Genomic DNA, 57,671 nt, shown 5'->3' with positions numbered 1-57,671 from the left:
TTTTTGTTGAGATCAAAAAACAGGTTCCTGACTTCAAGGTGAAATTTTTTATTTTGGGGATCTTCCACCTCCGGATTGTTCACATTAATAAATCTCACGACTCCGCCGTCATATTTTCTATAAATATCAACTACATTAAATTTCCCCGAATTATAGGTATACAAAACACCATTCTCCATATCGGCATCTGCTATTGTGCCGTAGTCTTTGATGATCTCTTCCAATGTTACGTTTTCATAATAGAATCCCAGCAGATTATTATAAATACTCATATTCGTATACATAAATAAAAATTGTCCGCTGGAAGTTTTTTTAATATTTCTTTTCAATATGTCATCTACGTCTTTGGTCTTAAAGAAAATGTATTTTTTGTTGACCGTATTGATCTGATAATCGGCGAAAGTCACAAACTGTATATTTTCTTTGGCAAACTTTAGAGTATGAATATTATTACCCTCTTCATCATTGACTGCGGGTGTATGCTGTAAGTAATAGTAATTTTTACAACTCTGCATTGTAAGGCTTAAAAAGAGCAGTGTACACAGTATTGTTAGTTTTTTATGCATATTATTTCAGTTAAATTCGGCTTTGCATGGATTATAATTACAGCTTACGGCATAGCCATTATCCGTTTTGAAAGGTACATAAACCGCTGTACAGCAGAATCTGAACTCACAAATATTACACGGGGCTATATCATCTTTTTTTATATTCCAAAGCTTTGATAATTCCGGTACTACATTGTCTTTTATTCTTTCAAATGAATCTGTGATCTTACCATAGCTTATTTCATCCGATATATTAAATTTAATTTTTCCGTGCTCATCTACAAATACAGTTTTATAGATGGATAGGTTGTAGTTTTTTGCAATGTTATAGGCTGTCGTATTAATATCTAAAGTATTGACATTAAATTTGGGCAAGAACATCTTCGTATCGTTAATTTTTATATAGATACTCAACACTTCGTTATTCGTTTCTATTTTTTCTTTAGGAGAGTTGAAAAGATATAAAAATTTCAGCCTGTTGTTGTTATATAATTTCCTGTCAATTTTTTGATAGGGAACTGAAAATGATATATTCGTCACTCTTGAATATTCCAATAAGAGCAGAATATCATTTATTGTACTCATACAGTTTCGTTTATCGATGTGAATATGCAGTCTTTTCACCCCCAGTTTATTGACATTTTTTACGATGGTATCCAGATTATCACTCATAAAATCCGACAATATGATAGTCATAAACTGTAGGATGGCTGTGTCTTCATTGATACTTTTATCAGCCAACTCAGGAAAGAAAAGCGTATCCGAATAAAAAATAAATTCATTTTTTTGTAAGAAATCAAGATACTTTTTAGCCATCACATCTGATCTGAATTCTTCAAGGATCAGGTTTAATTTTTTATTTTTAATATGGTTCAAAAAATCGATCATTGTATTGGGTACCAGTTCAATTTCTTCTCTCTGAAGATCATATATGGCCCCTCGTTCATGTCCTTTAACCGGTATACAACATGAAAATACATGGATATATTTACCATTGTTATTCTGTAGATATGTTGATTCCATCTTTATATATTCTTAAACAATAGATTTCCGACTGGTGCATGAAAGTATCAATTATTCTGAATGGCCGATCCCTTTTTATTTTTTTTACATCCATTGGGGTTGTATGGGCGAAAATAACAGGAAGCAGTTCTTTTTTCTTCTCATATCCCAGTTCTTTCAGTAATGTTTTTTTCATGTGTTCATTTTTTTTAAGCTGTGTGCTACCTCGTAATGAAGATTATAATTGCATGGCAACGAGGTCATCCTAAACTGTCCCGAAGGATTTATTTCCAGAAAATAGTATTCTCCATCCTTCCCTTTTATAATATCCAGCGAACCTGTATCTAATCCCAGATTTTTCATCAGTCTGCATATCTTTTCATCTACTCCTTCAGGAAGAGTATAAGAAATCATTCTGTTCGGTTTACTGTAGTTGTAATGTCTGTAATCCACACCGGTTTGGGAATCCCTCTGAGAGAAAATGGCCATAGGATAGTTTTTCCCGTTTAAATGAAAAACCCTGAGCTCATATTCCTTATCGATTTTCTCTTGAAATAAACTGGGAAAAAAAATTTTATACCGATCCATTGTCTTAACCTTAACTTCCTTTGTCATAAAAAAAAATGTTTTATCACTGGCATTGATAATTGTACCGTCTTTTATAGATTTGGTAATATATGGTTTTTCAAAATCCAACAAACTGTTACCGTTTGTTATATAGGTTTCTGGTGTCTTCAATCCTATTTTCTGTGAAGCGACTAGAGCACCGATTTTATTCAACCTTTTAACACTTAAGTAATGATTAAGCCATTTCTTTTCCTTTAAAAATTCAAAAAAAACATCCAATGCAGCAGTATACTCTGCTTTTAAATATTCCAGCATTTCCACATTCGTTTCTCCTGCTAATTTTTGTTTAAATTTATCAAAGAATCCGAATTTTCTGTACCACACACATTTAATATCCGATAAATCTATCTTTCCGAAATGTATATTCTCAACAAACAGCCTATTTTCGGAAGACTGCTCGTAATGCATTCTGGTGTTTCCATTAAATAAATCCAGATCGTTTATTCTGATAAATTTTTCTCCAAGAATAGCCAAATGTTCCATCACCAGATTGGTATCATCATCATTTGGAGTTGATAAAATTAAAATCATATTTTCTAAAGTTACATAAATAGAGGAAGAGACTGTCTCAAAAGTACTCCTCTTCCGGCTTCTTGGTTAACAATTATTTGTCATTCAGGAAATTTTCAGAGTAGAATTTACCTTTTGGGACAGCCTCTTTAGATGTTACAGAAAAGGAATACTAATCGCATCCGTCATTTTTCCCGCCTCCACTAGAATAAATGGTTACTGTTTCTAAAACATGAGGATCACTTGCAGTACCCGTTCCTCCACATGGACCGGCCAAAGACACATTAGTTCCTCCAGCTATTCCCACTGAGCCTAACGTTCTCGCTCCAGCAATAACGTCTTTCATGTTCCCTAATTTTTTTCCTTTTAGGTTTTCTAATTTTTTCATAGGTTAAATTTTTAGTTTGATTTGCCACTATTGACATGCTCAATATACAAGTTAAAAATCACCCAACGAAGAAATAATATGCAATTTTCCTGTATTTTCCTTGCAGATAATTTACCAAATATGCAAATTTGTAAAAAACATCATAACATGAAAATTCAGGAAAACTTAAAAAAGCTAAGGATACAGATGGGTTTCTCCCAGTTGCAATTAGGGCAGATATTAGGTACAGATGCTTCAAATTATTCCCGCAAAGAACGTGGAAAAGTTAAAATTTACGATGATGAATGGGAGAAGCTTGCAAAAGCACTGAATGTACCCTTAGAGGATATTAAAGACCATCAAGAAAAATCTGCCTTACAGTCCCAAGATCAATTATCAGGTTCCCACATTACTTATTTAAATGTCCCTGATTTTATTCTGGAAACTCAACAAAAATATATTGAGAAATTAGAAAAAGAAAATATGGAGCTTTTAAAAGAGAATATTAAATTAAAGGCACCGAAATAAACTGATTATACAGTCTTGAACTGTCTTAAAAATATAAATCTGAAAATATTAAGAGCCGCTTCACAAATTGTGAAACGGCTCTTATATTTTTTAAATCTCCTTTTAATACAAAAGATTCTTATTACTTCTTGTTTTCTCTTCTTTGGGCATCAAGTACTGCTACAGTGGCCAGGTTTACGATCTCATCTACACTTGAACGCATCTGTAAAACGTGAACCGGTTGTTTTAGTCCCATTAAGATGGGTCCTATCACCTGTGCTACTTTCATTCCTCTGATGATCTTGTAAGAAAGGTTGGCACTTTCAAGATTTGGGAAAACAAAGGTATTGGCAGGCGTTGTTCCTAATTTTGAGAATGGATAATCACTCAAATGATCTGCATTCATTGCAAAATCGGGCTGAATTTCCCCATCAACAATCATTTTAGGATATTTCTCGTGAAGGATGCTTACCGCTTTGGCTACTTTTTTGGAGGTCTCAGAGATTGCCGCAAAGTTTTCGAAACCAAGCATGGCAATTCTAGGTTCTATTGCAAAAGATTTCACTGTAATTTCTGCCATTTTAGCAATATTCACAAGGTCTTCAGCGGTAGGATTCTGATTGATGGATGTGTCTGCAAAGAAAATAGGTTTCTTCTCTGAAAGAATCATCATCATCGCTGCCACTTTATCTACTCCTTTATCTTTTTCGATCACTTCTAAAACTGGACGAAGTACTGAGGTATAGTTTTTAGAGAAACCTACAATAAGTCCGTCTGTATCTCCGTGTCTCAACATTAAAGGACCGAAATAATCTCTCTGACGTACATATCTTTTCGCTTTGTACTCGTTCATGCCTTTTCTCTGACGAAGTTTCCAAAGTGTTTCTCTGTATCTTTTTCTGTTTTCTTTCTGATCGTCATCACTTGGATCGATAATCGGAATATCCAGATTGATACCGAAACGCTCCATCTGTTCTTTGATGTATTTTTTATCTCCTAAAAGACTTGGGAATGCAATTCCTTCTTCGTAAAGAATCTGCGCTGCTTTCAATACGTTGTATTCTTCAGCATTTCCTAAAGTGATTCTCTTCGGATTCGATTTGGCACGGCTCTGCATCATTCTTACCAACTTCTCATCTCTTCCCATTCTGTCTAGCAGCTGGGTTTCGTATTCTTCGAAGTCTTCAATGGTTTTTCTGGCAATACCACTTTCGATAGCTGCTTTTGCTACAGCACTGGATACTTTGGTGATCAGTCTGTTATCAAACGGTTTTGGAATAAAATATTCTCTTCCAAACTGCAAGTTCTGAACATTATACGCCAAGATTACAGCTTCCGGTACCGGTTCTTTTGCAAGATCAGCGATAGCATGTACGGCCGCCAGCTTCATTTCCTCGTTGATTCCTTTTGCCTGAACGTCTAATGCTCCGCGGAAAATGTAAGGGAATCCCAATACATTGTTCACCTGGTTAGGATAGTCACTTCTTCCTGTTGCCATGATCACATCTTTACGGGTTTCAAGAGCAAGGTCATAAGCAATTTCAGGATCGGGGTTGGCCAAAGCAAAAACGATAGGATTTTCCTTCATGCTGGAAAGCATTTCCGGAGTCATTACATTTCCTTTTGACAGACCAATGAAAACATCAGAACCTTTTACGGCATCTTCCAGTGTATCGATATCGGTATTGGCAATGAAATCTATTTTTTCAGGGGTAAGATTTTCTCTTTTATGATTGATCACTCCTTTACTGTCGCACATCAAAACATTTTCTCTCTTCAGACCTAAAGAAATGTATAAGTTGGTACATGCAATGGCAGCCGCTCCGGCTCCGTTCACGACCATTCTTACTTCTGCGATATTTTTATTGGCGATTTGCAGTGAGTTGATCAGTGCAGCGGCTGAAATAATAGCCGTTCCGTGCTGATCATCGTGCATTAAAGGAATATCAAGCTCTTCTTTCAGTCTCTGCTCGATGTAGAAAGCTTCCGGTGCTTTAATATCTTCAAGATTGATTCCTCCGAATGTAGGCGCAATCCCTTTTACAATCTGAATAAATTTGTCCGGATCTTTTTCATCGATTTCAATATCAAAGACATTGATATCTGCAAAGATCTTGAACAAAAGACCTTTTCCTTCCATTACCGGTTTTGAAGCTTCAGCTCCGATATCACCAAGACCTAAAACAGCCGTTCCATTGGAAATTACTGCCACAAGGTTTCCTTTTCCTGTGTAGTCGTAAACGGTTTCAGGCTTATCGTGGATTTCCATACAAGGAACTGCCACCCCTGGTGAGTATGCCAATGATAAATCTCTTTGAGAAGAGTGAGGCTTCGAAGGAATCACTTCGATTTTTCCTTTAGGTTCGGCTTTATGATAATCTAACGCGGCCTGATTAAAGTTCTTTTCGTCGCGGTGGGTTTTACTTGACATAGAATTTTGTTTTTTATTAAAGTATATACTTAATATGGTAATCTACTAAACTTTCGATTGGTTTCTGGACAACATGCCCAACAGTTAAATGTAATTCTTCCGCCACTGAGCGTAGAATATCTTCGTAATAATAAGCGATAGAGCCGATGAAATTGATCTCGGCCTCTTTTGATTCTTCGTACGGAATCACCTGGTATTCAAAGAAATCTTTCATCTCTTTATATACCATATCTTTTAAATAAGGATGATCCTTTCTTTCGATGACAAATTTATTGAAATCGGCAAGATAGGCATTAGGCCTCGGACTGTGATACATATTTTGCAATGCATCTTCCACAGTCAGTGTATAATTCTGCTCAAATTCTGCAAGAAGATCTGAAGGCAGCTTTTGCATAAAGTATCTGCGTACCAGCTGTTTTCCAATAGCACTTCCGCTTCCTTCGTCTCCAATAAGAAAACCAAGGGAAGGAAGTTTTATTTTAAGGTTTTCGCCATCAAAATAGCATGAATTTGAGCCTGTTCCTAAAATGCAAACTACGGCAGGTTTCCCTCCATAAGCAGCATACGCCGCAGCCATAAGATCCTCTTTCACCACAACTTCAGCTTTTGTGAATATCTTTTTCAGCTCTTCTTCTATAGTTTCGCAGTTTTTTTTCACACCACATCCTGAACCATAAAAGAAAATCTTGGTTATGGAATTTCTGACCAATATAAGGCTGCTGTTCTTTTCTATTTCAGGAACGATAAGTTCCCTGTTGATAAAATTAGGATTAAAGCCGATAGTTTCTGTTTTTAAAAACACTTTTTTGAAGTCATCCAGGATCACCCAATCTGATTTGGTAGAACCACTATCAACAATAGCAACCATATTTTACATTTTAGTTTAAGGATGCTAAATTATGAATTTATCTTCAAATAGCGTTTAAAAACAGACTGGAAGCTTCTAATGTTTTATATCAGCTTTTTGATTATTAAACTTGATCAGCCAGTCTTCAATTTCGTCCTCAAGATAAGAACTCTGAAGCATAATGGCATTGATAAAATCATCTGGAACAGGCTGGTCTGTGGAGTTTTCAAGGTTCCACAATTCGTCTGCCATATTTTCATATTCTGAATACACTCTTTTGAAGCGGGAATTCTCTCTCTCAAGAGCCTCAATATTTTTTTGCTGAAGCTGGAATTTTCTGTATTTGTTTTGACTTTTCATACAAATATTGTTATAAATTGGGTCGTAAAAATTAAGGTAGTATGCGTTATAGTGCGCATTACAAGATAGAAAAAACCATCAACACAAGAAGTTGAAAATGAATTTATTATCAGGTTATAATCACATCATTCTGAATATTAAATTTAGAAATTATTTTGATTCAAAAAAAAAAATTAACAACTTTTTTCAATGTTTAACATCTATTTATCACAATACCGTAGAGCTAAAAATCACTTAGTAATGTGAATGCCTTTAGCCTAGACCGATTGTCATGATGTTTGATCACTTTATAAAATTTCATAAAGTAATTTCTCTCATTTTTTTTAACTCATTACACAAAGTTTTTGCAAGACTAAATCTCCTCTTTAACTACCGAAAACTATTTTATCGAAGGCTAAAAAAACACCTATTTCATTACCTGTCAGTACAATGAAGTAAATTTCTATTTTAAAATGACCTTTTATTCTTACATTATTAACATATAATTATAAATTTGCATCTTCATATCTATTGAATGAGAGAATTACTAATACGCCAGAAACAGGTTTTGTTCTTCATTATAGCCGGAGGGCTGAGTGCTGTTGTAGAAATTGGAAGCTTCAAGGCATTCAGTACTTACCTTCCCCACTTTTTTGCCAGAGAAACCAATTTTCATGGCATTCATTATCCTTTAAGTAATATTCTCTCCACCAGCTGCGGGATCATCACGAATTACTTTTTAAGTATCTGGTTTGTCTTTGAAAGAGGAAAGCATTCTAAGAAAAAAGAATTTGCATACTTTATGGGTGTTTCTTTTGTTTCAACATTGGTAAGTTTAGGATTTTTCCAGATTTTTTACAGCTTTATATTTAAGGACAATATCAATTTAATTTTTTATACCTTAAGCCCGGAAATGATCAGTAAGATTGCGGCAATCCTGCTGGTTTCCATTCTTAATTATTCAGTGAAAAAGAAAGTAATTTTTAACGGTTAGGCTGTGACAAAAATTTTAAATTATCTCTGGAGATTCTGGTTGCTGCTACTGGCATTTGTCTTAACAGTTACAATGGGAATCCCTGTTTACATTTTATCTTTCAATAAAAAGCATTACAAATACGCTTACCGGTTTATCCGCATCTGGTGTTTCGGGATGTTTTACGGGATGGGTTTAAGGTATGATCTCATCAATCTTTCTGATCAGAAAAAAGACAGAAACAAACCATACGTTTTCATTTCGAACCACACATCGATTATGGATATTATGCTCACCTGTATCCTGATGCCTGATCACCCTATTTGTTTTGTGGGAAAGAAAGAATTGGTGAAAATACCGATTTTCGGTACCATATATAAAAGGATATGCGTGATGGTAGACCGGAGCAGTGCCAGAAGCCGTGCAGATGTGTACAGAAGATGCGCTGAAAAAATGGAAGAAGGAAACAGTATTGCTATATTTCCTGAAGGGGGCGTCCCGGATGATACTACTATTATTCTTGATGAATTTAAAGACGGAGCATTTACTTTATCTTTCAAACATCAGTCGCCGATCGCAGTATATACCTTTGTGGGTCTGAAAGAAATTTTCCCTTTCGACAGTTCAAAAGGCTATCCGGGACGGGTCAAGGTATATTTCAACGGAATCCTGCAACCCTCAGGTTCTCCGAAAGATCTAAAAACAGAAGCTTTTGAGGAGATAAAAAAAACGCTGCTGGAACACTCTATATAAAAGAAATAGTTATATTTGTTTGCGAAATTTTTAACAAACATGTCTAAAACAAATCAACCGACTAATTACCCTGCACTATATACCCTGGTGCTTGTATTTTTTTTCTGGGGTTTTATTGCAGCCGGCAATAGTATTTTCATCCCCTTTTGTAAAAACTATTTTTCCCTTGACCAATTTCAGTCCCAATTAATAGACTTTGCATTTTATACAGCCTATTTTCTTGGAGCGTTATTGCTGTTCATATCCAGTACAATTAAAGGGATTGATATTATAGGCAAATGGGGATACAAAAGGAGTATTGTCTACGGACTGCTTCTGTCAGCTGTAGGAGCTGCGATTATGATTCTGGCCGTTAAAGCCAATGTCTATTACGGAATGCTCATTGGACTTTTCGTTGTGGCTCTAGGTTTTTCCATTCAGCAAACTGCTGCCAACCCTTTTGCAGTACTTTTGGGAGATCCCAAAACAGGGGCCAGCAGACAGAATTTAGCTGGAGGAATCAATTCCTTTGGAACATCAATCGGGCCTATTATCGTAGGACTTGCTCTTTTTGGAACAACGGCCACCGTAGATGACGATCAGATCAAACATCTGGCGCTGGATAAAGTAATTTTACTGTATACCGCGGTAGGAGCTTTATTTTTAATTGCTGCCGGAGTTTTCTATTTCTCTAAAAAACTTCCTGACGGAATCTCTAATGAGCCCATGGAAAAAGCTGGAAAAGCAAGAAAAACTTTGATCGCCATGACGATATTGGTTATCTTATTTTTCATTCCGGTATTCAGCAGCTACAATTCTGAAGAAGCTAAAAAAATTGAAGTATTAAGCAGTGAGATTTCAGTGCTGGACTCTAGTTTGAAAAAAGAGACCGATGCTACAAAAACGGCTGAATTCAAAACACAGATCGATCATAAAAAAACAGAACTTGAAACGATAAAACATCCTCTTGAAAAAGAAAGAATGATTTACCTTGGAGGAGCATTGCTTTCTGTTATCGTTTGTCTTCTTTTTGCCAACACCCGTTCGAAAAAGAATCCGGAGGGCTGGGGCGCTATGAAGTATCCACAGCTTGTATTGGGAATGATCGCCATTCTCTGCTATGTGGGAGTAGAAGTTGCAATAGGAAGTAATCTGGGAGAGCTATTAAGTACACCGGCATTCGGCGGACATCAGTCTTCGGACCTTGCTCCTTATATTTCGATGTACTGGGGAAGTTTAATGATCGGAAGATGGACTGGTGCCATTGCTGTATTTAATCTGAACAAACAGCAGCAAACCATTGCTACCATTGTTGTGCCTTTTGTGGCATTCTTAGTTATTATCGGAATCAATACGGTTGCTCAGAAAGACATGTCACACCTTTATTTCTATGCTATCTGTATTGCGATTCAGGTTATCTTATTCCTGATCAGCAAAAACAAACCAGCTGCAACACTTACTATTTTCGGATTGTTTGGAGTAACAGCCATGATCGTAGGACTTCTTACCACTGGAAATATAGCTATTTATGCATTCCTTTCCGGAGGTCTTGCCTGTAGCATCATGTGGCCATCAATCTTTACTTTAGCAATTACCGGCTTAGGAAAATATACTGCTCAGGGGTCAGCATTCCTTGTGATGATGATTCTAGGGGGAGGTATTATTCCACCGCTACAGGGTAAATTATCTGATATTATCGGAATCCATAATTCCTATTTTATTCCTGTGCTTTGTTTTGCATATATTGCATTATTCGCATACATCACCAAGAAGGCTTTGTCTAAACAGGGAATCAATGTTGATATTTTAGAATCTGATGGAGGTCACTAATACAACAAAAACAATATATAAGAAAAGATTTTGGGCAGGTGTATTACTTGCCCAATTTCTTTTGTTCTATGCTTTCTCTAAAATGAAAGTAATGATTGTATTTTTTGAATGGTTCTTTGAAATGCAGAAGAAAATTCATCAACTGCTTTTTAGCTGGATTCCATTTTCTTTCGGAGATTTTATCTATATCCTTTTAGGCGTTTTTCTTTTGTACTCCTTTATTCTATGTTTTAAAAAGACAACCAGAAACAGGTCGATCTTAAGGCTTCTTACCGTCCTTAATATCTTCTACTTCATTTATCAGATCTGTTGGGGCATGCTGTACTTTCAGACTCCTGTTATCAAGAAACTGTCCAGCCAAAAAGAACCGGAAGTTGCTAAAGCAAAAGTACTGGCTCTCCTCTATCTTAAAAAATGCAAAGCGACCAGGCAATCTGTACGGGAAGATAAAAATGGAGTATTCATTATTACGGATCTGAATGCTATACAAACTGAAATTCTTCGCCAACAGGCGCAACTTCCAAAATATATTTCCGATAAAGAAGCACCACAGATCAATGCTTTCAAACCCAGTCTTTTTAAAAGTGTGATGAATTTTACCGGAATATTAGGGTATTACAATCCTTTTACTGCAGAAGCACAATACAATGCTGAGCTTCCCCATACCTTTATTCCATTTACTTCTGCTCATGAAAGCTCACACCAGCTGGGTTTTGCAAGAGAACAGGAAGCCAATTTTGTGGGTTATCTGATTGGTGTCAATGCTAAAAATAATGATCTGAGATACAGCACTGAATATTTTACTTTAAAAAGCCTTTTAAGATTTATTGCTGAGGAAGATCCTGCCTTTGTCAAAAATATTCTCAACGAATATTCTCCAGCCATGAAAAGAGACAGAAGGTATGAAAGAAGTTTTATCTTCAGACACCAGGGCTGGCTTGATGATTTCTTTGGGTTTACCAATAACCTGTTTTTAAAAAGTAATCAGCAGGAAGGAGCTGTTACTTATTCTTACTTTATTGATCTCTTACTGAACTACGAAAAGTCATAAACAAAAAAAAGAATCGTATCAGGCGATACGATTCTAAAAACACAAATGATGAAAAAAAATTTATTACCTTGACTTGTTCCCTCATTCAAGGCGATGTAAAAGTACAACATATTTTATAAATACAAAAACATTTCCCTCCTTTTTTAAAACTTTAAGAAAACTTTATGATTTTTTAAGTTTTTTTGAGTTTATCTTCAAAAATTATAATTTTACAAAAACAACCAATTCAACAATAATTCGCTACCTAATCATGTTCCAGAGCGTTAAAACCCCATAAAACTAAACAATTGTTTAATAATATCGTATTGCATTTCTATTCGATTTTGAATATCAAAAAATTAGAGTTATTATTGTTTTAACAGATACAAATGACTGTTAAAAGAGTAATAATTCTATTTATAAATTAGTTCTCTTTTACTCACTTAGAAGATTTTTGATATGCTTAAATTCGGACAAGAAAAAGAAGTTGTTGATCAAAGCGAAAAGGAGATTATCCACATTTTCAAAAAATTACTGAAATTCACAGTGAACTTTTTTAGGGAGCAAAAATTATCCAGTTGAGTTTTCTGAAGAAATATCTTATCCAAAATTAAGAATGACAGGTCTCAAATTCTATTGCGAAATCAGCTACATTTTAACCTAAATAAAGCAAAAAACACAATAATATTTCCACATAATCAAGCATTTAACAATACTATATCACTAAGAAAAGAAAAAAATTTGTTTTTTTAAAACATCTGCGTATTTTAGTTAAAAATATTAATATGATTTTTGACAAACTAATTAACTATCTAAAACTCGATAAACAGGAATTTTCGTTCCAGTTCAATTCCCATCCTAACTACCCTTCTGCGTTAGCTTTTAGTGATACCCTAAACTTTATGGGTGTAAAAAATGATGCCTATGAACTGGATAAGGAATATTGGGATGAGCTGCCGGAAGAATTTATCGCGATTGTAGATAATTCCTTTTCTCTGGTCAAAAAATCAGGAGCCAGTTATTCAGTTTACTCCGAAAAAGCCAAAACACTAAATAAAGAAGAGCTCCATCAAAAATCTACAGATTTCGTACTGTTGTTTGAAAAAAGCGAAAATGCCGAAAGCAAGGTCGCCTTCAATTTTACCCCTCTTTTATATGTTGTTTTTGCCATCATCACTGTTTACTCTTTTTTCACGCAAAACCTATACGAAGCTTTTTTTAATGTTCTTTCCCTCGCGGGAGTCTATATTTCTATGGAGATTTTCAATCAGAAATTCGGGGCTACGTCTACTGTGATAGGAAGTATTTGTGGAGATACCTCTGCCAAACAGGTTACCAATTCATGTGATAAGATTATTAAGCAGGATAAAACAAGTATTTTAGGTTTAAAGTTTTCAGACTTTTCTCTGATTTATTTTGCTGGGCTTGCCATATTGGGACTTTTCCTTCCTGCGACAGCATATATCGTAAAAGGATTTACTTTGGTTTCCATATTGGCTATTGGCTATTCGTTATACATTCAGGCTTTCGTAGAAAAAGCATTCTGTAGAGTTTGTCTTCTGATCATTTCAATCCTTATCGGACAGTTGATTCTCAGCATCTTCTTTTTCCAGAATACCCCCCTTAGTATAGGAATGCTATTATTAACAGTTGTTTTGTGGATCCTTGTTTTCTCTGCAGTTTTATACTTCAGTAACATTCTTTCTCAAAAAGAAAGCCTACAGAAATCAAATGCTAAAAACCTTAGATTTAAAAGAAATTACGAACTTTTCAAAAGTCAGCTTTTGGAAAATGAAAAAATAGAATTCCAGGATACTGAAACTTTCTCACTTGGAAATGAGGACGCCAAACTTCGTCTTTCCATCGTATCGAATCCTTATTGCGGTTTTTGTAAAGATGGTCATAAAATCATGGAAGGATTACTTGAAAAATACCCTGATGATATTTCTGTACAGATCCGTTTCAATTATTCACCGGATAGAGCTGATGAAAAGTACACCAAATTACTTTCAGCTTTTAAACATATTTATGATCATAAGCCACAGAAAGAGTTCCTGAAATCAGTAGAAGATTGGTTTGAAAACAGAGACGAGAACAAAATCGTTTCCCTATCAGGATCATCTGCACCTGAAGATCTGACATCATTTGTTGAAATGACGAAAGATAACAACAGCTCAGGATTGAACTTCACCCCCATTTTCATTCTTAACGGGCACCAATTTCCGGATAAGTATGATCGTGATGACATTTGGTTTTTCGTTGATGAATTAATGGAAGATGAGGACTTTCAACAAGAAAATGTTCAAGAATTGAAAAATTTACTATCTTAGGAAAAAAATTAAGCGGATTCCGAAAAGCTTTAAAAGAGTAGGAAAATAAAAAACTAAATCGCACTATGAAAAACTTAAAGAAAATATCAAGAGAAAATTTAAAATCGATTAAAGGAGGATTTAGAAGATGTCCGGACGATGGAGAATGTGGTGGAGATCAGTGTTGTGCCAACGGGGTGTGCAGATCAATAGCAGGAGCAGGACCAAACACTTATTATTGTACTCCCTATACTGGTATTGGTTTCACACCGCAAGGTTAAAAAAACATTTATACCAGCTGCGTGAGCTATTAATGATCTTTTATTTTGTATCGATGCATGCAATAAAGATGCATCATAAAATGAACGATATAAATTTGAATATTAATTTGAATAAGTAAAAATGTCGTCATATTTTGGCGACATTTTATAATGAGTATCAATTTTGAAGAAATTTCCCTTTTATAAACAGCCGGATGCTAAAGACTGCGGCCCTACCTGCCTTAGAATTGTAAGTAAATATTACGGCAGAAGTATATCCCTGCAGCAGATCCGTACCCTTTCTGAAACGACCCGTGAAGGAAGCAGCCTCTTAGGGCTGAGCGATGCATCAGAAGACTTGGGATTCCGTTCCCTTGGAGTCCAGATCAATTTTAATACCCTTGCAGAAGAAGTTCCTTTTCCCTGCATAGTCCACTGGAACAAGAACCACTTTGTTGTTGTTTATAAAATAGATAAAAACAATAAAGTCTATATTTCAGATCCTAGTTACGGACTTATCACATATTCGCGGGACGAATTTATCAAATTATGGATCGGGGAAAATGCTAATGAAAACACAGAAGAGGGAATTGCCCTTATTCTGGAAACAACACCTGCCTTTTTTCAGACAGAGTTTGATACAGTGGAAAGTAAAGCCAGCTTCTCTTTCCTATCCAAATATCTGCTGAAATATAAATCTCTTGTCATACAGCTTGCAGTAGGCCTTCTGGCGGGAAGTTTACTTTCCCTTATTTTCCCTTTTCTTACCCAGAGTATTGTAGACGTCGGGATACAGAATCAGGATCTCAACTTTATCTACGTTGTCCTTTTAGCTCAGATCATGTTGTTTCTGGGAAGGATGGGTATTGAAGTGATTAGGAGTTGGATTCTTCTCCACTTGTCAGCAAGGATCAATATTTCTATCATCTCAGATTTCTTTATCAAGCTGATGAAGCTTCCTATAAGCTTTTTCGACACGAGAATGACGGGAGATATCATGCAAAGAATCAATGACCACCACAGAATCGAACAGCTTTTGACGAGTTCCTCGTTAAATACACTATTTTCTTTGGTCAACCTGGTAATCTTTAGTATTGTCCTGTTATTTTACGACTATAGGTTGTTTGTTGTTTATCTTATAGGAGCAGCACTATACATTGGATGGATCAGCTTTTTCCTTAGCAAGAGAAAGGAATTGGATTATAAAAGATTCTCTCAGGTTTCACAGGAGCAGAGCAAAGTCATCGAGTTAATTAACGGAATGCAGGAAATTAAAATGCACAACGCGGAAAAGCAGAAGCGTTGGGACTGGGAATTCCTGCAGGTAAAATTATTTAAAATAAGAATAAAATCTCTTTCTCTTGAACAGTGGCAGTCTGTGGGAGGAAACTTCATTAATCAGATGAAGGATATTCTGGTAAGTTTCCTTTCAGCCAAACTCGTATTAGAAGGAAATCTGACTTTAGGGATGATGCTTTCTGTACAGTACATCATTGGCCAGCTGAATAGTCCGTTGTTACAACTTATAGATTTTATCAAGCAAACTCAGGATGCTAAAATCTCTCTTGAAAGATTGGGAGAGATTCACGACAAAGAAGATGAAGAGGACAAAAATGAGCAGTATGCCGGAGAAATTCCGCAGAAAGACATTGACGTCAGCAATATATCATTCAGGTATATAGGATCTGATGTTCCTGTATTTGAAGACCTCAGTCTCAGCATCCCTTATCAAAAGACAACGGCGATTGTAGGGGCCAGCGGAAGTGGAAAGACAACACTACTCAAACTTCTGATGAAATTTTATGAACCAACGGCGGGAGAAATCAGACTTGGAAATACTCAGCTCAGAAATATTTCCCCAAGATTCTGGAGAGATCATTGCGGAGTGGTGATGCAGGAAGGATATGTATTTAATGATACGATAGCCAATAATGTGGCGGTAGGAGAAGATTACGTTGATAAACAGAAATTGAGACGTGCCGTGGAAATTGCCAACATTAAAGATTTTATTGAGAGTCTTCCTTTAAGCTACAATACAAAAATAGGAAACGAGGGTGTGGGAGTCAGTGGTGGTCAGAAGCAAAGACTATTCATTGCCAGAGCGGTTTACAAATCTCCGGATTTTATATTTTTTGATGAAGCGACTTCAGCATTGGATGCCAATAATGAAAAAGTCATTATGGAAAACCTGGAGCAGTTCTTTAAAGGTAAGACAGCTATCGTCATTGCCCACAGATTATCCACGGTAAAACATGCTGATAAAATTATCGTTCTGGATAAAGGTAAAGTAGTAGAAGAAGGTAGCCATGCTGACCTTGTGGCTTTAAAAGGAGAATACTACAGATTGGTAAAAAATCAACTGGAATTAGGAAATTAATTTTATTTCCTCTGAAACATGGAGGAAATTCTATCTTAGAAACATGAAAGAAGACATCTTAGACAATATTGAACTCCGCTCGGAAAGTGTTCAGGACATCCTCACCCAGCCTCCTCATTGGATGATACGCTGGGGAAACAGCGTTATTTTAGTTATCCTTCTGCTTATCCTTGTGATGAGCTACATCATCAAATATCCGGAATTTGTTTCTGCTCCGGTGATCGTTACCTCACAAAATCCCCCTGAGAAAATTGAGGCCCGGATGAGCTCAAAAATTGAAAAAATCTTTATCAAGGATCATCAGGAAGTAAAGAAAAATGATGTCCTGATGGTCATGCAGTCTACGGCCAATTATAAAGATGTTTTGGAACTGAAAAAGCTGGTGGATTCTATTTCGCCTCAACAGCTGCAAAATTTCCCGATTGCTCAGACCTCAAGATTTAAACTGGGTGAATTGCAGGGAGATTATAACAGTTTTGCAAAAGCTTTTCAGGATGAGGAACTTTTTACAAGACTTCAGCCTTATGCACCGGAAAATATAGCTGCTAACCAAAGTATTTCAGAATACAGGGGAAGAATTGCTACACTAAAACAGCAGAAAAGTCTGGAACTGGCTAAATATGATTTATCAAAGAAAAGCTATCAGAGATCTCAGGAATTATTCAACCAGGGAGTAATTGCATCTGTGGAACTTGAAAACGAAAAAATAAAATATCTTCAGGCTCAGCAAAATCTTGAAAATCTTAATATTTCTATCTCCCAAATGGATGAAGGTATTTCTAATCTTAATAAAACAAAAAGCGGAACAGCCATTAATACAGAAAAAGATAAGATCACCTATTCTTCGCAGAGTTTACAGCTTTTCGAGCAACTTCGTAAATCTTTGAAACAATGGGAACAGAATTATCTTGTGATTTCTTCTACAGATGGGATGGCCAGTTTTCAACAATTCTTCGGTGAAAACCAGTTTGTAAAAGCGGCAGAGCCTATCCTTTCCATACTTCCGACAAACAAAGAGAAGCTGGTAGGCAGAATGTCTGTCCCTACCGTTAATTCAGGAAAAGTCCTTACCGGTCAGAAGGTATTGATCAAACTTGATAACTACCGATTCCAGGAATATGGTATTGTAGAAGGGAAAGTACAGAACATATCTCTAATACCCGATGATAAAGGAAACTATTATGTTGATATTACTCTTCCTAAAGGATTAAAAACCAGCTATAATAAAAAATTGGTTTTTGACAAAGAACTAAGAGGTAATGCAGAGATTGTAACTCAGGATCTCCGACTTATCGAAAGATTCTTCTACCAGATCAGAAAATTATTGGGATACCAGAGTTAATGTATTCCATACAGATATCAAATAAAACCGCAGCTCATGTAAGCTGCGGTTTTGCCTTTTATACCATTGAAGTTACTGCAGATAGATTGTAACCTACCATTTATTTCGCCTGTTTAACCTTTAAAAATATAAAACTGTAATCCGTAGGATATTTCTGTGCTCCTACTGAAGCATTCTTATGGCAATCCATACACTGCTTCTCCTGAATATAGGTTTCCATGGTAACATTGGCTATATTATTCGGAGTGATCCCACCATCCATCAGCGGAGCTGTCTTATTATTATTCCCGTCCTGAATTGGGTTTTCCGGCCATTGTACATTGACCAGCTGATAATATTGCCATACGGATTTAGGATTGCTGGCTTTAATCATATCTCTGATTTGCTTATTCAGATTTTGTATCTCCGGCGTAATGGCATTGTTGGCAATACGTATGACCTGGACCGGCTTACTCAAACTGTCCTTGCCGGGTACCGGAGACTGGTTGGGTTTATCCGTACTTTTCGGATTATAAAAACAGTATTTAATGGAAGGATCTACCTGCCCTTCTGTTGGAGCATTATTCACATGCTCAAAGGTCATCCAGGTAAACTGGGGTGACTGATTGGTTTTTCGGATGATATGAAGGCCTACCAATCCTAAATATTTCTGCGTGTATTTTCCATAGATCGGCTGGTTATTTTTATCAAAACCTTTAATTTCCGGAACCATAGCTTTAGATATTTTATAAAAATTCTTTAATGATTCCAACTGATTCTCAGGAATAACCCGCCATGCTGCTTTGATCTCAATAGATTCCATTGGAAGCCAGACGCCCTGGTTTTTGGCTGCAAAAGCATTTAAATTTTCAGAACTATAGAGTTTATTTTTCCTTATAAAATCACTTTCAATGCTGTTCATTCTGATTTCATACCAAACGATGTTTCCACTTTGATCTGTCAGCCACGCTCCTTTAGCCTGCATGATTTCATCTACATTACCCCCGAGCATTGCTCTCAGCTTCGGTTTTGGAAGACTTGCATTTATATCAGTGAACTTATTGATTTCATTGATGTATTTTATGTAGCCGTTTTTGCTTTTAAGATTCCATTGTTCCGGTTGTTTGGCAGCAAATACATCATCTGCACTTAAGTAACTTTCCCATACGGTGGGACTGTAATCTCCCGGCATCCCATAATCAGCAGCAACGGCAGTAGTATCAGGAAGACCTCTTTCATCTGAAGCTCTCCAGTTTAGTGCGAGAAAATTTTTCCAAGCAAAACAATTTAGCACACTTTGAGAACTGTGTCCACAGGTTGAGTCAGCGGGTAATTCATACCCCACAGTAGGCGGATCACAAAAAGCACCACAATCTATATCTGCCATTTCTTTGGAAAAGCCCAATCTTGAGTTTAATTTTTTATCCTTTTTTCCGGATTCACATGAAATTGAAATTAAACTCAATAGAAAAAAGGAAAATAATAATGTTCTCATTTCAGTATTTTTTGAACCTGTTGGATTTGCTGATCAGAAAGTAGTGTATGGTTGGGCATCATATTCAGCTTAGGAAGTGAACCCGCTGCTACAACTTCCAACACACCTGATATCGTATATTTAGGGTCTGAAGAACTATTGTAGAGCGCAAGTGGTTTTTCACCTAATACTGCATCGGATTGAACTGTAATATCTATAATGAAAAGCTGATTATCATTACCCAGATCCTGAAAATCTGTTATAGAAGCGATGATTCCCGCGCCAAAATCAAATCCTGTTTTCTGATTTGCATCACTGGCCAATACGGCAATTCCTTTCGTGGTAGTTCCGGCCTCGATTTGTGTAATACATGAAGTTAAGTTAGAAAATGTATTCAATTTATTATAAAGACTGGCCTGAAGTAAACGATTATCCAGAAGATACTGCACGCTTGGTAAAGCAACATCCGGATCTCCAACCGGAGGATATTCCTGAGGTTTGTCTCCACCTCCCGGAATTCCCGTTCCTGCCAACTGTACTTTAAAAACATCTGCAATCTGAGAACCCCATTTTAGAGGCTGATTTTGGACCAGAATCTCGCTGAGTTTGAAATTAGCCCCGGCCGGCACCTCAAATCTTGAGTGCAGAACCATATTATTAGGATAAAAAGTAGTTCCCGGATTGATATCTCTTCCTCTGATAATTTTATAGCAGTCTTCAATCTTATAACCTTCCGCTGAAGCCGGCATTGTAAACTGGGTGAAATCCGGTAACTGACCATACAATGCAATAGGATTGGTCAACGATATTTTAACTTTATTATGATAAACAAGTGAATTGACATTCTGCCCGATGCGTGGATCACTGTTTCTGTAGATCTGTCCGTATTGTGCAGCACAGATCAGTGCATTGGCATCTGTGATTACCTTTCCATTGACTGCTCTTAAAATTGTTGCCGCGGCTCCAAGATAAATTTCTGCACCTAAAGAATTGGGCGGACTTGTAAGATGCACTGCTCCCCCACCCGCTGTAGTTGCTGATGAACCATTGTTCCACTTATTGATGGGATTATATGCAGGCAGCCCTGTCTCTCTTACAATAACCGGATTGTTCTGCTCGTCTAAAAGATAAAGATCTTCCTTCTTTACATTTGAATTGTTCAGAATTTCCTGATAAAGTGAAACAACCATATCCGGAGATACTTTCCACATGTGAAACCAGTATTCCGGATTTTCATGGGTAAAATCTACTGCAATGATATCTCCGTTTGTATCTCTTGTCACTGCCCATTCACAGTATTCATCCTGCCAGCCTCTGGGGCCGGAAGGTCCGAAAGGTTTTGTAGCTGTATTATTGGGATCACATGGATTTTTAGTAACCGTTAATGTAATGTCATATTTTTTGCTGAAAGCATCCGGGCCTATATCGGCAAGTTCATGCAATTTGTCTGTAGCATCAGCTTTTCCAAACTTCTGAGTAAATAAATCCGTGAAATAATGATTGATTCTATTTGGAAAAGCACCCCATTGTATTGGAACTGTATTATTTTTAATGGGAGTCACAGGCGTTACAAGAGGATTATAGTACCAGCTTCTGGGATGGTCATAGCTGCTTGACCATGGATTTCCCATTTGTGAGTTAATCGTACAGTATTTTACATAATCACTCCAGGCATTCTCAATCTGGATTTTCAGATCCGGCTGGTCTTTAAAATCTTTTTCCGCCTGATAGGCAGGTGTGTCAAATTTTTTCATGGTGTTAATTTTTAATAGGGTATCGGTTTTTATGAAATCGAAGTCATGACAGTAGGAATGTGCATCCTCAATATATCAGCACGGAAACGTGCAGTGAAGGTCTGATGTCAAAAAGCATCATTAAAAAGTAATCGTTCTTACTGATGCTTATATGAAAAATAAATGATGATACTCAAAGCTAGATCTAATCCTTTGATATTCTTTACGTATTTCTACGCATTTTTATTTTTCAAAGTTTATACTTAAGCTGCGTCCCTTTTAGTTCAGAAAAAAAATTAAAATCCTAAAAATGTACTCATTATTTTTATACACAAAAAAACCGCACCCTCAAGTGCGGTAGTTGCTCACCCTTATTTTAACTTCTTAAATAAGTCCGGTGAAGTAGAATATAGTAGAAAACAAAAGTATTCAGTTTAAATTCAATGCCTTCTTCATATTGACCTTTGTCTGGGCAATGATAACACGCAGAAGCTTCAGCCGAAAAGTGAAATACCACTTTGGAAACTTTGGGTGCTCCATATGTTCGCTGATCATGATGAAGGTAACCACCATCATGGCCACGTTATGTCCCGAAGGAAGTAGCATAGGGAAAAGCATCAGTGCCCAACCTGCTCCTACACACCATACTCCGTGCATCATTCCGAACATGAAGGCATCCCGATTTGCCTCGGAACCGAAAGCAGCCAGTGAAACATGATCATGTCCACGATTCAGACAGCGCTGTTTAACTGGAGAAAACTGCCATATCACTGCAATAACTCCAATTGCTATAGCCGGAATGTAAGAATTAGGCAACAATAGATTCAATCCAACGATCAAAGCATTCATAAAAAATCCCATAACAATCCATACTGCAGTATATCCTGATATGAAAAGTAATGCAGACCCTAAACGCCGGCTTTTGAAACTTCGGTCATAAATATACTGAACGGGCGTAATCAATTTCGGAAGCATCATGGCAAGCACCATCAATGTCCAGCCGATCATAAGATCGGATACAGGATTCATCTGAAGCATCATCTGAAGAGATGCCTTCGATGGACCTTCAAGAGTTACATGACAATGTTTTACCGTCATAATGCCCCCTGGATTAAATAACAGGATCACCCAAAATACAGCACTTACTGCCAGAATCGATATACTTATTGAATAACGGATCCTTTTCGAGGTTTTCATAGCTGTTGTTCTTCACGATAGATGCTGACGCGGCCTACCGTAATTTTTTCATCCGATGGAATGACATTATCAGGAAGTATGGTGACGTCCAGAGAATTAATATCAAGCTCATTATTAATAAACAGATTATCTATAATGTCTGTAATATTAAGGATAAATGTCAATCCGGTTCCACCATTATGACCCTCTTTATCTGAAGCGTTTCGCAGTCCGACAGAGAAACATGTCCTGCAAGCTGATGGTTGACAGAAACACTCAGAATATTGGCATCCCTGGTTCCTTTTACATTCTCCAGCTGAAGATACACCTGATCCGGTAATTGGGTAGAAGATGCTTTCATCAGGCTGTTGGGTACATTTTTCCAGGAGCTGCTTTCTAACTTTACAGTGGTTTTCGCTCCTGACCCATCTAATAGAATTTGTCCCGCATTGGCGCCAACAAGTTCTGAGTTGTTTCCTAAATCCATATTCTGTTCTTCCAAAGGTTCTGTTCCTACTGATTTTGCTCCTAGTTTAGTTAATCTTTGAGAAAGTGTTTTTTCAACCAGAGGAGCTGTTGTTGGTGCTAAATCATCATAGGTATAATCTAACTTCGCTAAGCTAGTCATTTCTTCAGGAGTATACACCCAGGCTTTGTTATCCGGTAAAGGCATAATAAATTCTCTTTCACCATAGAGTGCAGGTCCTCCAAGCCACAGCGGATTGATAGGATTATGATTTTTCACATTCCAGGCAGCCCACATTCTGTCTATATTGCAGTGATGAAGATAGAAAATAGGATCAAGTCCTGCAGAATCGGGATCTGACATTAATCCGTCTTGTCCGCCTACCTGTACATGCACCAGATTATGAGGATTACTTTCAAGGTTACCACTCAATGCTCCGTCATGTGAGAATCTGGTTTCCGGTCCGCCATAGCCAGGTTTAGATGTAGCAGAGTTACTTCCCGTATAGATCGTATTTCCCTGACAAGCCTCTGATAGCGGTGGAATTTCAACATAAATGTTTCCGTCATTTTTAGGACCGTATCTTGCGGTTACATATAAAGGGTTCGGAGTTCCGTCCGGAAGGGTTTTCTGTGTGAAAGCGGGCGGTATTTTATATTGATCTCCTGAACCAAGATAATTCCAATATGGGAGGGCCCAATCAGCGGGTCCACCTAAGCTGATCACAGCCTGGCGAATCTGTTCTTCCAGAGCAATAAGATAACCACGATGCCAGGGTGCGAAATACCAACTCTGATGTTGGCACTGGTTCCAATATTTAGCGACAGTAGCTGAATCTGGAAGCGGAGTTGTAGGAACATTGGGAGGGCCGGGAAGAATATTCCAATTAGGAAATTTTTCTCCTCCCATTTGCTCACCATGCATCGCTGCAAAAAACCACCAGCTGTTCTCATCATTTAAAGCCCGTGACTGCATCACGCCAACTGCTTTTGCATACCAGAGAAGATCCGGATTGTCAAAAGTTCCGTTTTCTTCCCACGCATTTTTTCTTGTAAACTTAGCCATAGAATTAATTTTTTGATTTCTGGTTATTACACATTTTTTATCAAAAACGATTGCTTTAAAAAGCAGTTTTTCATGTATACCACAAATCTAGGAACATGCAAGGAAAAAGGATTACGTATTTATACGTAATTATCCCTTTAAAGTGAAAATTAAACCTTGAAAGATCGCAAAAAAGTATAATTGACGTCACCATAAAGTTCAATATTGTAAAATATACAATTTGAAAAAATAATATATTTTCATTTAAAATTATAAAATTATTTTCATTCGGTTAAATTATGTATTGAATAAAAAAAACAATCTCAATAAAATATTAAAACATTGATTAACATTATAATAAATAACAAAACATTAGTTAAAAATTAAATTTAGAAGGGCCTAAAATTTAAAAAACAGGCCATTATTAAATTCTTTAAAATAAATTATTAAGTTCCATAAATCCTCTATTTATATTGATTCTAAATTAAAAATATTATTCTCCACTAGATGAATATTTTTGATTTATTTTTATATTTACGTTATATAATTCTAATCCATGAGAAATATAATATTGGTTGTCTTGATCTTTTGCAGCCAAATATTCTTATCACAAAACGTCCAAATTACAGGAAGAATTTTAAACAATGAAAATTCTCCTGTAGAGTTTGCTGAAGTAATTCTTCTGAAAAATGACTCTGTCAAAATAAGAAGTGAAATTACCAATGCTAATGGTATGTTCACTATCGATGCTCCCAAAGATTCATATATATTACAGGTAAAAAGGTTTAAAGGTATCTTATACTCCAAAAAGATAAAACTTGAAAACAATCTCCGTTTAAATGAAATAAAGCTTGTAGATATACAACAGATTAAAGAGGTTATCATTGAAAAGAAAAAGAAGCTGATTGAGAAAAAAATAGACAGGACCGTATTCAACGTTGAAAATTCTATATTTTCCAGCGGTGCAGATCTGGCACAGGTTTTATCTGGGACTCCAATGCTGTCAGTTAGCGATAATTCGGTCTCCATTGTTGGGAAAAGCGGCGTTGCAGTAATGGTCAATGACAAACTTTTGAATCTTAGTGGTACAGATTTGATCAATTATCTGCGCTCACTCCGTTCTGATGATGTTTCCAGAGTTGAAATTATAACTACTCCACCGGCAAAATATGAAGCACAGGGAAATAGTGGAATCCTCAATATTATCTTGAAGAAAAACACAAAATTAGGATGGAACGGTATCCTAAGTTCCTCATATATACAGACTACCTATGTAGGAAATGCCAATAACCTTACTTTAAACTACAATTCCAACAAAATTACAAGTTCGTTACGATTGAGACAGTTTGACAGACCATCAAAAGCCGTGGAACTTATCGATATTATCGGAACCAATTCCATTTTAAGTGCAGATAAACGAAAAGATAAATTCAAAGGAGCGGGAGCCAATTTCAGTTTTGATTACAAACTGAATCAAAATTCCAATATCGGAGTCATCTACGATATTTCCAAATCTCATTCTGATATGGATATCTTTAATAGATCGATCTATCAGACAAATAGTATTCAGGATTCTCTATTAACTACTTCTTCGGAACATAGAAAACCAATAGTTACCCATTCATTAAATGCATACTATGATTATAAAATTGATTCTTTAGGGAAAAAATTGAGTATTGCCGGAAATTATTTTTCAAACAGTCCAGATGCGGAGGTGAATTTTCAGACCATTTCCGACTATACTCCCGGTACTCAGAAAATCAGAAACCTGAGCAATCTGGATTATCAGATATTATCAGGTCAGGCAGATCTTTATCTTCCTTTCAAATGGGGAACTCTCGAAAACGGACTGAAATTCACTCATTTTCTGAATGGTTCCAATATCAAATATTTTTCATTTAAAAATGATGAATATACTATAGACCCAAGCCGAAGTAATTATTTCGAATATAAAGAAAACAATGCTGCTGCCTATGTGAGTGTTTATAAAAGTCTGGGCGAAAAATGGTCTGCAAAAGCAGGTCTGCGCTACGAATATTCAACCATTGACGGGTATTCAGAAACTGCAGGCGAAAGAAATAAAAATGAATACGGACGTCTGTTTCCTTCAGCCTATCTGGAGTACAAAGCCAATGAGAATAATACCTTATCAATCAATTATTCAAAAAGAATCAATCGTCCTAACTTTACTGCTTTAAACCCCTTCAGGTGGTATTCTAATCCCTATTCTTTTTATACAGGAAATCCATTTCTTTCTCCATCCTACAATCATAATGTAGAGCTCTCCTATCTTTATAAAAACAGATTTTCCGTTACGGTATATGGGCAGAAGCTGATTAACGGGTATGGAAGGATTACTTCTTTAACCCAAGGAATTAAAGAAGTAAATTATAAAAATTACCTTACACAATATGATGCAGGGTTAAATGCAAGCCTTTATACCAATGTGACCAAATGGTGGGAAAACAATACCAACATTGTTTCCTTTTATTCTGAGTCAGAATCATCCATTCCTGAAGTTGTTCCTCAAAAAGGCGTATCAATGTACTATACCATCAATAATACTTTCACGATAAATAAAGAAAAATCGGTGTTGTTTTTATTAAATTTTTACCACTATCTACCTAACAAACAAGGCAATACCTATATCGGAAATATTTCAAACCTTTCTGCCGGTTTTAGGTTTTCATTAATGGAAAAAAAGCTGAGAGTCAACATGATGGTAGAAGATATTTTCAGAGGAACCCAAAGCAAAGGCAAGATCTTTTACGATGAATTTACGCAATTCTACAACAATTATTATGATACCAGACGTTTCACTCTGAATATGACTTATACGTTTGGAAACAAGAATGTAAAAACAAATAACAAACAGATACAGTTGGAGGAAAAAAGCAGGGCCAATTAAAGGGTGGACATCCAAAAACAAAAAAAACTATATACTCAATATTAATACCATGAAAAAATTAAAATTAAACCCGTTGTCACTGGACAAACAAACCATTGCTTTATTGGACGAAAAACAGCTTCAGGAAATTAAAGGTGGCAAAACCGGATTTTCTCCGTGTCCGGCAGGAGCTACTACCTGCGACCCAAACGGTAGCGGGGGAGGTTCTACAGGATGTGGAGCAGGTACCTCTGCATGTCCTGTACAAAGCTAAAATCATAATTATCAATAACCGAGATACAAATAGGTGGAAGCCGAAAAACCTTTAAAGAGTAGGCGCTTATAAAAACTTTTTTAATATGAAAAAATTAGAATTAGACCCATTGTCATTGGACAAAGAAACCATTGCTTTATTAGATGAGAAGCAGTTAATGGAAATTATTGGAGGAAAAGGAGCTGCCCCGGCAGGATCTACAGGATGTGGTACCGGAGGTAGTACTTGTGACAATACCGGAACAGGGGCATCTACAGGATGTGGATCAGGAGGCAGTACCTGCAGTGTTACAGATACGATCAGCGCAAACTAATCTTCGAATTTTCATAAGGGTAATTTTTCATGTATAAAAATTGCCCTTATTCTTCTAATCAATGAAAATACAGGGATTATTTTAATCTCCAGTAAGTATAAAGAGATAATTCCTGAAAAAATCTTTAAAACAGATAGAAAAATTAAATCTTTTTATTATGAAAAAATTAGAATTAGACCCATTATCATTAGACAAGGAAACCATTGCTTTACTAGATGAAAAGCAACTGCAAGAAATCGTTGGCGGACAGGCTGCAGCTCCGGGAACATCTACAGGATGTGGATCAGGAGGTAGCGGATGTGGTGCCGGCGGCGGTTCTACAGGATGCGGTTCAGGAGGTAGTACTTGTGTATCACAGGCAGAAGTAGCTATAAAATAAAGACAAGGGGGAAGCCGAAAAACCTTTAAAGAGTAGGCAACAAAACATCATATCTTTTTTATTATGAAAAAATTAGAACTAGACCCATTGTCATTAGACAAGGAAACAATTGCTTTATTAGATGAAAAGCAGTTGATGGAAATTATCGGCGGTAAAGCTGTAGCTCCGGGAACATCCACAGGATGCGGTACAGGAGGCAGTACTTGCGGTGCTGCACAAACAACAACTATTAGCACCGGAGGAGGATCTACAGGATGCGGTTCCGGAGGTAGTACTTGTTCTGCACAGTCAACAGCTGGATAACAACAAGCAGGGCTGTATTTTTTACAGCCCTTTTCTTTAAATTACCTAATATCGCGTCTACACTAATGGAGAATAACAAATATTTTTTACTTGATCACTGCTGTCTGAGAATCCCTTCTCATTCTATTGAAGCCTTTTTGGACTTTAATGAGAATATTAAAAATATTAGCCTGGAAAATCATGAAGAACTTGTACAAGTTTTAAATCATATTTTTTCAAATACCTATTACAAAGAAGCAGTTTACATTGCCTCCAAAGACTTATATGAAACTTTTTTAGAACTGAAAGAAAATAATTTCGCCAACAAAGATGCAGCTAAGCGCTTCCTAATTACATTCTATAAATACTTCTCAAGAATGTCGAACAGGTCTACCCCATACGGCCTTTTTTCAGGCACATCTTCAGCAGGTATAATTGATGAGCCCACTAATATCAAGTTTGATAATAACAGATACAGACTTGTATGCCAGCTCAATATTCACACCCTGACCAAACTGATCCGCAGTATTGACACCCTGAATAATGAGCTTATCAACAAAATCAAATACTACAAAAACAATACCCTTTATACCTTAGGAAACAAAGCTTATTTTGTTGAGCAATTTGATAATGGCCGATATATAGCATCCAATCTTACCTCCATAAGACTCAGTGAATATGTAAAGATTATTCTGCAATGTGCAGAACAGGGAGCAACAGTAGCTGAAATGGCTGACAAAATATCAAATCCTGCAATCACCCTAGAACAGAAACAAAATTTTATAAAAAATATTATCCAGTCTCAAATCCTAGTGAGCCAGCTCCTTCCAAGCGTTTCTACAGAAAATTTCATTGAAGATTTAATAAATACTATAGACGAAAAAGAAATAAATATTGAGGAGATCAATGAATTAAAAGAGATCGACCATATTATCAGAAATATGTCTTCTGTTGATGATATTAATCTTTTCAGGACTTATATTAAAAATAATTCAGACAGTAATATCATATCAAGGGACTTCTACAAGCTGGACCTTTTTTACAATCTGCAAAAGGGAAATTTAAATAAAAAAATCCTGAACGAGATCAATGATACATCTTATGAGGTCATGCATCTGTTTTCGCAGAGAACTTCTTTAGCATTGAGCCATTTTGTAAACGCCTTTGCCTCGAGATATGAAGATAGGGAACTCCCGTTGGTACAGGTATTAGATACTAATTATGGTATTGGATATGAAAAAGTTGTATCCGGCAACGCTGAATACACTCCTCTTTTAGACGGCATTCCTGTAATGTCTGATTCACGGAGTGAGACAAGAATCATTTATGGTGGATTTGAAATGCTTAGGGACAAAATATTCAAACAATATTATAAAACAGGCGAAACTGTTATCTATGCTGATGAAGATTTCAAAAATTACTTATCTAAAAAACCACAACTTTCCCGTGAAGGAGAAGCTCCGAGTGCTTACATATTCGGAAGAATTCTATCTCCATCTGCAGAAGCACTGGATAATGGTGATTATAAATTTTTCCCAACTCAATGCCACGCCCCTTTTGCTGCCAGATTACTGACACGCTTCACCCACGGAAATAATCAGCTGAAAAACCAGGTGAAAAAAATAGCCGATTTTGAGCAAAAAACAAATCCCGATGTTATTATGGCTGAGGTACTCACCATTCCGGATGACAACTATGCCAATATCACCTTATATTCTACCATCAGGGATTATGAAATCCCATTTCTATCCAATTCAAAATTAAGCAAAGATCACCAGATCCATGCCGATGACCTTCTGGTTTCTGTAAGAAACGGAAAAGTAGTCTTACGATCAAAAAAACTGAATAAAGAAATTATTCCATGCCTTTCCAATACATATAATACGACACTTGCACAGCCACTGTATAAATTTCTTGCCGATGTGGGAAGTCAAAATATGAGACTGGGTTATTTTTGGGATTGGGGAATATATCAGAATGAACCTTTCCTGCCCAGAATTGAATACAAAAAAATCATCATCAGCCGGGCACGCTGGTTCATGAAAAAAATAAAAACAGATTACAGGAATGAACAAGCTGCAGAAGCAACAATAGCAGATCTAAAAATACAATATAATCTGCCCCAGTATGTCGTTTTATCCTCCGGAGACAACGAACTTCTTATAGATCTGGACAATAAAATAGGCCAGGCTATTCTGCTGAAAGAAATCAGCCAGCAAAATGTTATTGTATATGAAAATATTCATACTAAAGAAAATTGTTTTATCAAGGAAGGGGATAACAGCTACGCGAATGAAGTAGTAATTCCGCTTCTTAACAAAAGGACAGTTTATCTGCCATCCGTCCAGCATGTCTCAACCCCCAAAATTAAAAGAATATTCCCTCCAGGAAGCGAGTGGTTTTACATAAAAATCTATTCAGGAAGTAAAAATGTTGAGGAAATCCTTACAGAAGTAATTTCCGACTTTGCCGTTGACCTTTTAAACAAAAAAATCATTGACAAGTGGTTCTTTATCAAATATAATGATCCCGACCATCATATACGGGTCAGATTTCACTGTTTTAATCCCGACAAGAAAAAGGAAGAATGGTATCTTATATCAGAAAACCTACAAAAGGCTATCCACGAATTTATCCCTGAAGAGCAAGCTTTAAGAATAACGATAGATACTTATGTAAGAGAACTGGAAAGATACGGTGACCATACCATGGAACTGAGCGAAAATATCTTTTACTATGACAGCACAGCCGTTTCTGAGTTTCTCAATCTTATTCATGGTAATGAAGGCGAACAATTAAGATGGAAGTTTGCACTAGTTAATGTAGACAAGCTCCTGGATGATTTTAAATATTCTGTAAAAGATAAAATCAAAGTCATCGGTACTTTATGTGAGAATTTTACTAATGAATTCAGTTTCAACAATGCTGATAATTATGTAGCGCTGTCGAGAACATTGAGTACCAGACACAGGGAACTTAAAAAAGAAATTTCTGATATTATTTTTGAAAAAGACAAAGTTGAATATCATGAAGCATACGAATGCTTCAACAAAAGAAGTGAAAATATTGCCACTGAATTATCCCGGTATCCTGAACTGCCACAGGAAACTAAAGACCATCTGATCATGAGCTATATTCATATGACCTTAAACCGTTTATTTATGGTAAATCAGCGAAGACATGAGCTTGTTATCTATTATTTCTTAAAGAAGTTTTACGAATCGGAGATTGCGAAAGCAAAAAATAATATATCCATATGATAAAAGATCAAACTAAACATAGACAACTCATTGATAAAATAACAGAATCTCTGGACAAGTATTCTGACGAAGAGGTATTAAAAAATGTTTCCTATGAAACAGGTCTGTTAGGATATTCTCTTTATTATTTATACTTATCCAAATATACCGGTGATCAAAAATACACCACTACTGCTGAGGAATATTTTAACAAAGGCCTAGCCAGTTTTAATCCCAAGACCTTTCAAAGGGTACATGGTACCGATTCGTTGGATGCTCATCTTGCTCATATCGGGAGGTATTTAATTTTCTGCGAAAACAACGGTTTGTTATCTGTTTCAAGTGAAGAATATCTTTTAAATCTGGACCAGATCCTTTTCGGTCTCATGAAGAGTAAAATCAATATTAAAGATTTCGATTCGGGTACGGGAGCTCTTGCCGCAGGGTACTATTATCTGGCGCGTTTAAAAAGTGGCTCGGATGTTCAGGAACAGCTCATATTTCTTATTAACAGTATTGATGAAGCTGCATTTCAAGATGATACGGGAGATTATTACTGGAAATGTCCGTCTTTGTATGACAGGATATATCTGGGAATTTCGCATGGTTCATCACTAATCATTTCATTTCTTACCTCAGTCTGTGAAGCAGGATTAGAAATCCAATTATGTGAAAAGATCATCAGAAAAGCAACTGCATTTCTTATTAAACAATATAGAGAGTCAGATTATAAAGGACTGTTTCCCAACATGATCGGAGATGCGATAGAACCGATGCAGTTTGCATTGTGCTATGGAGATCTCGGAATCGGATATGCTCTTCTCAGAGCTTCACAACTACTGAAAGACAGCGATACTGCAGACTTTGCCAATGTCATATTAAATGACTGTCTGCTGAGGACCAAAGAAGATAATCTCACGCTGGATGCAGGAATATTTTATGGAGCTTCCGGTCTTGCCATTACATTTGATAAACTGGGAACACTATCTGGTGATATCAGATATATCCAAAGAGCAGATTACTGGAACCAACAGATTCTGACATATGCAACGCATTCCAATGATTTTGCAGGGTTCAAAAGCCGCCTGCTTGAAGATAATATTCTATGGCAGGTATCTTTTGGATGGGGAATTTTAGGAATTGGTATGACGCTCATGTATTTTGATGATGCCTCCCTGCCATCATTTGCAGATTTAACCTTTATCGCATAATGTTATGGAAAAAGAAATGGTAACCTATTATAAAGAACTGGAAGAATTTGCAAATGCGATGTCTACTTTCCCGGCATCCTCTTTCAATTTAACGTTTGAGTATGACACTGGTAAATTAATTAAAATCTTACAAAAAAAGGAAGTATTCGAAATATGCAATACAGATGAAGAACAGTTTGATTCAATAGACCGTACCGATCGCGAATTAGGAAAAATTGTTTCCGACCTGCTTAAAGAAACTGATCTTGATCAGTCATTAAAAGAGTATTTAGACATTGAAAAGAAGATTGAAAACTCTTTTTCAGGAAATCTTTATATGTATGCCAAGCAAGGGGCTCTGTCTGTGAAATCACTTTATTACTATAAAATAAAAGATTTCCCCAAAGCTTTGACCTTCACTTTAGAATGTTTGGTTCTGAATGACTATCTTGTTCAGCAGGGTATTTATACGTTAAATTTGAGATGCTTTGAGCAGAATAAAAATATTTCAAGAATATATTTCAGAAACCATCAGGAAGATTCAGGATACCAGCTCATATTTAACCTTATTAACTATTTGCTGAACGGAGTCAATGAAAATCTTTTTGGAAATATTTTCAGCCAAAAGGAGTACTGGATGAAAGTACCCATTATAAGAGAAACTTATGCCTATGAGCTTTTCACGATGATTACTGAAGATATGATCAGATTTAATATTCACAGCACAGAATTTCTGCCCGATGATTGGTACTCAGGTTTAGACTTTGAGGTCAACACTCCGGACAGACAAATTATATATAACTGGATCTATATAAACAAACAGCTTCGGGATTCTAATTATACAGATTACTTTCAAGGTTTAATTTATTATTTCCAGCAGCCGTATAATCAGTTTTATGATATTCTGAAAATCGCTCTGCTTCTTGATCTTTATAAATTTGTAGAGAAAAATACCCCCGCCTACACTACAACTCTGACCTTGGGAATAATCGATTTTATGGAAAATAAATTATACTTCAACCAGTCTATCCGTTCACTTCTTATAAAAAATATTTTCAAAGCATAACGTATATGAAAATTATTATTCAGCATGATCAGATGGATTGCGGCCCGGCATGTCTTGCTATGGTAGCCAGCAATTATGGAAAAAACTACAGCCTTCAATACCTTCGTGACAATTCATTTATCACGAAAGAAGGGGTATCTATGTTCGGTATCGTTGAAGCAGCAAAAAAGATCGGTTTTGAAACATTTCCGGTAAAACTAACCATAGAGAAACTGATCAGTTCACATGAATCTTTCCCTTGTATCCTTTACTGGGGTAAAAATCACTTTGTTGTACTAAAGAAAGTATCTAAAAAATTCTTATCCTCAGACTATACTTTTCAGATTGCAGATCCGGCACATGGATTGATCTCTATCAAAGAACAGGAATTTAAAAAATACTGGATCTCTAATGATAGTATGGGAATAGCTTTGTTTTTAAAGCCCTCAGAAGAATTTTTCAACATCCAGGTCCCTAAAGAAAAGAAAATAACGCTGAATTATATCCTGCAATATCTTACTCCCTACAAAAGGCAACTGATATTAATGTTCTTTTTATTGCTGGCAGGAAGTGCTGTCACACTTGCCTTTCCATTTTTAACCCAGGCATTGATAGATGATGGAGTAAGCGCCAAAAATCTTAATCTTATTGCATTAATTCTTCTTTCACAATTAGGATTATTTCTGGGATCAATAACAATAGAAGTGGTCAGAAACTGGCTTATGCTTTTTATAGGTACCAAACTGAGTATTACCATTATTTCCGATTATTTAAAAAAGATGCTTCAGCTTCCCATAAGGTTTTTTGACACAAAAAAAATGGGCGATTTTAATCAGAGAATACAGGATAATGAGAGAATCGAAGAATTTCTTACTTCTCAGAGTTTACTTACCTTTTTCTCCATTATTAACTTTTCGGTTTTCTTTGGCGTTCTTCTTTATTATAATTATACAATTCTTACTGTTTACCTTATTCTTACGGTGCTCTCTATAGGATGGTCTTATTACTGGCTGAAAAAAAGGAAAGTTTTAGATTATCTTCGTTTCCAGCAGCGGGCAGAAAATCAGGAATCCGTATTTGAAATCATTAAGGGAGTTACAGAAATGAAACTCAACCAGTTTGAAGATTTCAAACGCAGTCAATGGGAAGAAGTACAACAAAAATTATTTAAAGTAAATATCAGAATTCTCAAGCTGAATCAGATTCAGTTATCCGGTTTTGAATTTATGAATCAGTTGAAAAATATTCTTGTTACTTTTCTGGCTGCAACTCTTGTGGTAAATGATAAAATGACTTTAGGAGGATTACTCAGCGTCTCCTACATTATCGGGCAGATGAATTCACCCGTTAATCAACTTATCAGTTTTTTCCGGTCACTTCAGGATGCAAAACTCAGCTTAGAAAGACTGAACGAAGTACAAAGCTACCCTGCTGAAGAGAGTTCTGGACAGGTAGCCTTACCATTGTATACACAAAATAATTATGAATTTAAAGGAATCAGATTTGACGATGTAAGTTTTCAATATGCGGGCAGTAAATCTCCCTATGTATTAAAAAATATCAATCTCTTTATTCCCGAAGGAAAAATAACAGCCATCGTAGGCGCAAGCGGCAGTGGGAAGACAACTTTGATGAAGCTTCTGTTAAAGTTTTATGAACCCACTGAAGGTAAAATTTCATACGACGATATCAATATTAATGATATATCTCCCGAAAATTTAAGAAGCAGCTGTGGTGTGGTAATGCAGGATGGATATATATTCTCTGACAGTATAGAAAGAAATATTATAACCGGTGAAAAAAATGCAGATGAGAGCAAACTGAGACAGGCTGTAAAAACGGCAAATATAGAAGAGTTTATTGAATCCCTTCCATTAAGATACGAAACCAAGATCGGAGCTTCCGGCAATGGAATTTCAGGTGGACAGAAACAGCGTATTCTTATTGCACGTGCTGTGTATAAAAATCCTCATTATATATTTTTCGATGAAGCTACGTCAGCTCTGGATTCAGAAAATGAAAAAATAATTCATGATAATCTTCAGGAGTTTTTTAAAGGAAAAACAGTTGTAATTATTGCTCATAGACTTTCTACTGTAAAGAATGCAGATCAGATCTTGGTGCTTAAAAACGGAGAACTTATAGAAAAAGGAAACCATCAGCAATTAGTGAGTGAAAGGACTGAATATTTCAATCTGGTAAAAAATCAATTAGAGCTTGGGTTATAAGAAAGATTTCTTACATTATCAGATTCTAATCTCATTACAAAATGTTCAGTATTGAAAATTTAATGTGCAAAATAAGTTACATAGACTTATCGTAAGTAACCTTTATTTACCCATTCTAAAATTTTAAATGATAAATCACAAAAATAAAAAAGGGAAAGTAATAGATATTACTTTCCCTTTATTGTAGCGAAGACGGGAATTGAACCCGTGACCTCAGGGTTATGAATCCTGCGCTCTAACCAACTGAGCTACCTCGCCGTTTTGGTGGTGCAAATATAGAAAATATTTGTTTACCACCAAAATTATTTTAACTTAAAATATTCTAAAACATTCCCCACGTGGTCTGGTTTATTGATTATCTTATTGTTAGCATCTAAAATAAAATACGTCGGAGTTGCATGAACATTGTAAGTATCGACGTAGCTACTGTTCCATCCTCTTAATTCGGAATCATTGATCCAGGGAAACGCAGCAATTTTTTGAGTATATGAAGCTTTGTCGGTATCTAAAGAAAGACCGACAATCTGAATATTCTTCGCTTTTAACTCATTGTATTTTTCCAATAGTTTCGGCAATTCGCTTTCACAGTGTGAGCATGTGGACGACCAGAAAACAATAATTTTCTTATCCGCTTTCACGTCATACAGAGACTTGGCAGATGTATTGGCCGCCGACTGAAATTTCACATTAGGAAATGTGGCTCCCATTTCAACATTAGCATTAGATTTTAATGTCGTCGCCAATCTGTCATTAATGGTACACTTAAGGTTTTTTGCCAGTGTAAGATATTTGGTTTTAAACTCTTCCATATCGTATGCATCAAAAATATCAATAAGTTCTGAAAGCACCGTTTGACCTCTTGGAGTTTCAACCTTTAAACGGTCTAAAAGGGTATCTACTGAACCTGCAACATTCGTGTTCCCTCCCGAATTAAGATAGGATACCAAAACAGGCCTTAAAAGGGACGAAGACTCAAGCATATCATTAGACTTATCCAGGAAGTTGACAATATCATCAGGAGTGACCTTTTTAGCAGGATCTGTAGAATTAGATAAGAACTTGCTATAATTGGTATTGTAATAAGAAATAAAAGGATGCTTTGACGCATCAATAGTATTGTTTGTTCCGGAAAGTCTTTCTATTTCTATTTTAAGTGCCTTTCCGAAATCAGTATTGTCCTTATAATATTCTTTGATCTGAGCTAATGCCGGAAGAATAAGTTCTTTCTTTTGAGAACCTTCCTGTTGTCTGCTCATAAGATCATTGGCTTCATCAAGATAAGCTACGTCTTTGATCTTATTATTTTGCACATCAAGTTTTACGCTGATGTTTTTATTTTCGGAAATAAAGCTCACCGCATTATTTGAATCAGGAAAATACACTTTCATCATCCCCATATAATGGCTTGGGTACTTGAAGGTCCATGTATTATTCTTATTCTGTTCTTTGGTAACGATTATATCTTTTGAACCGTTTAATGTATATAGAATGGCATCCTTATCTTTAAATTCGGCAGGAGCCTGTACTGTAACTGTAAACTGGGCCTGCAAAGAAAATGCAGCTAATACTGCAGATAATATATATATCTTTTTCATAGAGTAAAAATAAAAAAACTCTCTGATTAATCAGAGAGTTTAATGTTATTTTAATAAAATTTTAGGCTTTTACGCTTTTTAATTTCTTTGTATAGAATATAATAAGTGCAATGGCAACTACAGATAGCAGATATACATACATATCAATAGGTGATGCGGCACCTCCAGGTCCTACTGTTCCCGTACCACCTCCTCCCGGTACCGGTGGAATTTCATCATCAGCCTTGACCAGAAATGTTCCGAATAAGAAAAGAGCGAATACTAGTTTATTAATAGTTTTCATAATATTTATTTTAAGATTTTAGTGTTAACGGTTTCTCCTTTATCAGAGACAATTTTTACAACATAAGAATTTTTAACAGCGCCGTTAAGCTCAATTACAAAATCCCTAGATGCATCAACTGCCTTTTTAGAGATAACCAGTTTACCGCTCATATCATAAACTTCAATATCTGCTTTTTTCCAGTTTGGATCAAATCTAACAATGTAGTTGGTAATCTCAGGATTATATACTACCATTGTTCTTGAAGGTGTAGCTTTATCGTCTTTAGTTGCTAACACCACATTATTGGGTTCACCGTAATATAAATCATAAGATGCAACAGCGTTAGGGGCAATACCGCCTTGTGTTGCCTGCTGTACAGTACCGTTTGATGCTTTATAGTAGAAGCCGACACCTGCAGACAGTAAGTGAGTTCCAGCTGGAACTAACTCTCCATTTTCTCTTATTTCGAACTTGTAAGATTTAACTTTATCAGTCTTATAATTTACAAGTTTAACATTTTTACCTTTAAAGTTACTTTCATTGGCTTCATTGATATATAACCAATACTGACCTGTATAGTTTGTATCATATCCTCCATTTAAAGCTTCTTCAAATGTACCGATCATATTTTCGCTTGTAGATGTTGCCTGAACAGTCGTTGCTACAGAAGTCTGGTGACCTGTAGTAAAATTAGGTGAAACGACATAATATGTTCTTGCAATTTCGTTCCCATTAGCATCTAAACCAATTACCCCCAATTGCTTTACAGTTCCTTCAATACTTTTCATCCCGTTTTTAGCAGCAGTAACGCTGTAATCAGTTGCTGCAGCTCTTACGGTCTGATTAAATCTTCTAAGGGTATTAAAGTTCAATGTCTGTGCAGCAGATGTTCTTAATTTCAATACAAAAGTCTGCATTGGCTTGATAATCATACCAATATCTCCCACAGGAACTCCTGCTGGAGTAGTATAAGTCTGAATTAATGCTCCTGAACTGTATGCATTTCCCTGAGACCCTACAGTAACAGTTCCGGGATCGTATCTTACACCCCAGATATTAGAGATGTTATTTCCATCAGTAGTTCCTACATTTTCTACATATCCAATTCTCGATAAATCAAGATTGGTTAAGAACGGGTTTCCAAATTGATAAATATTTTTACCATACGTGTTTCCCCAAGGCGTAATTGAAACTTCAAACTGATCCTGTAGATAGGTATTATATCTTTCATTATAACCATTGATGGCATTCCCCCCTGCACCGAAATTAACATTTCCTCCGTTTTGAAGAGTTGTGCTGCTTGCCAGTGTAGTATAAGGACGACCATTAATCGTATGAAGCGCGCTGCTTGTGTCCAAATTATTATTGGCAGATCCCAGCATATAATATGCGGTAGGATCACTTGTAGGAACAGATAAATCCGTAAAATCTGCAACAGCTGCTGTGTTGTTTGCTTTTAAGATTTCATTTTTACTTCTTCGTACTGTTCCAAATGTTTTACCAAGTTCAGTAGATAAGGTGTTCAAGACTTTACCCGAAAAAGGCATCGCTACCTGCTGATAAAAATCTCCATTACCATGTTTCTTGGTTCTGAATTCTTTACTTACGATTCCAGTAATCTGTCCCTGGCTTAAACCATCAACATATAACTGTCCGTAAGTAGATACGTCGTCGGTAGCCGTTGGAGTATTAAGTCTTAAAACAATATTTCCACCGTCGGTTTTATCTCCACCGCCAGTGTCTATTGTTTTAAAAGCATCTCCGGCTGCACCTACAACCATGACGTTTCCGTGTACATCCAAAAGGCCACTGCCTCTTGTCTGAACACCTCCACCACTATAAACAAGGGTGCCTTCGCTCACATACATATTAGCATTAGTGTCAACGTGACATAGTATCTGCGCCTGAACAGAGTAACTAATTGCTAAAAGACCTATAGCAAATAAACTTTTTCTCATTGTATAAATTATTTGTGTGTTAATACAATCTTCACCCGCAAAGGTAAGATTTTTTTTTATTAGAAAAAAAAATATTTTATTTATTAACAAAAATATTCTCCTCCGTTAATATGATTTCTTTCTCTTCGCCTATTGAAAACATATAATCCTCCAGTACCTTTTCAGTGGTTCCTCTTAATCCTCTGGCGCCTAAGCCCTTTTCAATTGTTTCTTCTACGATCTTTTCAATGGCACCGTCTGTGAAAACCAAATGGGCACCGTCCATTTTGAACAGTTCTACAAATTGATTGATGATCGAATTCTTAGGTTCTTTCATGATTCTTACCATGGTCTCTTTAGTGAGTTTATCAAGGTAAGTAATGATCGGAAATCGACCTAAAAGCTCTGGAATTAATCCAAAAGTACGAAGATCAATGGCATTAATATGGGTCAGGATATATTCGTCTTCATCCGCTTTATTGATTTTTTCAGAACTGAATCCTATCGCCTGCTTGTTCATCCTTCTTTCAATGATCTCCTTAATCCCGTCAAAAGCACCTCCTGCAATAAAAAGGATGTTCTGAGTATTCACCTGAATATATTTCTGATCCGGATGTTTTCTTCCTCCCTGAGGCGGAACATTGACAATGCTTCCTTCCAGAAGTTTTAGCAATCCCTGCTGTACTCCTTCTCCGGAAACGTCTCTTGTAAGACTTGGGTTGTCTGATTTTCTTGCAATTTTATCGATCTCATCAATAAATACAATTCCTCTTTCAGCTTTTTCCACATCATAATCAGCCACCATAAGAAGTCTTGAAAGGATACTTTCCACATCCTCTCCTACATAACCTGCTTCCGTAAGAATCGTAGCATCTACAATACAGAAAGGGACATTAAGCTCTCTTGCAATGGTTTTTGCCAAAAGAGTTTTTCCTGTACCGGTCTCTCCTATCATAATGATATTGGATTTTTCCAGCTCTACTTCCCTGTTTTCATCTTTGGCGTGAAGCAGTCTTTTATAATGGTTGTATACCGCAATCGAAAGCTGTTTTTTTGCCTGATCCTGTCCAATAACATATTGGTTAAGAAATTCCTTGATTTCTTTCGGTTTCTTAAGTTCTTCTATACTTTCTGCAGGACCAGAAGATCCTGGCTTGGAAACACTGTCTTTTACAATAACGTGTGCCTGTTCTATGCAGTTTTCACAGATAAATCCGCTCTGCCCAGAAATAAGCATTTGCACTTCATTTCTTTTTCTGCCGCAGAATGAACATTGATTTGAATTCATACTATATTATATAGGTTAAAGAAAATCGTAAAAAATTTCTTTTTTACGATTTTATGCTTTTTAAGAATTAATAATTGAGTGTTGGATCTCTTTATATTCTTCGTCTGTTAATTTCAATCTTTCATTTTTGAAGTTCATATCTTCCACATTGTTTAAGGGAATAAGATGAATGTGGGCATGAGGAACTTCAAGTCCTACTACAGCCACTCCTACTCTTACGCAGGGCACTGCATTTTTAATCTTTTTGGCGATCTGCTGTGCAAATCCCCAAAGGTTTTTATATTCTTCGTTTTCCAGATCAAAGATCAGGTCAACTTCTTTTTTAGGAACAATCAGCGTATGTCCTTTCACTAGAGGCATTGCGTCAAGGAATGCTATAAAATTGTCATCCTCTGCAATTTTGTATGAGGGGATTTCGCCGTTAATGATTTTTGTGAATATACTGCTCATATTTTTAGAAGTTAAAATTCCGGATTTCTTACTTAGATTATAGAGTAATTTCTAATACTTCGAAAGACAGTTTGTTTCCGTTTGGTAATGTAATATCTGCTGTTTCACCGATTACTTTTCCAAGCAATCCTTTTGCGATGGGTGTATTCACAGAAATCCTTCCTGTCTTAAGGTCGCTTTCATTATCAGGCACCAAGGTAAACACCTGCTCCTGATTGGTTGCATTGTTTTTAAGTCTTACCGTGGTAAGGATCGAAACCTTTGAAGTATCTAATTGACTTTCATCTATGATTTTGGAAGTTGAAATAATATCTTTAAGCTTTGAAATTCTCATTTCAAGCATACCCTGAGCCTCTTTAGCCGCATCATATTCAGCATTTTCAGATAAATCTCCTTTATCTCTTGCTTCTGCAATCTGCTGGGTGATTTTTGGTCTTTCCACAGTTTCTAACTGTTCCAGCTCAGCTTTCATTTTCTCTTGTCCCTCCTTTGTTACATAGCTTGCCATAATTTTCAAAATTTAGGTTTGGTATAAAAAAATAATCCGACATTTGCCGGACAATGTATTACGTGTTATATCGTTTAACTTTTACAAATATATAAAAATTTAAATTGAAATGAAAAAAAATTTTTCAATCGTCTCTATTTTAACTCTACTGATTTTCAGTAATTTAACTATAAACTCATGTGGAAGCAGAGAAGACACCGTAAGCTGCTTTCCCAACAACCCTATTAATGTATCTTTAAACCTTAACCTTCCTGCTTATAATGCTCTTAACTATGACGGAAGCTGGATTTATGTGAATGAGCAGCAGTCCGGAACAAGAGGACTTATTGTAGTCCGTGCGGGAGACACCTTCAAAGTATACGACAGAAATGCACCCCACATTTGCCCGGATGCCAATACAACGCTTGAAGTTAAAGACAATATCAGTGTTCTTTGCCCTAAGGACAATACCCGATGGATCCTGAGAACAGGTCAGCCGGAAACAGGAGCGAAAACATCCCTTCCGCCTAAAACCTATCCTTACAATTATGACTTTGCCACTAAAAATCTAAATATTTACTATTAAAATGAAGATCGTTATACAGAGAGTTTCTGAGGCCAGCGTAAAAGTAGATGGAAAAACTGTCGGGGAAATCGGAAAAGGATTAATGCTGCTGACCGGAATTGATGAGAATGATGAAAAAGCTGATGCAGACTGGCTTGTACAGAAAATCTTAAACTTAAGAATATTCGGTGATGAAGATCACAAACTTAATCTTTCAGTAAAGGATATTTCGGGAGAAATCCTTTGCATCAGTCAGTTTACGCTGATTGCTGATTACAAAAAAGGAAACCGTCCTTCTTTTATTAAAGCCGCAAAACCGGATCAGGCAATTCCCCTGTTCGATTATTTCAGAGAAGAATTAGCCAAATCAGGACTGAAAACAGAAAGTGGAATTTTCGGGGCAGATATGAAGGTTTCCCTCATCAATGACGGGCCTGTAACGATCGTCATGGATTCCATCACAAAAAGCTAAATCTAAAATAAATACTTCTGTAAATGAAGTTTCAAAAACCTTCCTATTTGAAATAAAAATTCCTAATCATGCACCCGAATTTTAAATTAATATCCGGATTTTTAATAACGTTGAGTATCTATTTCACAGGCCACGCACAGAGTCGTGACGAACTTTTAAAATCAAAACTAGACTCAGCCTTTTCAGAATTATTCAAAGCGGATGAACCGGGAGGTGCTATTTTAATTCAACAGGGAAATAAGGTTTTGTATGAAAATGCTTTCGGGCTGGCTGATCTGAAGACCAAAAATAAGTTTACGAGCAAAACCGTTTCAAATCTGGGTTCTATTTCTAAAACCTTTGTGTCATACGGAATCCTGATCCTTCAGGACCGACATCAGCTCTCAACGGATGACAATCTGCTTACATTCTTTCCTGATTTCAAGAATAAGGATATTGCTGCCAGGATTAAGCTCCGTCACATTCTCGCCCACAGTTCCGGGCTTCCTGATCTGAGAAATGTGGAGAAGGACAGTCTATTTTATCTTACAGCAAAGGATGAAGAAAATTTCACACCGTTAAAGTCCGCGGACTCGCTGGATTTTGAACCGGGCACGAAATTCGAATATTCTAATCCTGCGTACAACGGTCTGGCAATGATCATTGAGAAGACAAGCGGGATGAAATGGCAGCGCTTCATCGATCAAAATATTTTTAAACCTTCGGGAATGAAAAACAGCCGGATTACAGATGGCAGCTTTCCTGATAAAAATGTAGCTCACGGTTATATTTTGAAGGATAAGACCTATCAGGAATATGATTATGGCGAATGCCCTACTTTTGCAGCAGCAGGCAACGGAGGGGTATGGAGTTCTATTGAGGACCTGAAAAAATACATTACCGCGATTAACCAATGTAAATTTACGGACTGTTCGGTTATTAAAGCCTCAGAAACGATATATAATCCATCCGGCTGGAAGGGTGAAAAACCAATCTATCATACAGGAACCTGGTTTGTTCATCAGGGTTTCTATGCGGATACCAAAACAGAAGAAACAGTGAATGTGATTGAGCATGCCGGTGATCAGGGAGGCTTCAAATCTCACCTCATCATGATTCCTGAAAAAAATATTTCCATTATCTGGCTGACCAACAATAACAAATTTATTACTGGTCATATCAGAAGAATCCTTCTTAAGATGAAATATCTTGACTAAACAGCATTCGATATCCTCTTTTTTATGATAATTTTTACAATGTGAGATAAAGCGCTTTTAATTTCAGCAAGAATTTAATTTCACAAAAACGTGATTTAAATTAATATTATTCACATTTACACTATTCACCATTTATAATTATCAACCTCGCAAGCAAATATGTTTATTAATATTCTTATTCTATGTTTTTTGTATTTTAAATTATAAATTTGATTTACAACCATTTAATAAAATAATATGAAAACAGAAATTAGACTTTTCACCTTATTTATTTTCAGCTTTTTTCTTTCTTTCGGCCAGAATCCGTCAGATAAAAGTGATAAGCTTAGCGCAAACATTTATGTATGCTTTTCAAAAAGCATTACTTCTGAAAAGGCAGCCCTCAGCCGAAATCCGGAATTAGCAGAGTTTATAAAAATCAATGACATTTCATTGATTAATGATCTTGGTTTTAGTGACCAAAAACTTGAAGAAATGATCAAAGACAGCAGAGCAAACGGTAACTCGGGAGAATCTGTTGAAAAATTAAAACGAATATTCAGGGTCAATATTCCCCATCAAAGCACAGAAGCAGCAGAAAGACTGGCTCGTACCCTTGAAAAATTTCCTGAGGTAGAGTATGTTTCTGTGATGAGCAGTACTCCTATCGAACCTCCATTGGTTAAAGCATTTGTTGCAACTCCCGATTTAGAGAGTCTTCAAACCTACCTCAACGACAATCCCGGAATCAATGCCAAATATGCCTGGTCAAGAGGAATTACAGGGCAAAATATCAGAATCCGTGATGTAGAATATGGTTTTTATAAAACTCACGAAATGCTTTCCAATCAAAATTCTATACAATTGGAACCCGGATACAGTCCTAATGCAGGATTGGCCAATAACAATTACCGCGATCACGGAACGGCTGTGGTAAGTATTTTAGGATCTGTAAAGGATAATATTGGCCTTTCAGGAGCGGCTTACAGTGCTTCCCAAATCAAAGGCTATATGGAATGGACTACAGTTGGATATAACAGAGCTTCAGCAGTGAGCAGATCAATCAATGCCTCTCAGGCCGGTGATATCATTTTATATGAAATGCAGACGGGAGGAAAAGATGGTCAGTACTGTCCTGCTGAATATGACAGTGTGATCTGGGATCTAACGAAAGCAGCTACTGATTCCGGAATCATCGTCATTGCAGCAGCCGGAAACGGAAATCAAAATCTTGATGATCCTTTTTATGCGGCATACAGAGCAAGAGGAAACAGTGGCGCCATCATTGTGGGAGCAGGTTCTCCTAATACAACCCACTCCAAACTGAGCTTCAGTACTTTTGGAAACAGAGTGGATGTTCAGGGTTGGGGAAGCAATGTTCTTGCAGCAGGATATGGCTCTTACCAAAAGTATGATAACGATAACAACAGAACCTATAATTATTTCAGCGGAACAAGTTCTGCAACTCCTGTAGTCGCTTCTGCAGCCACACTGATCCAGTCTTATTATTATCAGAATACGGGTCAGTATCTGACTCCGGCTGCGATGAAAAACTTATTGATCTCTACAGGAATCCCTCAGGGCGGAACTGTTGCCAATCAGAAAATAGGCCCATTTCCAAATGTAAAAAATGCCATATTACAGCTGGAAGGCAGTTTTGCCGCTAAAACTAAGGTGCAGGCTCCTCTGGAAATTAAAATCTATCCTAATCCTGTTACCAGCTCTGTCGCAATTCACAGCAATGAGGATAAAAAACTTGATTTCGAAATAATCAATATGCATGGAAGAACCTTGACAAAAGGATCTGTTTCCCCTGATGAAAAGATCAATACTTCAAATCTTCCTACGGGACAATATATCATTAATATTACCGAAGGACAACGAAGAGTGATTGAGAAATTCACGAAATTATAATCCAATATCAATAGAAAAACGTCTTTCAGGAGCTGAAAGACGTTTTTTGATTATTTTATAAAAAAGTTAGTTTGCAGGAACGCTGTTGAAATTAAGCGCTATTTTAAGATTCATATCTGAAGTCGTCTGGTTTTTCAACTCGTAGACTGTTCTTACAGTAAGTCCTGAACTTTTTACTACCTCATCTAAATACCCCGTATCATTAAGATCCAGATTTAAGCTTGAGGAGTCTGTAGTAATATTGGAACGTGATGCGACCAACTTCTCCCCTGTTCCGCTGGAAGAAACATATACTTTTACGGATTTCACCGCACTTAAATTTCCACCTGAAGGAGAAACTACAGAAATTTTAGCATCAGAAATTCTTACATCCTTGATTTTTGCATTATTATTTCCTCCAAACCAAGTCTGTACATTCGTAGCGGTAGATGTGGAAGAAACTTCTTTATCAGCCGGAACTCCCGTAGATACCAAGACATTGGCGGTATAAGGGAATGTATTCTGAACCAGCGACTGTACTGTTCCACAGCTTACTACTACTGCTGAAACTGCCGCCGTCATTAACCATATATTTTTCATAACTTTTAAACTTTAGTAATGAGTTTGCACAAATTATACCAAATGGATAAAACTTATTCTACACTTACATTAAAACTTCCGATGGTATTGCCTGAAGCCATATTGCTTTTCCCGATAATCAGCCATACTTCTCCTTTTCCTTTGGTCTGGTAAGTAATTTCTCTGCTAAAAGGGCCATCATAATCTCCGTTGGGAAGCTTGATCTGATTGAACCTGATATTAAAGTCTTTTTCATTTGTTGAAATTTTCGCTTTAATCGTAGGTTTGTCATAGTGAGTCAGTTTTAAGACAAGTTCCTGACCGTCTTTTGTGAATTCTTCTCCCAGGGTAAAAGGAAGCTGAGCTGCATCTGCCGTACGGATAATCTGACCTTCTTTTTCGCTTCTCATAACGCCTTTGCGGAGTACTTCTTTGGTAACAGGAGCATTGTTAATAATTGAATCTTGCTTTCTAAGTTGAGCTGAATCTGTTTTTGTAGCGGAATCCGGCATTTCTGTGACCACAGCAGAGTCCCTGTTCGGAGTTTCGGATACGTTCACCTCTTTTTTACACGAAATAATAATCAATGGAATTAACAATAAGGATTTTTTCATAATAACTAATCTTTTAATGTTTCATAGTAAAGGATTTTTGAAAGGAAGGGCCTGGACTTTTCTTCTTTAATTTTTACCAGTACTTTCTTTTTAAGTTGCGGATCTTTCTTTTCATCCGCATACTTCAGCAGCCCTCTTTCACTGAAACTGATTTGCTCAAGGTGATAGTTCATCACAAAATCTTTACGTTTCATATTCTGGTAGGTAATGATTCCACCCCAGTTGACATAACTGCAAGCCAAAATTGTTCCATAAAAATACCAGGTCATGGCATTGAACAGGAATGCATTTCTTTTTTTCCTCTGAATTTTAATAAAGGTAAGAGCCAGACCAATGAGGGCCAAAAGGAGAAAAGCAAATACGCCCAGCCTCTTATAAGTCCATCCGTAACTGATGATATACTCGTAGTTTTTTACGACTGCGGACAGAACAAGAATTGCATTTAAAACAATCCAGATTCCGGCCAGCATTTTCATCAGCTTTGCCTTAGGATCAAAATTAAAACCTGATTTAAAATAGAACATAATGACCAAAACCGCCATCACAATCGATAGGATCACCGCATTGACTCTTTCATGGGTTTCTTCGGAAAGCTGAACGGGAGTTTTCGATACCTCATAAAACTGTTCATAATTGTAAGTGATAATAAAAAACACCAATAAAATATTCAGGCAAAAGAAAGAGATAACCCCACTTGTCCTTTCTGAATCGAGATCAAGGAAGGAATAGGTAGACTTCTGAATTTTAGATTGATCTTGAAAGTCATCATCCAGCCAATGATTCTTTTTATAAATGAATCTTTCCACTGCATAATTCCAGTAATTGAACGCAATAAAAAAGCCCAGCACCGAAATACATAACAGTTGCCATACATTAATATCCAACTCATAATCTCTGAAAAGTGCTGCAAAGTGATCACTTCCCGCAGAGTAAATTCCGAAAAATACAGAAATCAACAAAATCGGAATAATAATGAACGCCAAGGTTTTCTGCCATATACCTGATACATTTTTTTTCGGAAGCCATTCGTCAAAACTGAAGAACCTGAAAAGTGAGGTAAAACTGTTGATGATAAAAACCGGAATCAGGAAAAGTATTTTCAGGTTTCTGTTTCTTGATCGATAACCAAGCAGGAGAATGGAACTTACAACCGCCAGTAAGGAAGGAAAATCTCCGTACCAGATAAAAGCAAAGCTTGACAGCATACTTGTAACAAAAAGTATCAGAAAGGTTTTTGTTCTGTTTCTTTCAGGGGTTTTGAACAAGGTAAGTGTTGTGTAAACGATGCTCATAATACCGAGATTCATTCCCACATTCTGATCATAGAATAGAATGACAAACAAAGCGGCTGTAAGGAATATATAATAATGTGTTTTCATGATGGAAGGGTTTAAGGTAGAAATTGAAAAATTGAAGCATTTAAGATTTAAAGATTCTTAATGCTATATAATCATGTGTTTTTTTTGATTTAAAATACCGGAAATGAAAAATTTACATATTGTAATTAAAAAGGATTAATAGATAAAGGATCGTAATTGGAATATTAAGAAGCAACAGCAGTACTGAGTTTCCTGATGATTTCTTATCCGTTACATTTGTCAGGAATTCTAAAAGCTCATAGAGCAGGACAAGCAGATTCACTACGGCTGCGATAACCACAAAATAAAATCCCAATATTAATAGAAAGTCTGCTTCTGTTATCACATAAGATATGAATAGTAAAGTCCCTGATAACAATGAAGTCAGAAAAGTATTTCTGCCTACGGTACTGTATTGTATTTTCTTCATGATCATTCATTAATAGAGTACCGTCGGTTCTTTCTGCTGAATATAATCTTTCAGATGGTCAAAATTCTGCCACAATAAGCTTTCAAAATCCCAGTGATAGAAAGGTCTCATGCTCTGTCCTTTCTTATAAGCATTCTTATAAAGTTTTAAATATTCGGGAAGAATCAATGTTCCCAATACGACTGCAGCCAGAAGATGGGCATTGAGTTTACCATTTCCGAGAAGAAGGTACTGCATGGCGATTTCGTCTTCGAAATGGGTTCCGCATCCGGTGATCAGATGATGCACGTCGTGGTCTTCCATTTTCGGGATCATAGAAAATCCGTGTTTTTTATAAAACTCACCCAGTTTCCTTCCCAAGGAATCTTCCTGAAATTGCAGCAGCTGCTGTTCATTGAACTGCCATTGTCTTTTTTTCTTTTTAAAATATTTTCTGTAGAGTTTCTGGGTTTTATCGTAGACAAAAAGCAGAAATTGAACACGTACTTTTTTCATAATTTATTATTTAAATATTAAGCTAAGTCCTATTAACGCATAAATATATGCTATGGGAATGTTGATCATTATTATCAGGATCGCTTTCATACAAGGCTTAAGTTTAGATCGATCAGCAATTCCATAAACCAATAATCCAAGCGCAATGAGTAGATTTATTATAGTTCCGAAAATTAAAAGCATGTAACCTCCGGCCACAAAAGCATCGTTAGTTGTTATTAAGTAGCCAACGAGAGAGATACTGCCAAGCGTAAAACATAACCCAAAAGTATATTTCCCAATATTCATTATTTCATAATCTTTCATAAGCCATCCAGATTAAGTCCTATTACAGCATAAAGAATAGCTACGGGAATATTGATCATCAGTAGACCGATAGCTTTGAGGCAGGCATCAGACTTTGCCTCATGAACAATTCCATAAATCAATAGTCCCAATGTTACAAAAAGGTTTAAAGCTGTTCCGAAGACCAGCAGAAGAAAACCGTAGTAAGCAAAGTCATCAATCTTTGTGATCAGATAACCGAAAAGGCAAATATTTCCCAGCGCAAAGCACAATCCGAAAATGGATTTTCCAATGTTTATAATTTCATGATCTTTCATAGATAGTATTTTAAGCCTGAGTTAAAGTAAAGACGGTAATTTCCGGACGAACCATAAACCTTATCTGGAAAGAATGGCCAATAGCCCTGTTGATATAAAGCATTCTTCCATCATGAAGATCGATTTCGCCCGATACATATTTTTTATTTTGGACTGGAAGGACCGGGGTGATGATGCCTGGGATTCTGCATTGTCCGCCATGAGTATGACCGCTTAAAATCCAGCCTTGATATCCGTTCCATATATCCCTGTCGCAGGCATCCGGATTATGACAAAGCACGATACTGGCTTTTGAAGGATGGTAACTGTTCATTGCTTCTGTCGGATAAAAGTTAGGTGACCACAAATCTTCAAATCCTATAAAATTCAGTCCGTGGATTTCTTCACTGCTGTTTTTAAGCATCGTGATTCCAACCTCCTGAAGAATGTGGCAGATGTCTTCTGAGCATTGGCTATCGTTCCAGTTTTTTCCGTAGTCATGATTTCCAAGGATCCCAAAAGTTGCTAACTTTCCATGGACTGCATGTTTCATGACGATCTTCAGATCTTCCAGCTCCTGTTGGGTTCCATGATTCACAAAATCTCCGGTATAGACGACAAAATCAGGGTTGAATTGCTGAGCTTTCCTGAAAGAATCAATCAGAAAATTCCAGTCGAAACGGTTTCCTACATGCAAATCTGAAATCTGCATCAATATTTTTCCTTCCAATGTTTCAGGGAGATTTTTAACCGGAAGTTTTCTTTGTACAAATTCTAACCAGAATGGCTCTACCTGCCACGAGTACAGGAAAGGAAACATTCCCGCTACCGACAGACTGAAAAGGCTCTTGAGAAAATACTTTCTTGTCATTGCTTCAGGATTCGGTGACTATTAATTTCCCGCGAAAGAAGTTCCAAAAACACCTACTGCCAACTCTGCCCAGATAAGCAACAAAACCAGAGTAATTGCGCCGCTCAGGAGTGTTTTGTAAGTTTTATTTTTAACGATCCGCTGTACCAGATCGATGATAAAGGCCGTTCCGAAAAGCAAAACTGCAGCGACTGCAAAGTCACCCGATGACCAGTTGAATTCATTGCTAAAGAAATTTCCTAACATAAGAATAGATAATAAGGCAGCAGGTGTAGTGTAAATAAATGTTCTTTTTTGTTTTAGTGTCATCATTTTTTTAATTTTTAATATTATAAAGCACTTTGTATTTCAAAGTAAATTTTCAAAAAAATATAGGTTTATCTTCCCAATAATTTTTCAAGAGCATCCAAATGTTCATTAAAAGCCTGCCTTCCATTTTGGGTAACACGGTAAGACGTTTTTGGTTTTTTGCCCACAAATTCTTTCTTCACTTCAATATAGGCTGCTTTTTCCAGCGCATTGCTGTGGCTGGCCAAATTGCCATCTGTGACATCCAGTACATTCTTCATTTCAGAAAAGTCAACCCAATCGTTGACCATTAGAACGGACATGATGCCCAGTCTTACACGGCTTTCGAATTCTTTATTGAGTTGATTGATTTTTATCATAACGATTTTCTAGCAGCAGGTTTCAAGAGCTTATTCTTAAAATCCTGCAAATTTAATCTTTATTTATATTTTTTATGCATGATCAAACCATACACAATATGTAAAATTCCAAAACCAATGGTCCAGAATAGAAGGCCCCAGCCCAGAAAGAACAGAGAAATCAATCCCAGTATGATCTGACAATATCCCAGGTATCTGATATCAGTTAGTGTATATCTTTCTGCACTGACTAAGGCAATTCCGTAAAAGATAAGCGTAGCCGGAGCGATCCATACAAAAAGGTGATGAAAAAGAAGGGCTAGACAAAAAACTCCGCCCGTAACCAAAGGAACAGCAAAAGTAAGCAATAGGCGCTTTGTCGTGGCATCCCAGATTTTCTGTCCTTTCTTTTTGCTCTTATTGGCTGTGAAAACATAGCCACTGAGCAGGGCCGTAAATAAAATCACAGTTCCAATAAGAACCAATTCTTTTACTAATGCCGGGTGAAAAATATTCCTGTCACCGTCAAAGTAATCAATTCCTTCCCTTTTAAAAACAAAATACACATATCCTGCACCTATTAATGCGGCAAGTCCGGCTACAACTCCAGACAATCCGCTTAATGAAATAAACCTGGAAGACCGTTCCATCATGGAACGGATATGCGATAAGTCTTCGTGATAGTTTTTCGAATCCATAAAAAGAACTTTGAATTACAAAGTTATAATTTATTTTGAATCTGCCAATATATTTTTTAAAATTTTACTCCTTTTTTTCACGATTCAATTTTTAACTTAAAGAAATAGAATTAAGCTGGTATGAATTAAAAGAACTCTATTACCATTTGAAGGACTTACGATGAATGGTGCTTTTGAATTTTACACAACGATCACCAAAAAAAAGCCACTGAAAATGATCAGTGGCTATATTATGATGGAAAACAATGCATTATTTTGCTCTCAATTTTTCCTTAATAGATTCAATATTTTTCTTAGCAGAATCCTCAAGAATTAAGCTAGCGCTCATATGAATTCTTGCAGGCATTAATTCATTGAAATGATCAGTTCCTTCCCAGGATACTTTTTTGATTAAAGCTAATGCATCACTGCTTCTTGAAGCCAGGGTCTGCATGAATTTCTCTAATTTGGCATCCATCTCTTCAATGCTCCCGGATACAGAATGATAAACATTGTGCTGTTCTGCCCACTCTGCCGATCTGAAATCCGCATCAATAGCCATTGCAGAGAATTGTGACTTCCCAATCTTTCTTTCTACATAAGGGCCGATCACAAAAGGGCCGATTCCTAAATTAATTTCTGTAAGTGCCAAGGCTGAATCTTTAGTGGCAAAACAATAATCTGCTCCGCAAGCGATTCCTACACCTCCACCGGTTGTTTTTCCCTGAACTCTTACCACCACTATTTTTCCGCAGTTCCTCATGGCATTCAGAACTTTTGCAAATCCTCCGAAAAACTTTGTAGAAGTTTCTAATTCTTCAATGGCTAAAAGCTCATCGAAACTTGCTCCTGCACAAAATGCTTTTTCCCCTTCACTTTTTACCAGAATAGCTTTTACTTCTTCTTTAGCTCCTTCATCCAGGATGGTTTGAGCCAGTTTTTCTAAAATAGCCCCTGGAAGCGCGTTACTTTTTGGTGTTCCGAAAGTAATTTCGGCGATATTGTTTTTAATTTCTGATGCTACGAATTCGTTCATTTTTATTTTAATTGGATTCTTACAAAAATACTAAATACCGCTCGTCCAGAGAAAATTATGACACCTAAATTATTGTTCATGCTATATTCCTAAAATATCTGTTGCATTAAAGCCTGAAATCCTCTGTATATCATAGGAAGGGCGTATTCATTACGTATAAATACGGAGTCTTTAATTTGGTATTTTCTACTCTAGCACTGACTTCTTATATGTTGTTCCTTTGGCTTATCAAAAAAAAACAACGACCAAAGGCGGAATCTGAAAAGCCTTGAATAGAGTAAGAAAACTTAACAACTGAAAAAACTATTATCATGGACGAGTACATTGGAATTGTAAAACTATTTGCGGGAAATTTTGCACCTAGAGGCTGGATGTTCTGTGACGGAAGCTTATTAAGGATTTCAAATAATTCTGCTTTATTCTCAATCCTGGGGACAACCTATGGAGGAAACGGTGTAGACACCTTTGCATTACCGAATCTAAAAGGACGTATGGCTATCGGGGCCGGAAATGTAACTGCGAACGAATATTATCCTCTTGGAGTGGTTGCCGGAACAACACAAAATACGATTATGGCACAGAATCTTCCAAGTATCGGTTCTGGATTTCAACTGAAAGTGGCTAATGCCAATGCTACCGTTTCTACTCCTACAACTGCCACATCAATCGCAAAAACAGGAACGCAGGTAGGAAGGGATTTCAATGCTGTACCAAGTTTTGCAGCCGTTGATCCTGATACAACTCTTAATGCGAGATCCATATCATACACCGGACAAAATCTTCCGATGAATAATATGCCGCCTTATTTAGGGCTTAACTACATCATTTGTGTAGAGGGAATCTATCCTCCACGAAGCTAAAAAACAACAACCTATTTAAAACCTAAATCATGAAAAGATCTATTTTTTTAACCATCTGTAGTCTGTTCATATCTTTCTTTTCTTTTGGACAAACCAGTACAGAACAATTTGAGACAGAATCAAACGGAAGCCCCATCTTTACGGACAATGGAGTCATTTTCAACATTATTTCTCACGTAGGAGCTTTCGATATTCAAGCCAATTTCCCTGGAACAGGCTGGAACGGAACCGCTACTGACAACAGATATATTGATAATTCTAATGATCCTGCTACTCCGCCATCTTTCAGTATCAAAACAACTTCCAACCTGTTTAAAGTAAACCGTTTCTGGATGTTCCTGTCCTCTCTTAATTTGGATCTGACTGTACCGGGAACATTAACTATTACAGGAAAACTGAGCGGAGTAACTAAGTTTACACAGACGAAGTCTACAGGTTTTGCTACTTCTATGGCTCCTACCAACGGATATACTCTGATTGACCTTACCAATTTAAACGGTCAGAATTATTCAAATATCATCATCGATGAGCTTAGACTGACGCTAGGAGGAAACTACAGATATGCAGGACTTGATGCTTTCACGTGGGTAAAAGACTCCGGTATCGTGGTACTGGCAACCAATGAAACAGCTTCCTCACAAAAAGGAATGAGCATTTATCCTAATCCTACCAGCGGACCTCTTTCCATTAAAACGGAAGACAATGCACAAGCTGAAGTTTACAGCCAGGATGGGAAATTGCTAAAAAACCTTGATATCAAGAAAGGAACCAATCAGGCAGACATCTCGGAACTTCCAAATGGCGTTTACATCCTTAAAACCCCATCCGGATCTTCCAAGATCATCAAAAAATAAAAATTTTTCATAAGTGATTTGTGCCCCGAAAAGATTCTAATGCATAAATGAGAAAATTCCCTGACTATTCAGGGAATTTTTTTTATCGGGTCCATTTATGAAGATGTTCAATTCTCGCATTTCTTTTTAACAGGGACTGAAATCTCAACTGTAATAAGGTGCGTCGCCCTTCAATGGTTCTGGTGAAGATCAGTTCAGATTTCTCAATCTTTTCACTCCAGGTTTTAGCAAACAGATCGGCACTTTTTTTATTTCTGGCGAAAACGTCGGGCACGGGATAATAGATGTATTGCTTCCTATAGAAAAGTTGAGTCTGCTGTTTCAGCAGGTACCTGGGATTATCAATCTTCGAAATTACTTCCTGTAAAACGTTGATAAACTGTGATTTTTCGTAATGACTGCCACCATCCAGATAGCAAAACATATTACTTTTGTCGGCAGAACTTACCACCTTCATTTTTTCAGGAGCGGTAGTAATAATCCTCTCATAGATAAGACATTTCAGAACGGTTTCACCTATAAGCCCCATATGACCAGCAATATTTCTATATTTAAGATATTGTCTTAATGCCCGGTAAAATTTCCCTCCGTAGATCACCAATCCCAATCCTCCCAATAGAAATACAGCCCAGGAAAGGTTTTTGACAGAATCTATTCCCTCAATATTCTTCAGTAACCCGAAAAGAAGGTCCTGCCAAAAGAGTAAAACGGATGAAATCATCACTTTAGATAGATCTGCCGTCATTTTCCCCAGATAGGTCATCTTCATATCCTTTACTGTTCGCATATCTTCGGAAGGAACTTTAATTTCTTCCACGAGAATATTACCTTGATCCAATGCTGATTTCCAGCGCTGCGATAAAGCCTCTCTCTTTTCAGCCAAAGAAAAACTATTTTGATTAACAGATGGGAGCTCATCTTCTTTTTCGATGGTTTTTATATGGAGCCTTTCAAAATTATTTTCGATGGAAGTTTCCTGTTGGGTTGAAATCCCAACAAAGGTTTTGAATCTTTTTCTGACAATATCCATATCCTGGCTACCATTCTCGCTTTTTGGATCGAAACAGACAAGATGCCATATATTTCCGGTTTTTTGAGGATTTTCTTTATCTGTTCTTATCACTCTTCCTCTCATCTGGTTGGACAGAACAAAGGAACTTACAAAGCTGGCAAGAATCAAGGTATTCATTTTGGGCGCATCCCAGCCTTCTCCGAGTAAAGATTTCGTTCCGATCAGAACCTGAATATAGCCCTGCTGGAAGATTTCAGTGATCACATGGACAATATCGTGTTTTATTTGTTCTGTAAGATTAATCTGGATATAATTTTTATCGTAGGGAATGACGGAAAATGATATTCCGTATATCCTTTTTCTACTACACAGCTCATGGAGTATCTCCTTTGCAGACGCCGGAATAATAACAATGCTTCCTGTTAAAACACCTATTTTTTTATTCTGTAGATTTTCCCGTCTCAATTTTTCAAAAATAGGAATGGCTCCAATTTTATCTAGCGGGAGATCATTTTTCGAGTCGGTGGATAGAAATTCTTTTTTGATAAAGTCGGTAAGAATAACCATTTTCAGATCTTGTTTAAGAACAGAAAATTCAAATTCAACGATATCTCTGATGCCCTGAAGTTTTCCGATACTGGAATTGAGGAGCTGGCATACATTTTTATTGTTGAAAAAACTGATGGCCTTTTTTTCAAGAAAACCTTGTCTTTTTAATCTGTTGCTGAGGGCTGTACGATGCTCTTCTTCATCTTTAAAATTCACTTCATCAACTACCAGATAAAAATCAAGAAGTTCTTCAAACCAGAAAAAATCAAATTCCGGAATATACTGATGCTGATCACCAATGATCTCAAAGTGAATTTTTGAAATCTCTTTTTTCCTGAAATTAAGATAGATAAGCCCGGAAGTATAGGAGGATATGTTTTCATAGATCCAGTCCAGATTTCCCATTGGGTTCTGATACACGGGATGTTTTTCCAATGCATTGAGAAGAACATCATCATTTTCAATTTCTTTAAAAAAGCTTTCCGCCTGGGTATGATAATATTCTATTTTTTGCTGTTCTTCATAGGAAGGTAATGTAAAATATACCAAATCCTGATGTGGGCAGAGATCTCCTTCAATCATTAATTCGGGAACGGAAATTTCTGCATCTATAGGACCGTTAAGCTGAAGGTATTTTTGCCATTCATAACCGGAAACATCGAAAGGCGGTGTTGCAGTGAGGGAAACGACGGTGGGATCTATCGCAGCTTTTAGCTCCATTAAACTTCTCCACCATGCATTTTTCAGATGATGGGCTTCATCAAAAATAAAGGTTTTCACTTTCTGCTTCTGCATTTTCTTTATTATTTCAGATAAGGAAACCTTCGTCGATTTTTTATCAGCTTCTGTTTCATCTTCCGGGTAGCCTGAAGCTGCATGAATTCCCTGGTAGGTGGTTACGGTAATAAGTCCGGGATTTTTGATATCAGTAGAAATCCATTCGGGGACCGTTTCTGTATCAAGAAAAAGTTCACAAAATCTTTGAACCCACTGATTTTTCACGGCTAAGGTAGGAGCAACGATAAGCGTCGGTTTATTCAGCCTGACCATAACTTCCAGTCCCAGTACCGTTTTTCCGGAGCCTGGTGGTGCTGTGACGTGCAGATGGTTGTTGGTAAGATACTCCCCCAGATTATCGAGAAACCTCTTCTGATAAGCACGCCAGCTGTATTTAAATTTTGTATGGATAGGAAAAATAATCATGGTTAATCGTTCAGTTCAACATCATGCAATTAACATCT

At 36.6% G+C, this 57,671-nt stretch carries 57 protein-coding genes and 1 tRNA gene (2 of these 58 cut by a window edge); 24 read left to right on the top strand and 34 right to left on the bottom strand.

What is annotated here, in order from left to right; genetic code table 11:
* From BUC06_RS19045 to BUC06_RS23910, 5 genes are all read right to left on the bottom strand, one after another.
* A protein-coding gene (locus BUC06_RS19045; protein ID WP_139263400.1) for a hypothetical protein crosses the window boundary here: on the bottom strand, window positions 1–566 show its 5' portion. Its footprint begins 34 nt before the window's first position; the window shows 566 of its 600 coding nt (coding positions 1–566); the start codon lies at window positions 564–566; its stop codon lies beyond the left edge, outside the window.
* A gap of 6 nt (window positions 567–572) precedes the next feature.
* Window positions 573–1,571 (bottom strand): hypothetical protein, encoded by a 999-nt coding sequence (locus BUC06_RS19040; RefSeq protein ID WP_073335582.1) that lies wholly within the window; start codon window positions 1,569–1,571, stop codon window positions 573–575.
* On the bottom strand, window positions 1,546–1,746 hold the full coding sequence (locus tag BUC06_RS19035) for a hypothetical protein (RefSeq protein WP_073335581.1): 201 nt from the start codon (window positions 1,744–1,746) through the stop codon (window positions 1,546–1,548). The genes BUC06_RS19040 and BUC06_RS19035 overlap by 26 nt, the downstream gene beginning before the upstream one ends.
* Window positions 1,743–2,708, bottom strand: a complete 966-nt coding sequence (gwsG, locus tag BUC06_RS19030) for a grasp-with-spasm system ATP-grasp peptide maturase (RefSeq protein WP_073335580.1) — start codon at window positions 2,706–2,708, stop codon at window positions 1,743–1,745. The genes BUC06_RS19035 and gwsG overlap by 4 nt, the downstream gene beginning before the upstream one ends.
* A gap of 151 nt (window positions 2,709–2,859) precedes the next feature.
* Window positions 2,860–3,033 carry a hypothetical protein gene (locus BUC06_RS23910; RefSeq protein ID WP_167367434.1) on the bottom strand — a complete coding sequence of 58 codons (174 nt, stop codon included), beginning with the start codon at window positions 3,031–3,033 and terminating at the stop codon, window positions 2,860–2,862.
* A gap of 189 nt (window positions 3,034–3,222) precedes the next feature.
* Between BUC06_RS23910 and BUC06_RS19020 the strand changes: the two genes are divergently transcribed.
* Window positions 3,223–3,582: a helix-turn-helix domain-containing protein gene (locus BUC06_RS19020; protein ID WP_073335578.1), complete on the top strand. Its 360-nt coding sequence runs from the start codon at window positions 3,223–3,225 to the stop codon at window positions 3,580–3,582.
* Between the two features lie 121 nt (window positions 3,583–3,703).
* Here the strand turns inward: BUC06_RS19020 and BUC06_RS19015 are convergent, their stop codons facing one another.
* The 3 genes from BUC06_RS19015 to BUC06_RS19005 form a co-directional block, all read right to left on the bottom strand.
* Complete coding sequence (locus tag BUC06_RS19015; RefSeq protein WP_073335577.1) at window positions 3,704–5,992, bottom strand: NADP-dependent malic enzyme; 2,289 nt, start codon at window positions 5,990–5,992, stop codon at window positions 3,704–3,706.
* A 16-nt stretch (window positions 5,993–6,008) separates the two neighbouring features.
* On the bottom strand, window positions 6,009–6,860 hold the full coding sequence (locus BUC06_RS19010) for a BadF/BadG/BcrA/BcrD ATPase family protein (protein ID WP_073335576.1): 852 nt from the start codon (window positions 6,858–6,860) through the stop codon (window positions 6,009–6,011).
* A 75-nt stretch (window positions 6,861–6,935) separates the two neighbouring features.
* Complete coding sequence (locus BUC06_RS19005) at window positions 6,936–7,199, bottom strand: hypothetical protein (RefSeq protein ID WP_073335575.1); 264 nt, start codon at window positions 7,197–7,199, stop codon at window positions 6,936–6,938.
* A 514-nt stretch (window positions 7,200–7,713) separates the two neighbouring features.
* On the opposite strand from BUC06_RS19005, the gene BUC06_RS19000 reads away from it, so the two are divergent.
* The 8 genes from BUC06_RS19000 (at window position 7,714) to BUC06_RS18970 (ending at window position 18,031) form a co-directional block, all read left to right on the top strand.
* On the top strand, window positions 7,714–8,172 hold the full coding sequence (locus tag BUC06_RS19000; RefSeq protein WP_073335574.1) for a GtrA family protein: 459 nt from the start codon (window positions 7,714–7,716) through the stop codon (window positions 8,170–8,172).
* A gap of 3 nt (window positions 8,173–8,175) precedes the next feature.
* Window positions 8,176–8,904: a lysophospholipid acyltransferase family protein gene (locus BUC06_RS18995; RefSeq protein ID WP_073335573.1), complete on the top strand. Its 729-nt coding sequence runs from the start codon at window positions 8,176–8,178 to the stop codon at window positions 8,902–8,904.
* 39 nt (window positions 8,905–8,943) lie between these two features.
* Entirely contained in the window at window positions 8,944–10,713 is a 1,770-nt protein-coding gene (locus BUC06_RS18990) for an MFS transporter (protein WP_073335572.1), read from the top strand.
* Window positions 10,714–10,804: 91 nt separating this feature from the next.
* Window positions 10,805–11,764 (top strand): DUF3810 domain-containing protein, encoded by a 960-nt coding sequence (locus BUC06_RS18985; RefSeq protein ID WP_228423839.1) that lies wholly within the window; start codon window positions 10,805–10,807, stop codon window positions 11,762–11,764.
* A gap of 764 nt (window positions 11,765–12,528) precedes the next feature.
* Window positions 12,529–14,073, top strand: a complete 1,545-nt coding sequence (locus BUC06_RS18980; protein ID WP_073335570.1) for a vitamin K epoxide reductase family protein — start codon at window positions 12,529–12,531, stop codon at window positions 14,071–14,073.
* A gap of 65 nt (window positions 14,074–14,138) precedes the next feature.
* A complete protein-coding gene (locus tag BUC06_RS23635) occupies window positions 14,139–14,333 on the top strand; it encodes a bacteriocin-like protein (protein WP_123876942.1) in 195 nt (64 codons plus the stop codon).
* Between the two features lie 163 nt (window positions 14,334–14,496).
* Window positions 14,497–16,689: a peptidase domain-containing ABC transporter gene (locus tag BUC06_RS18975; protein ID WP_073335569.1), complete on the top strand. Its 2,193-nt coding sequence runs from the start codon at window positions 14,497–14,499 to the stop codon at window positions 16,687–16,689.
* A gap of 43 nt (window positions 16,690–16,732) precedes the next feature.
* Window positions 16,733–18,031 (top strand): HlyD family secretion protein, encoded by a 1,299-nt coding sequence (locus BUC06_RS18970; protein WP_073335568.1) that lies wholly within the window; start codon window positions 16,733–16,735, stop codon window positions 18,029–18,031.
* 100 nt (window positions 18,032–18,131) lie between these two features.
* Here the strand turns inward: BUC06_RS18970 and BUC06_RS18965 are convergent, their stop codons facing one another.
* From BUC06_RS18965 to BUC06_RS18950, 5 genes are all read right to left on the bottom strand, one after another.
* Window positions 18,132–19,505: a hypothetical protein gene (locus tag BUC06_RS18965; RefSeq protein ID WP_073335567.1), complete on the bottom strand. Its 1,374-nt coding sequence runs from the start codon at window positions 19,503–19,505 to the stop codon at window positions 18,132–18,134.
* Complete coding sequence (locus BUC06_RS18960; protein WP_073335566.1) at window positions 19,502–21,238, bottom strand: hypothetical protein; 1,737 nt, start codon at window positions 21,236–21,238, stop codon at window positions 19,502–19,504. The genes BUC06_RS18965 and BUC06_RS18960 overlap by 4 nt, the downstream gene beginning before the upstream one ends.
* A 408-nt stretch (window positions 21,239–21,646) precedes the next feature.
* On the bottom strand, window positions 21,647–22,414 hold the full coding sequence (locus BUC06_RS18955; RefSeq protein WP_073335565.1) for a DUF2182 domain-containing protein: 768 nt from the start codon (window positions 22,412–22,414) through the stop codon (window positions 21,647–21,649).
* On the bottom strand, window positions 22,411–22,578 hold the full coding sequence (locus BUC06_RS24190; RefSeq protein ID WP_228423837.1) for a DUF7868 domain-containing protein: 168 nt from the start codon (window positions 22,576–22,578) through the stop codon (window positions 22,411–22,413). The genes BUC06_RS18955 and BUC06_RS24190 overlap by 4 nt, the downstream gene beginning before the upstream one ends.
* Window positions 22,575–23,924: a tyrosinase family protein gene (locus BUC06_RS18950; RefSeq protein WP_228423835.1), complete on the bottom strand. Its 1,350-nt coding sequence runs from the start codon at window positions 23,922–23,924 to the stop codon at window positions 22,575–22,577. The genes BUC06_RS24190 and BUC06_RS18950 overlap by 4 nt, the downstream gene beginning before the upstream one ends.
* A gap of 535 nt (window positions 23,925–24,459) precedes the next feature.
* Here BUC06_RS18950 and BUC06_RS18945 point away from each other — a divergent pair.
* The 9 genes from BUC06_RS18945 (at window position 24,460) to BUC06_RS18905 (ending at window position 35,740) form a co-directional block, all read left to right on the top strand.
* Window positions 24,460–26,811: an outer membrane beta-barrel family protein gene (locus tag BUC06_RS18945; protein WP_073335564.1), complete on the top strand. Its 2,352-nt coding sequence runs from the start codon at window positions 24,460–24,462 to the stop codon at window positions 26,809–26,811.
* A gap of 49 nt (window positions 26,812–26,860) precedes the next feature.
* The gene (locus BUC06_RS18940) at window positions 26,861–27,064 is read left to right on the top strand and encodes a class I lanthipeptide (RefSeq protein ID WP_073335563.1); all 204 of its coding nucleotides are present in this window, start codon (window positions 26,861–26,863) and stop codon (window positions 27,062–27,064) included.
* An 85-nt stretch (window positions 27,065–27,149) separates the two neighbouring features.
* Window positions 27,150–27,377 carry a class I lanthipeptide gene (locus BUC06_RS18935; protein ID WP_073335562.1) on the top strand — a complete coding sequence of 76 codons (228 nt, stop codon included), beginning with the start codon at window positions 27,150–27,152 and terminating at the stop codon, window positions 27,375–27,377.
* Window positions 27,378–27,534: 157 nt separating this feature from the next.
* The gene (locus BUC06_RS18930) at window positions 27,535–27,756 is read left to right on the top strand and encodes a class I lanthipeptide (protein ID WP_073335561.1); all 222 of its coding nucleotides are present in this window, start codon (window positions 27,535–27,537) and stop codon (window positions 27,754–27,756) included.
* A gap of 63 nt (window positions 27,757–27,819) precedes the next feature.
* Window positions 27,820–28,059 (top strand): class I lanthipeptide, encoded by a 240-nt coding sequence (locus BUC06_RS18925; RefSeq protein ID WP_073335560.1) that lies wholly within the window; start codon window positions 27,820–27,822, stop codon window positions 28,057–28,059.
* Between the two features lie 65 nt (window positions 28,060–28,124).
* Complete coding sequence (locus tag BUC06_RS18920; RefSeq protein WP_073335559.1) at window positions 28,125–31,298, top strand: lantibiotic dehydratase; 3,174 nt, start codon at window positions 28,125–28,127, stop codon at window positions 31,296–31,298.
* Complete coding sequence (locus BUC06_RS18915; RefSeq protein WP_073335558.1) at window positions 31,295–32,488, top strand: lanthionine synthetase LanC family protein; 1,194 nt, start codon at window positions 31,295–31,297, stop codon at window positions 32,486–32,488. Before BUC06_RS18920 ends, BUC06_RS18915 begins: the two co-directional genes overlap by 4 nt.
* Window positions 32,489–32,492: 4 nt before the next feature.
* Entirely contained in the window at window positions 32,493–33,533 is a 1,041-nt protein-coding gene (locus tag BUC06_RS18910; RefSeq protein WP_073335557.1) for a hypothetical protein, read from the top strand.
* Window positions 33,534–33,538: 5 nt separating this feature from the next.
* On the top strand, window positions 33,539–35,740 hold the full coding sequence (locus BUC06_RS18905) for a peptidase domain-containing ABC transporter (protein ID WP_073335556.1): 2,202 nt from the start codon (window positions 33,539–33,541) through the stop codon (window positions 35,738–35,740).
* 184 nt (window positions 35,741–35,924) lie between these two features.
* Here the strand turns inward: BUC06_RS18905 and BUC06_RS18900 are convergent.
* The 7 genes from BUC06_RS18900 to greA form a co-directional block, all read right to left on the bottom strand.
* A tRNA-Met gene (locus BUC06_RS18900) sits at window positions 35,925–35,998 on the bottom strand.
* A 44-nt stretch (window positions 35,999–36,042) separates the two neighbouring features.
* On the bottom strand, window positions 36,043–37,335 hold the full coding sequence (locus tag BUC06_RS18895; protein WP_073335555.1) for a TlpA family protein disulfide reductase: 1,293 nt from the start codon (window positions 37,333–37,335) through the stop codon (window positions 36,043–36,045).
* 61 nt (window positions 37,336–37,396) lie between these two features.
* Window positions 37,397–37,618: a signal peptidase gene (locus BUC06_RS18890; RefSeq protein ID WP_073335554.1), complete on the bottom strand. Its 222-nt coding sequence runs from the start codon at window positions 37,616–37,618 to the stop codon at window positions 37,397–37,399.
* Between the two features lie 5 nt (window positions 37,619–37,623).
* On the bottom strand, window positions 37,624–39,558 hold the full coding sequence (locus BUC06_RS18885) for a T9SS type A sorting domain-containing protein (RefSeq protein WP_083564127.1): 1,935 nt from the start codon (window positions 39,556–39,558) through the stop codon (window positions 37,624–37,626).
* A 76-nt stretch (window positions 39,559–39,634) separates the two neighbouring features.
* A complete protein-coding gene (gene clpX / locus BUC06_RS18880) occupies window positions 39,635–40,825 on the bottom strand; it encodes an ATP-dependent Clp protease ATP-binding subunit ClpX (protein ID WP_073335553.1) in 1,191 nt (396 codons plus the stop codon).
* Between the two features lie 60 nt (window positions 40,826–40,885).
* The gene (locus BUC06_RS18875) at window positions 40,886–41,275 is read right to left on the bottom strand and encodes an HIT family protein (RefSeq protein WP_073335552.1); all 390 of its coding nucleotides are present in this window, start codon (window positions 41,273–41,275) and stop codon (window positions 40,886–40,888) included.
* Window positions 41,276–41,312: 37 nt separating this feature from the next.
* The gene (gene greA, locus BUC06_RS18870) at window positions 41,313–41,783 is read right to left on the bottom strand and encodes a transcription elongation factor GreA (RefSeq protein ID WP_073335551.1); all 471 of its coding nucleotides are present in this window, start codon (window positions 41,781–41,783) and stop codon (window positions 41,313–41,315) included.
* A gap of 109 nt (window positions 41,784–41,892) precedes the next feature.
* Between greA and BUC06_RS18865 the strand changes: the two genes are divergently transcribed.
* From BUC06_RS18865 to BUC06_RS18850, 4 genes are all read left to right on the top strand, one after another.
* On the top strand, window positions 41,893–42,348 hold the full coding sequence (locus tag BUC06_RS18865) for a Rieske (2Fe-2S) protein (protein ID WP_073335550.1): 456 nt from the start codon (window positions 41,893–41,895) through the stop codon (window positions 42,346–42,348).
* A 1-nt stretch (window position 42,349) separates the two neighbouring features.
* Window positions 42,350–42,799: a D-aminoacyl-tRNA deacylase gene (gene dtd / locus BUC06_RS18860; protein ID WP_073335549.1), complete on the top strand. Its 450-nt coding sequence runs from the start codon at window positions 42,350–42,352 to the stop codon at window positions 42,797–42,799.
* 68 nt (window positions 42,800–42,867) lie between these two features.
* Window positions 42,868–43,995 (top strand): serine hydrolase domain-containing protein, encoded by a 1,128-nt coding sequence (locus BUC06_RS18855; protein ID WP_073335548.1) that lies wholly within the window; start codon window positions 42,868–42,870, stop codon window positions 43,993–43,995.
* Window positions 43,996–44,232: 237 nt separating this feature from the next.
* Window positions 44,233–45,888, top strand: a complete 1,656-nt coding sequence (locus tag BUC06_RS18850; protein WP_073335547.1) for a S8 family peptidase — start codon at window positions 44,233–44,235, stop codon at window positions 45,886–45,888.
* Window positions 45,889–45,954: 66 nt separating this feature from the next.
* Here BUC06_RS18850 and BUC06_RS18845 read toward each other — a convergent pair whose 3' ends face one another.
* The 12 genes from BUC06_RS18845 to BUC06_RS18790 all read right to left on the bottom strand — a co-directional run bounded on the left by BUC06_RS18845 (window position 45,955) and on the right by BUC06_RS18790 (window position 53,155).
* Complete coding sequence (locus BUC06_RS18845; protein ID WP_073335546.1) at window positions 45,955–46,467, bottom strand: hypothetical protein; 513 nt, start codon at window positions 46,465–46,467, stop codon at window positions 45,955–45,957.
* Between the two features lie 53 nt (window positions 46,468–46,520).
* Window positions 46,521–47,060, bottom strand: a complete 540-nt coding sequence (locus BUC06_RS18840; RefSeq protein WP_073335545.1) for a hypothetical protein — start codon at window positions 47,058–47,060, stop codon at window positions 46,521–46,523.
* A 5-nt stretch (window positions 47,061–47,065) separates the two neighbouring features.
* A complete protein-coding gene (locus BUC06_RS18835) occupies window positions 47,066–48,439 on the bottom strand; it encodes a DUF4153 domain-containing protein (RefSeq protein ID WP_073335544.1) in 1,374 nt (457 codons plus the stop codon).
* Window positions 48,440–48,551: 112 nt separating this feature from the next.
* Window positions 48,552–48,848, bottom strand: a complete 297-nt coding sequence (locus BUC06_RS18830; RefSeq protein WP_139263399.1) for a hypothetical protein — start codon at window positions 48,846–48,848, stop codon at window positions 48,552–48,554.
* A 9-nt stretch (window positions 48,849–48,857) separates the two neighbouring features.
* Window positions 48,858–49,343: a Coq4 family protein gene (locus BUC06_RS18825; protein ID WP_073335542.1), complete on the bottom strand. Its 486-nt coding sequence runs from the start codon at window positions 49,341–49,343 to the stop codon at window positions 48,858–48,860.
* Between the two features lie 6 nt (window positions 49,344–49,349).
* Window positions 49,350–49,649 carry a hypothetical protein gene (locus tag BUC06_RS18820; protein ID WP_073335541.1) on the bottom strand — a complete coding sequence of 100 codons (300 nt, stop codon included), beginning with the start codon at window positions 49,647–49,649 and terminating at the stop codon, window positions 49,350–49,352.
* Window positions 49,646–49,945, bottom strand: a complete 300-nt coding sequence (locus BUC06_RS18815) for a hypothetical protein (RefSeq protein WP_073335540.1) — start codon at window positions 49,943–49,945, stop codon at window positions 49,646–49,648. The genes BUC06_RS18820 and BUC06_RS18815 overlap by 4 nt, the downstream gene beginning before the upstream one ends.
* A 10-nt stretch (window positions 49,946–49,955) precedes the next feature.
* Entirely contained in the window at window positions 49,956–50,795 is an 840-nt protein-coding gene (locus BUC06_RS18810) for a metallophosphoesterase (RefSeq protein ID WP_073335539.1), read from the bottom strand.
* Window positions 50,796–50,816: 21 nt separating this feature from the next.
* Entirely contained in the window at window positions 50,817–51,107 is a 291-nt protein-coding gene (locus tag BUC06_RS18805) for a hypothetical protein (protein WP_228423833.1), read from the bottom strand.
* Between the two features lie 65 nt (window positions 51,108–51,172).
* Window positions 51,173–51,463, bottom strand: coding sequence for a winged helix-turn-helix domain-containing protein (locus tag BUC06_RS18800; protein WP_073335538.1), 291 nt, complete (start codon window positions 51,461–51,463; stop codon window positions 51,173–51,175).
* Between the two features lie 59 nt (window positions 51,464–51,522).
* A complete protein-coding gene (locus BUC06_RS18795; RefSeq protein WP_073335537.1) occupies window positions 51,523–52,140 on the bottom strand; it encodes a hypothetical protein in 618 nt (205 codons plus the stop codon).
* Between the two features lie 250 nt (window positions 52,141–52,390).
* Window positions 52,391–53,155, bottom strand: coding sequence for an enoyl-CoA hydratase/isomerase family protein (locus BUC06_RS18790; RefSeq protein ID WP_073335536.1), 765 nt, complete (start codon window positions 53,153–53,155; stop codon window positions 52,391–52,393).
* A 311-nt stretch (window positions 53,156–53,466) separates the two neighbouring features.
* On the opposite strand from BUC06_RS18790, the gene BUC06_RS18785 reads away from it, so the two are divergent.
* A complete protein-coding gene (locus tag BUC06_RS18785; RefSeq protein WP_083564126.1) occupies window positions 53,467–54,015 on the top strand; it encodes a phage tail protein in 549 nt (182 codons plus the stop codon).
* Between the two features lie 29 nt (window positions 54,016–54,044).
* Window positions 54,045–54,869 carry a T9SS type A sorting domain-containing protein gene (locus tag BUC06_RS18780; RefSeq protein WP_073335534.1) on the top strand — a complete coding sequence of 275 codons (825 nt, stop codon included), beginning with the start codon at window positions 54,045–54,047 and terminating at the stop codon, window positions 54,867–54,869.
* 82 nt (window positions 54,870–54,951) lie between these two features.
* Here BUC06_RS18780 and BUC06_RS18775 read toward each other — a convergent pair whose 3' ends face one another.
* Together BUC06_RS18775 and BUC06_RS18770 are read right to left on the bottom strand one after the other, a co-directional pair.
* On the bottom strand, window positions 54,952–57,633 hold the full coding sequence (locus BUC06_RS18775; protein WP_073335533.1) for a DEAD/DEAH box helicase family protein: 2,682 nt from the start codon (window positions 57,631–57,633) through the stop codon (window positions 54,952–54,954).
* A gap of 36 nt (window positions 57,634–57,669) precedes the next feature.
* Window positions 57,670–57,671, bottom strand: a 2-nt sliver of a protein-coding gene (locus BUC06_RS18770) for an SMUG2 DNA glycosylase family protein (protein ID WP_073335532.1). The gene runs 685 nt beyond the window's last position; a 2-nt sliver of its 687-nt coding sequence is all that appears in the window; the start codon falls outside the window, past its right edge; its stop codon straddles the right edge of the window (only 2 of its three bases are visible, at window positions 57,670–57,671).

The sequence above is a fragment of the Chryseobacterium carnipullorum genome (genome assembly GCF_900142785.1).
Taxonomy (GTDB): domain Bacteria; phylum Bacteroidota; class Bacteroidia; order Flavobacteriales; family Weeksellaceae; genus Chryseobacterium; species Chryseobacterium carnipullorum.
Note: the sequence above shows the minus strand (reverse complement) of the source record. Positions and strands in the feature narration are given on the sequence as shown.

Coding starts and splice junctions, on each gene's coding strand:
- BUC06_RS18845 (WP_073335546.1), bottom strand. CDS start 46,467: ATGAAAAATATATGGTTAATGACGGCGGCAGTTTCAGCAGTAGTAGTA.
- BUC06_RS18785 (WP_083564126.1), top strand. CDS start 53,467: ATGGACGAGTACATTGGAATTGTAAAACTATTTGCGGGAAATTTTGCA.
- BUC06_RS19035 (WP_073335581.1), bottom strand. CDS start 1,746: ATGAAAAAAACATTACTGAAAGAACTGGGATATGAGAAGAAAAAAGAA.
- BUC06_RS18945 (WP_073335564.1), top strand. CDS start 24,460: ATGAGAAATATAATATTGGTTGTCTTGATCTTTTGCAGCCAAATATTC.
- BUC06_RS18850 (WP_073335547.1), top strand. CDS start 44,233: ATGAAAACAGAAATTAGACTTTTCACCTTATTTATTTTCAGCTTTTTT.
- BUC06_RS19040 (WP_073335582.1), bottom strand. CDS start 1,571: ATGGAATCAACATATCTACAGAATAACAATGGTAAATATATCCATGTA.
- BUC06_RS18865 (WP_073335550.1), top strand. CDS start 41,893: ATGAAAAAAAATTTTTCAATCGTCTCTATTTTAACTCTACTGATTTTC.
- gwsG (WP_073335580.1), bottom strand. CDS start 2,708: ATGATTTTAATTTTATCAACTCCAAATGATGATGATACCAATCTGGTG.
- BUC06_RS18855 (WP_073335548.1), top strand. CDS start 42,868: ATGCACCCGAATTTTAAATTAATATCCGGATTTTTAATAACGTTGAGT.
- BUC06_RS23910 (WP_167367434.1), bottom strand. CDS start 3,033: ATGAAAGACGTTATTGCTGGAGCGAGAACGTTAGGCTCAGTGGGAATA.
- BUC06_RS18830 (WP_139263399.1), bottom strand. CDS start 48,848: ATGAAGAAAATACAATACAGTACCGTAGGCAGAAATACTTTTCTGACT.
- BUC06_RS18835 (WP_073335544.1), bottom strand. CDS start 48,439: ATGAAAACACATTATTATATATTCCTTACAGCCGCTTTGTTTGTCATT.
- BUC06_RS19020 (WP_073335578.1), top strand. CDS start 3,223: ATGAAAATTCAGGAAAACTTAAAAAAGCTAAGGATACAGATGGGTTTC.
- BUC06_RS18840 (WP_073335545.1), bottom strand. CDS start 47,060: ATGAAAAAATCCTTATTGTTAATTCCATTGATTATTATTTCGTGTAAA.
- BUC06_RS18925 (WP_073335560.1), top strand. CDS start 27,820: ATGAAAAAATTAGAACTAGACCCATTGTCATTAGACAAGGAAACAATT.
- BUC06_RS18905 (WP_073335556.1), top strand. CDS start 33,539: ATGAAAATTATTATTCAGCATGATCAGATGGATTGCGGCCCGGCATGT.
- BUC06_RS18940 (WP_073335563.1), top strand. CDS start 26,861: ATGAAAAAATTAAAATTAAACCCGTTGTCACTGGACAAACAAACCATT.
- BUC06_RS18890 (WP_073335554.1), bottom strand. CDS start 37,618: ATGAAAACTATTAATAAACTAGTATTCGCTCTTTTCTTATTCGGAACA.
- BUC06_RS18775 (WP_073335533.1), bottom strand. CDS start 57,633: ATGATTATTTTTCCTATCCATACAAAATTTAAATACAGCTGGCGTGCT.
- BUC06_RS18805 (WP_228423833.1), bottom strand. CDS start 51,107: ATGATGACACTAAAACAAAAAAGAACATTTATTTACACTACACCTGCT.
- BUC06_RS18875 (WP_073335552.1), bottom strand. CDS start 41,275: ATGAGCAGTATATTCACAAAAATCATTAACGGCGAAATCCCCTCATAC.
- dtd (WP_073335549.1), top strand. CDS start 42,350: ATGAAGATCGTTATACAGAGAGTTTCTGAGGCCAGCGTAAAAGTAGAT.
- BUC06_RS18960 (WP_073335566.1), bottom strand. CDS start 21,238: ATGAAAAAATTTGACACACCTGCCTATCAGGCGGAAAAAGATTTTAAA.
- BUC06_RS18965 (WP_073335567.1), bottom strand. CDS start 19,505: ATGAGAACATTATTATTTTCCTTTTTTCTATTGAGTTTAATTTCAATT.
- BUC06_RS18825 (WP_073335542.1), bottom strand. CDS start 49,343: ATGAAAAAAGTACGTGTTCAATTTCTGCTTTTTGTCTACGATAAAACC.
- BUC06_RS18780 (WP_073335534.1), top strand. CDS start 54,045: ATGAAAAGATCTATTTTTTTAACCATCTGTAGTCTGTTCATATCTTTC.
- BUC06_RS18820 (WP_073335541.1), bottom strand. CDS start 49,649: ATGAAAGATTATGAAATAATGAATATTGGGAAATATACTTTTGGGTTA.
- BUC06_RS18810 (WP_073335539.1), bottom strand. CDS start 50,795: ATGACAAGAAAGTATTTTCTCAAGAGCCTTTTCAGTCTGTCGGTAGCG.
- BUC06_RS18795 (WP_073335537.1), bottom strand. CDS start 52,140: ATGGATTCGAAAAACTATCACGAAGACTTATCGCATATCCGTTCCATG.
- BUC06_RS19010 (WP_073335576.1), bottom strand. CDS start 6,860: ATGGTTGCTATTGTTGATAGTGGTTCTACCAAATCAGATTGGGTGATC.
- BUC06_RS18935 (WP_073335562.1), top strand. CDS start 27,150: ATGAAAAAATTAGAATTAGACCCATTGTCATTGGACAAAGAAACCATT.
- BUC06_RS19000 (WP_073335574.1), top strand. CDS start 7,714: ATGAGAGAATTACTAATACGCCAGAAACAGGTTTTGTTCTTCATTATA.
- BUC06_RS18915 (WP_073335558.1), top strand. CDS start 31,295: ATGATAAAAGATCAAACTAAACATAGACAACTCATTGATAAAATAACA.
- BUC06_RS18920 (WP_073335559.1), top strand. CDS start 28,125: ATGGAGAATAACAAATATTTTTTACTTGATCACTGCTGTCTGAGAATC.
- BUC06_RS19005 (WP_073335575.1), bottom strand. CDS start 7,199: ATGAAAAGTCAAAACAAATACAGAAAATTCCAGCTTCAGCAAAAAAAT.
- greA (WP_073335551.1), bottom strand. CDS start 41,783: ATGGCAAGCTATGTAACAAAGGAGGGACAAGAGAAAATGAAAGCTGAG.
- BUC06_RS18790 (WP_073335536.1), bottom strand. CDS start 53,155: ATGAACGAATTCGTAGCATCAGAAATTAAAAACAATATCGCCGAAATT.
- BUC06_RS18910 (WP_073335557.1), top strand. CDS start 32,493: ATGGAAAAAGAAATGGTAACCTATTATAAAGAACTGGAAGAATTTGCA.
- BUC06_RS18955 (WP_073335565.1), bottom strand. CDS start 22,414: ATGAAAACCTCGAAAAGGATCCGTTATTCAATAAGTATATCGATTCTG.
- BUC06_RS18800 (WP_073335538.1), bottom strand. CDS start 51,463: ATGATAAAAATCAATCAACTCAATAAAGAATTCGAAAGCCGTGTAAGA.
- BUC06_RS18895 (WP_073335555.1), bottom strand. CDS start 37,335: ATGAAAAAGATATATATATTATCTGCAGTATTAGCTGCATTTTCTTTG.
- BUC06_RS19015 (WP_073335577.1), bottom strand. CDS start 5,992: ATGTCAAGTAAAACCCACCGCGACGAAAAGAACTTTAATCAGGCCGCG.
- BUC06_RS18985 (WP_228423839.1), top strand. CDS start 10,805: ATGATTGTATTTTTTGAATGGTTCTTTGAAATGCAGAAGAAAATTCAT.
- BUC06_RS18885 (WP_083564127.1), bottom strand. CDS start 39,558: ATGAGAAAAAGTTTATTTGCTATAGGTCTTTTAGCAATTAGTTACTCT.
- BUC06_RS18990 (WP_073335572.1), top strand. CDS start 8,944: ATGTCTAAAACAAATCAACCGACTAATTACCCTGCACTATATACCCTG.
- clpX (WP_073335553.1), bottom strand. CDS start 40,825: ATGAATTCAAATCAATGTTCATTCTGCGGCAGAAAAAGAAATGAAGTG.
- BUC06_RS18815 (WP_073335540.1), bottom strand. CDS start 49,945: ATGAAAGATCATGAAATTATAAACATTGGAAAATCCATTTTCGGATTG.
- BUC06_RS23635 (WP_123876942.1), top strand. CDS start 14,139: ATGAAAAACTTAAAGAAAATATCAAGAGAAAATTTAAAATCGATTAAA.
- BUC06_RS18980 (WP_073335570.1), top strand. CDS start 12,529: ATGATTTTTGACAAACTAATTAACTATCTAAAACTCGATAAACAGGAA.
- BUC06_RS18970 (WP_073335568.1), top strand. CDS start 16,733: ATGAAAGAAGACATCTTAGACAATATTGAACTCCGCTCGGAAAGTGTT.
- BUC06_RS18930 (WP_073335561.1), top strand. CDS start 27,535: ATGAAAAAATTAGAATTAGACCCATTATCATTAGACAAGGAAACCATT.
- BUC06_RS18950 (WP_228423835.1), bottom strand. CDS start 23,924: ATGGCTAAGTTTACAAGAAAAAATGCGTGGGAAGAAAACGGAACTTTT.